The sequence below is a fragment of the Arcanobacterium pluranimalium genome (assembly GCF_016907845.1).
Taxonomy (GTDB): domain Bacteria; phylum Actinomycetota; class Actinomycetes; order Actinomycetales; family Actinomycetaceae; genus Arcanobacterium_A; species Arcanobacterium_A pluranimalium.
This window is the reverse complement of the sequence record NZ_JAFBCS010000001.1, coordinates 1-57,671: the sequence shown is the minus strand read 5'-3', so window position 1 is coordinate 57,671 and position 57,671 is coordinate 1. Positions and strand designations below refer to the sequence as shown.

Genomic DNA, 57,671 nt, shown 5'->3' with positions numbered 1-57,671 from the left:
ATATGATTGGCATGCATATTTAAGTGGGTTGCGGGAGTTATCCGCGAGCGAGTCACCGGTGAACAAGACTTCTGGGAGTAAGCTATACGTGCACAAGACTTCCGGGAGCAAGCCGTACGTGAATGAGTCATCCACGAACGATTCAGCCAGGAGCAAAGGGGAGCAAATATGAAGCGCAAAATGGATATTGCGTGTGGACAAGCCGCTTTGCGCGCTTATGTTGAGAATTTCGGCTCCGATGAAGCGGCTGATCCGCAGTGTGTTCGTGATGCGGTTCGCTACACGTTAGAAGAGTTCGCCGAGCGTTTTCCGGGCAAGAGCGTGGAGATTCGGGTGCCTTGGATTGGCGCTGTGCAGGCCATTGCAGGCCCTGCTCACAAGAGGGGAACTCCACCTAATGTGGTTGAAATGGACGGAGTTACGTGGCTTAATCTCGTTTTAACTGGGCACACTGGTGGCGGGCGCGTTCAGTATTCAGGCGTACGGGCAGACCTGAGTGAGTATTTTCCACTATCTAATGTGCTTGGTGTTTAAAACCGGTAGGGTATAGACGTGCCCAAGATTGCATTACAAGCCAATGAAGCCACGAAAAGCGCTGTTGCAGAGGCTATTTCACATTTGAAAGCCGAAGCTGGAATTGCGAAAGATTTTTCTCCGCAGGCTTTGGAAGAAGCTCAGCGACACAGCAGTATTGATATTAGTTTTCTTCCGGATCGGCGTGATATTCCGTTAGTGACGATCGATCCAGAGGGGTCGCGCGATCTCGATCAGGCTGTGTATATCGAGGATTGCGAGCAAGGTTTCGTGGTCTATTATGCGATTGCCGCTTTGCACCTCTACGTTGAACCTGATGGTGTTCTTGACCGTGAACTGCGCGAGCGTGGGCAGACGATCTATCTTCCTGATGCGTCAATTCCGCTACATCCACGAGTGATTTCGGAGGGTGCTGCCTCGCTTCTTCCGGATCAGGATCGCGCTGCATATTTGTGGACGCATTATTTGAATCGAACGGGTGAATTAGAGCGCACGAACGTTGAATTGGTGCAGGTGCGTTCGCGTGCTCAGCTTTCGTATATGCAGGTACAAGCGCATGTCGACGGCGGTGGCGAGCTTCCCGATAGCGTGCCGGTGTCGTTGGCCTCGCTGTTGAAGACTGTAGGCGAACTTCGCATTGCTGTTGAGGCTGCTCGGGGTGGCATTTCGCTCGATCTTCCAGAACAGCGGATTGAATCCACGGATCGGGGCTTCAAGCTGGTGTTTCGTGAGTTGACGCAGGTCGAAAATTGGAATGCGCAAATCTCACTTCTCACGGGGATGGCAGCGGCGTCTTTGATGACGCGTGCAAATATTGGACTTTTACGCACTCTTCCTCCTGCTCAAGACGTCGATGTGGAGCGTTTGCGCCGAGTGGCAGCTGCGTTGGGTTTGGATTGGCGCAGCGATCAGAGTTATCCAGATTTTTTGCGCACTCTTGATTCTTCCGCTGGCCCGGCTCTGGTTTTCTTGAATCAGGCGGCGGGTCTATTTCGCGGCGCAGGCTATCTTGCTTTGCCAGGGATAGGTGATGATACCCAAGCTGCTCAAAATCGCGTGCATGGAGCAATTGCGGCCGAATACGCGCATGTTACGGCGCCTCTCCGGCGTCTTGCAGACAGATACGGTTTAGAGGTGTGCAGATGCGTCTGTGCAAAGGAGCCGATTCCCGATTGGGTGCTTCGCGTTTTGTCGCAGTTGCCAAAGATTATGAATGATTCAAATCACCAGGTGAGTTCTTTGGAGAAGCGTGCTTTGGGAGCCGTGGAAGCGTTAATCTTGCGCGGGCGTGAGGGGGAGAAATTCACGGCTACTGTGATTGAGCTGCGGGAGCCGCGCGAAGATGAGCCTGGTATGCAGCGAGGAAAGATTATGTTAGCCAGTCCAGCTTTGGAAGCTTCGGTGAGTGGACCTGCGCTGCCGTTAGGGCAGCAGATTGAGGTTGAGCTGGAACGTGTTGACATTGCCAAGGGAAAGAGTTATTTCCGCTATCAGCCTGATCAGGAGTTGTAAGAGCTTTGTTCTTAGGCTGGCTGTAATTCCACTTTGACGCTGAGCTCATTGACTTGGGTGTAGATATGGGTTGTGGCCACCGACTGGTGACCACAACCCATATCTGACTGATCAACGCTACAACTAATTAGCGTTTCCCGGACTCCCAATCTTCGGATTCGTCGTCTTCAGGAATGTCGTACTTAGCTGCGATTTCTGCATACGCATCGTAGTCGTCGTCGAAATCGTCGTCGTACTCAGCCTTTGGCTCGCTGCCGTAGGATGTTAATTCGCGCTCGAGAGCAGCGTAATCCGTTTCAGGACTGAAATACTTCAAGTTACGTGCGACTTTTCGCTGTTTGGCTCTTTGACGGCCGCGCCCCATAGGGTCGACCCCCCTCAATCATCGAATGAGGATGCGTGAACTCACGCACCCAACTGCTTGCAATTTATTCTACGTGAACATACGATACCCTGAAACGGCTTAGAACTCCATGTGATCCATAAAATTATACTGTTGTGTTTCCAATAGCTCTGATTTGTGGAATTTGCCATATATAAATTACAATTATTTTGGTATTAAGAATTCACCCTGCTGTGCAGGGTGAATGCATGTGTGAAATATGGATATGTGAAGGTATTCAGAACTAAAACATGCGAGACTTGTGTATAGCGTTTCCTTAGCTCACCAAGCCGTTTAAGGGGACGTTGAAATAGGAGGAAACATGACCGAGGAAAAACCTTCTGGTGAGCTGATGACGCCAGCTGAAGTAGCGGCGCTTTTTAGAGTCGACCCTAAAACGGTTGCACGCTGGGCGAATTCGAAGAAGATTCCTTCAATCCGTACATTGGGTGGGCATCGCCGTTTCCGTCGGGAAGATATTCAGGCGATCCTCGACGGTAACACTGAAAATATCGATTCTGAATAGGCTAGTTATTCATCCTAGCTTCATATCATTGCTATTCGTGGCTATAAGAAATACGCAGAATTAATGATGCTAGCTATGTGGTTGGGGGGGGGGCGACACCCAGTGCGGGTGTCGCCCCCCCCAAAAAAACCACATGTATCAGAGGTGTTACTTAAGTACCTTAACTGGACAAGTGCTCATCAGCGTTTGATGATTTTCACGATAATCAAACCAAGGATTGCGGCAACGCAACCACCAAAGATCTTCAAGGCCTTTGGATCGCCATTTGCCACGGCGTCTAAGAAACTGCGCGCATTTTGAGAAGCGTTAGCAAAGGCATTCTGTGCCTTAACCTTGGCTTCTTCTTGCAAATTCTTTGGATCGAGTCGAGCTGCTAACTCATCAACTGTGGCAGTGAGTTCGAGGCGGATTCTTTGCAGATCAGATTCGATCTGTGCAGCGCTGCGATTATCCTCTCCTTCTGGAGCGTCGTAATCAACAGCTTTCTTTACGCTTGCTGCAAGTCGTGCCTCGGCTACGACGTGTGGATTAATTCGGTTCGTATCCTGAGTCACTTGTTGAATCCCTTCTTGATAGCCTCAACATCTTTATTGATACCTGCTTTAGGGTCGATGGTATCTTTTTGGGCAGATTTGATCTTTGACATCGCCACCAAAGCGAGAATCAAGATAATAACTAGCAATCCACCTGCCACGATGAGGAATGCAAGCCATGTGCTCACCACATTTGCGAGACCGAATCCCGCTGCCATCAACAGCATGCTGAGCATGTAGAGCGCCAAAATTCCAGCAACTGCAAAGAGTGCTCCGGCGGTTCCAAGTTTCGCCACTTTGCTTTTAGCCTGTGCTACGGCGAACTTAATTTCGTCACGAATCAATGCGGAAAACTGAGCCGTAATCTTTGCTACAAGTTCGCCGATCGTTGGCGAACCGCTCTTGAGTGCCGACCTAGACATTGATCCTGTTTCAACTTTGTGTCCGTCTTGCGATTGGTTAGTAGTGCTCACAATTAGTCCCTTCATGGCTATATGAACAGCCTGCATTCACTTGCAGCAGTACCGCTAGCGACAAGCACTAACTGCTACCAGCGTAGATAGAACAAGTCTACGCAATAATTTATGCGCGTGTTACCCTTTCCTTGCTATTCAGCTAACGGAAAATTACAGAACTAACACTAGGTCATTCGTCACAGAAGTGTCTACAATCACAGTATGGCTACAACACATTTCAAAGGACAACCCGTAAATACCTGTGCAGAACTGCCTGAATTAGGCCAAAAAGCACAAGATTTCGTGCTCACTGCGACAGACCTATCTGACGTAAAACTCTCTGACTACGCTGGGAGAACAGTAGTTCTCAATATTTTCCCCTCCGTGGATACGGGAGTGTGCGCACAATCGGTGCGAGAGTTTAATAAACGAGCATCCGAACTCGATAACACCACGGTTCTATGTATTTCCAAGGACTTACCATTCGCCCTTGATCGCTTCTGTGCTGCAGAGGGACTAGACAACGTCGTCTCAGCATCCGCATTCCGTTCAGATTTCCCATCTGCCTACGGCGTAGAACAAATCGACGGACCGCTCCGAGGCTTGCTTGCGCGCACCGTCGTCGTCATCAATCCGGATGGAAACGTGAGCTACACCGAACTCGTGCCGGAAATCGCTACTGAACCAGATTACGACGCCGCACTGGCTGCAATCTGACCTAAGCTAAACGCAAAACTGGCCGCTATCGAGTCCAAGAGTCTCGACAGCGGCCAGTGTGCATTGAAAAGCGCAACTCAGCGACCAGCGAACTTGGAAGTAAATTTTTTCACTATTTTTTGAATCGGACCAATTTCATCCATTTTGAATGCGAACATGAGCCCGATAAAAGTGGCGGTCATGAGCGTGCCCACCACAAGAATTGCCACCAAAGACAGAGCTTGACTGCTTGAAAGCGCTGCAGATCCGCCAAAAAGCTGGATGAGAATTTCGCCAACTCCCACAGTGACCAGGCAAATCAAGGCCAGCTTCGCATGGGTGAGCAGCAGTCTGCGCTCATCCAGACCGCCCAGACGCCCCCGCAAATGCATAAACATCACTACCGCGGCGAGCGTATTGGTGAAAGCCATAATTCCGGCAATGCCAATTACCACGTACTGAGGTGCTAAGAAGCCAACCGCGAAATAGCCGAGCGCCATGAAAATAGTAATTGGCACGTCGATAAAGAACACGGCTCGTGTATTCTCAAAGGCGAAATAGACCCGATTGAGTACCGTCTGCACACCGACTCCAAGCAGGCCAATCGACATCACCATTAACACGGGAGCAAGAGCCTGTACCTCGGCGTTGGAGACGAAAAAGCCCAGCAGGCGGGAAGCTGGCATCGCCAAGACGAGAATGCCCGCCAAAGCCAGGAAATTGAAAGTAGCTACTGTGCGAAGCGCTAAAGACGTGTCAGAGCGGATCGAAGCGAAATCCCGATCGGCCGCAGCCTTGGCGAGTTGGGTGAAAATCGCCGTCGCGATCGAGACTGTGACCAGCGACGTCGGCAAAGAATAGAGCGTATATGCCGCCGTATACACCGAATTGCCAGCTACACCTTCCGTATATTGGCCAGACTCCAATGCGCGCTGTGTAGCGTCCGCCGCCACGTTGGACAGGAGCGCAGTGGGCAGAATTGACAAGATCATGAGAGCTAGCATCCAGCCAGAGGCCTTACCGGCGTTTGCCAGCCCTGAATTTCGCCACGCAAAATCTGGCCGGAAATGAATGCCAATTTTACGCAACGGCAAGATCAAAATCAGCGCCTGCGCTGCGATACCCAAGGTAGAGAAGCCGCCTAGTAGCATGCCACTCAATCCGAGCCACTCTTGCGCCGAGCCAGGGGAGGTGGAGCGAGAACTGCCGTAGAAAGACAAAATGATCAGCAATCCTGCAATTGCCACTACGTTATTGAGAGCAGGTGCCCACATATAGGGGCCGAAGTTCTCTTTCGCATTAAGAATTTGACCCAGCACCGTGTATAAGCCATAGAAGAAAATCTGTGGCAGACACCAATAGGCAAAAACGACCGTTAAGTGATACCACTCAGGGCTTAAAGTGGCAGCGAATGCTTTAACAATTATCGGTGCGCAGAGCGTCAAAAGCAGGGTGATTCCACCCAGAACCACGATCGTGATCGTTAAGAGTTTGTTGATGAAAGCGGCGCCATCGTCTTGTGCGTCTTTGGAGGCGCGCACGATGGCTGGTACGAGCACCGCATTGACCAGGCCGCCAGCGATGATCATGTATATGAGCGTCGGGAGACGATTGGCGATGTCGAAAGAGTTGGCGACGGGTGAGGTTAGGCCAAGCGCAGCGCCAAGCAGGATTGGGGAGCGGATTAGACCAAGGAGGCGCGAGGTGAACGTGCCAAGAAACATCACTAATGACGACCGGGCTACGGTTGAGGTGCGGGTCTGCGTTGAGGTGTTGAGTGTGGTTGAGGTACTGGCTGCGGGAGTGGTGTGTGTGGCATTGGTGGCTGCATTGGTAGACGCTGCTGATGGAGTTGAGATGCGAGCAGGCGTTTGTGATGACGTGCGCTGCGGTTCTTTTAAGGAGCGAGAGCGCAGTGCGCGCGGTTTGCGCCGCGGAAAGAATGGGACTTCTCCTGCGGCGTGACGTGGTTTGTAATTGTGCGATTGGCGCATGCTTCGAATTTTACACGGCGAAGCTGGCGCAGCTGTTGAAGAGAAGCTTAGTGTGATAATTTGGTGCTCTTTTTGCAACATCTCGAGATATATCGAGATGTTGCAAAAAGAGCACCAAAAGACGTTCGGGATTCGACCCAGACCCGCGATGGCTGTGGCTCGGCGCCTCGCCAGGCCTGAGTATGCGCCACCAGACCCGCGTACGGGGACACCAGGCCTGTCCACGCCACCAGACCAGGGCTAAGCGCCAAAAAGCGTTGCTTAAGATCCGACTTTTCACTGGCATGGTAATGGAAAGTCGGTGTTATTGAGGTATAGGAGCTCTATACGGTAGGTTCCTTGACATGGCTTGGGTTATGTACTTTGGGTGAGAAAACGTAGTATTCGAGCCCGACGGTGTCCTTTATGTCAAAGCATGATGAAGAAAAACGGGAAGAACAAGTCCGGTACTCAACGCTGGTATTGCCCTGATTGTCGCTACAGTTCAACATCGCGCGATTACCGTCAACAACGTCAGCGTCAGTTTCGCCAGTTCCTTGCCTATGTCACGGACACCGCGCCCAGGCGCGTCCAAGGATCCTCGTTACGCACCTGGGACCGTACGCATGCCTGGTGCTGGCACACCAGACCCGCATGGCAGGTGACAGGCGAGGTATATGACCAGGTCTTTATTGACGGGACCTATATTCCCTATGGTTGGTGCATCTTGATCGCATCCACCACTAAGGGCGTGATCACTTATCAGGTATGCCAACGTGAAAACAAAGCCTCCTATACGGCTCTACTTTCACGTATCCCCGCTCCAATCGTGGTAGTCACTGATGGGGATAAAGGAGCACTAGGGGCGATTAGACAATGCTGGCCAGAAGCACGTATTCAACGCTGCCTTGTCCATATCCAACGCAATATTCGACGCGTGACAACCATCAACCCGAAAACCGATCAACACAAGGCTCTACACCAACTCGGACGCGACCTGACCCGCATAAACACAGCAGAGCACGCTATCACTTGGGTCAAAGCGTTAGCAGCGTTCCACCAGCTCTACGATGACTGGTTGGAAGAGAAAACATACCGCACCGATGTGTCCATCAGTGATATTCCCACTTTCGCAAGAAATAATAAGAAATGGTGGTACACACACTACCAGACCAGACGCATCATAAAATCTCTCGACCGATACGTCAAAGACCAGGTCTTGTTTACCTACCTCAGAGACGACCTAGACACAACCACTGTCCTTGCCTCGACGACTAATAAGCTTGAAGGTGGGATCAACTCGCCCCTGAAAGCTTTCCTTCACGCTCACCGAGGCTGGTCAGAAGAACACATGCTCACCGCAATCAATTACTGGCTATACACCAACAGTATCGACCCCAAACCCTTAGAAAGCTTCATCGACAACATCACGCAACCCCCAAAGCAACCAGTCCAAGAAGAACAACCCGGACCCGTCGAAATCGACACCACCATCAACCACGAACAACCATGGGAAGACAGCCTCCACATCCGAAAAAGCTGGGCCGGACGCTAACAACACGCCGTCAAAAGCAACGCATTTTGGGGGTTATAGGACAAATCGTGTTGGTTTTTTATACCGGTCCTTGCCATTGGCCGTTGTGGTGGAAATCGGTCCAGTTCGCTGCTGTTCCCCATCGCTGGATTTCTTCTTGGGCATGGTGGTGACTGGCTCGGGTGAACATGGCTTCGATTTGGCTATCCGTGTAGGTAGTTTCCAGTAACTGCGCTGGCGTGTTAGGAAACTCCGTGTGTTGATAACACCACCATAAAATCGTCTTGACCTGGTGATCGATCGGCATTCCACGATGCGATCTCAACACATGTCGTAAACGCGAGTTCAGGGATTCAATCAGGTTAGACGTTGCAGGAATCGGGTCATCATCAATACTCAGACTCGGATCAAGATAGGTAAATAACGTTCCATGACGTACCAGAGTATTAAGCGAATTTTTAGCACGAATAAGCCGTGCATGAGTGGGAACAATCTGACCGTTCGCAAGGCGAGTTTTCTCAGCAAGGAACGCCTTCCATGCCGTATTCCACACCGCTAACTGACCCATCCATGCAAGCGCTTCCTCACGCGTGTGGATGTGTAATAAGTCTTTCGCAAGACCATAAAGCTCAACACCAGCACGAGTACGTGGCCGGCTCGTGGTATAGCGCTTGACAGTGCTAAAAGCGTGAAAGACACAGCGTTGAATACGGGTAGTGGGCCATGAAATTTTCACAGCCGAAGCAATTCCTGGACCACCATCACATACAACAACATCTGGTGGTGCAATACGTGAAAACAATGCTTGCCACGCAGCCGTTGTCTCACGACGTGCTACATACCAGCCAAGAACATGTGTTTTCGTACAAGCGATCAGCACAACAAGTTTGCGTGACAGATATATCCCATCCACAAAAACCACGTGATGAACCTCCTCAACAACTGGACTCACTGGCCATAACTGCCAAAACTGGTGGAATCGACGCCGAGCATTTCGCCCCTGACCAGGCAGATCCCGATAACGCAGATCCGAGGTCACGAAATTGAGAAAAGCTGCGAAATAACGAGCAGTGACATCATTAGAACGACTTTGACTCGCCCGGCACGACAGACAACGGAATCGGGGCCGACCAGAACCACTCTTGCCCCACTTTTGGGTAACTGAACCACACAATGAACAACGAGGATTTCCCATACCCTCAAGTCAACCGAGTTCAAACCCTACTTTCACCCGCAATACCAACAAAAAACCAGGCCAAAACCAACACGAAATGTCCAACCAAAAACTCGAGCCAAACCGACTTCAAACCCGACTATTGCTTACCACACCAACAAAAACACACCCAAAAAGGGTTATAGGACAAATCGTGTTGGTTTTTTATACCGGTCCTTGCCATTGGCCGTTGTGGTGGAAATCGGTCCAGTTCGCTGCTGTTCCCCATCGCTGGATTTCTTCTTGGGCATGGTGGTGACTGGCTCGGGTGAACATGGCTTCGATTTGGCTATCCGTGTAGGTAGTTTCCAGTAACTGCGCTGGCGTGTTAGGAAACTCCGTGTGTTGATAACACCACCATAAAATCGTCTTGACCTGGTGATCGATCGGCATTCCACGATGCGATCTCAACACATGTCGTAAACGCGAGTTCAGGGATTCAATCAGGTTAGACGTTGCAGGAATCGGGTCATCATCAATACTCAGACTCGGATCAAGATAGGTAAATAACGTTCCATGACGTACCAGAGTATTAAGCGAATTTTTAGCACGAATAAGCCGTGCATGAGTGGGAACAATCTGACCGTTCGCAAGGCGAGTTTTCTCAGCAAGGAACGCCTTCCATGCCGTATTCCACACCGCTAACTGACCCATCCATGCAAGCGCTTCCTCACGCGTGTGGATGTGTAATAAGTCTTTCGCAAGACCATAAAGCTCAACACCAGCACGAGTACGTGGCCGGCTCGTGGTATAGCGCTTGACAGTGCTAAAAGCGTGAAAGACACAGCGTTGAATACGGGTAGTGGGCCATGAAATTTTCACAGCCGAAGCAATTCCTGGACCACCATCACATACAACAACATCTGGTGGTGCAATACGTGAAAACAATGCTTGCCACGCAGCCGTTGTCTCACGACGTGCTACATACCAGCCAAGAACATGTGTTTTCGTACAAGCGATCAGCACAACAAGTTTGCGTGACAGATATATCCCATCCACAAAAACCACGTGATGAACCTCCTCAACAACTGGACTCACTGGCCATAACTGCCAAAACTGGTGGAATCGACGCCGAGCATTTCGCCCCTGACCAGGCAGATCCCGATAACGCAGATCCGAGGTCACGAAATTGAGAAAAGCTGCGAAATAACGAGCAGTGACATCATTAGAACGACTTTGACTCGCCCGGCACGACAGACAACGGAATCGGGGCCGACCAGAACCACTCTTGCCCCACTTTTGGGTAACTGAACCACACAATGAACAACGAGGATTTCCCATACCCTCAAGTCAACCGAGTTCAAACCCTACTTTCACCCGCAATACCAACAAAAAACCAGGCCAAAACCAACACGAAATGTCCAACCAAAAACTCGAGCCAAACCGACTTCAAACCCGACTATTGCTTACCACACCAACAAAAACACACCCAAAAACCAACACGATTTGTCCTATAGCCCCCCAAAAACCAACACGATTTGTCCTATAGCCCCATTTTGGCGCTTAACCCCCAACAGGCCCCGCGTATATACAAAGAAGCCCCTGCTGAGCAGGGGCTTAACCTTGTGGCTCCGACCGGCGTCGATCCGGTGACCTTTCGATTTTCAGTCGAACGCTCTACCAACTGAGCTACAGAGCCAGATAGAAAAACACCCGGTTTCCCGGGGCTTCTCAGCGACCCTGACGGGACTTGAACCCGCGACCTCCGCCGTGACAGGGCGGCGCGCTAACCAACTGCGCTACAGGGCCATTTTCATGGCGACACTTTCGTGCCAACTTCTTGAATCTTTCCAAGAAGCAGTACCCCCAACGGGATTCGAACCCGTGTTGCCGGCGTGAAAGGCCAGTGTCCTAGGCCACTAGACGATAGGGGCAAAAGAACTCGCGTCCTTTTCTCGGTTCCTCGTTGGTGGAACGGATATAAGCTTAAGGGGTAAACGGGGGTAAATGCAAAATCGCAGGGTATGTGTCCTTGGTCACGTTTGGCTCTTGGCAAGTAAATATAACGCAAACGAGCGTTTTTTAGCACTCTGGAATAGCCTTAATACTATGAATCAATGGATGGCAACAACTGGTGACGGTGCGACGTCGGAAGCTGTAGAAGCGACGTTTGACGTGCTGCAAGTGGTCTTGGGTGTGGTGCTCGGCGCCCTTGGTGGTTTTATCGCAGGCCTGCTTCTCCTTGCGATTGGAAGAATGATCGTTCGACGACGCAGTCAAATTCAGCCGCTGATGAATGCGACCTCTCGGCCGTCAATTGTTGCGTTAATGCTGGTAGGTGCTTGGATAGGCTTCAATTTTGCTGATGGTCGCGTCAACACCGCTGCAGCTCCAGCATGGTTGGAAAATGTCGATCATGCTTTCCTGGTTTTGGTCATTCTGGCAGGTACGTGGCTTGCCGTGGGGGTTGTGAATGGCGCGATGGGTGTTATTCACAACAAAATGCGTGAATCTTCTGAGCGGCGCGCGAAGCGCGTGCAAACGCAAACCCAAATTCTGAACAGGGTCATTGTTGTTGTTATTTGGATTCTTGGTATAGGTGGCGTCTTACTGACGTTCCCGTCGGCGCGGACGGCAGGCGCATCGCTTTTCGCCTCGGCAGGTCTTGTGTCAGTGGTCGCTGGTCTTGCTGCCCAGACGACGTTGGGTAACGTCTTTGCGGGACTTCAACTGGCCTTTTCAGATTCGATTCGTGTCGGCGATATCGTTTATTACAAAGATAATTACACCACTGTTGAAGAAATCACTCTCACGTACGTCGTGCTCGCCGTCTGGGATGGGCGAAGAATCATCGTGCCGTCGTCGTTGATGACGACTCAGTCTTTCGAAAACTGGACGCGTCGCGCGCCGGAGATGTTAGGCGACGTAACGTGGGAGGTCGATTGGGCCTTGCCGCTCACCGCAGCGCGAAAGCAGCTCGAATTCCTGCTGCGTAACACTGATCTTTGGGACGGCGAAACCGGAGTTCTGCAAATTAGTAACGCAGCAGGTGGAACGCTGCAGATGCGCGCAGTGATTTCTGCAAAAGATTCGGCCACCCTGGTGGACTTGAAAAACTATTTGCGTGAGCAGATGATTCATTGGATTCAAACAGAAGCGCCGCAAGCGATTCCGCGTCAGCGCCGATACTTTGATGAGCCGGTGGAGATCGTCGAAGCGGCTCATCAAACGAATAAGCAGCTAGAAGATCGCATCGAACGAGAAGAGCCGGTACAGTATTTGCCTGATGTTTGGCCTGAATCGGTTGGGAATCCGGCCGCAGTAGCCCAAGATCGGCAGCGCACGACGGTGCTGTCGGTCAAGGATATTAAGGAAATGCGCGATATTCCGCCACTACCGCAAGATTCGCCAGCAGAAACTATTGTGATGGCGCCAATTACTCCGGATATGGAAGACCCGCGAAAGAAGAAGCCGGCAAGTGATCAATCTAGCTCCAATTCGCGAGAGCTGCGCACTTCCGATTCTGGTGAGCTGACGAACACCGATGTGCGTGCTGGGCATGAGGCGTCTTTGTTTAGTGGTTCTCCAAGTGCAGAGATGCGCAAGCAACATTTTTCTGGTCCGGGTGAAGAAGCTTTTGCTGAGCGCAATCGCAAGATTGAAGAGATCGAGGAAGCAGAAAAGGGCGGTAGCAAGAACTTTTCCTCTTCTGAAAATCCTGAGCAAGGTTCTGAGCAATCCTCCGAGAGTGGTCGTGACGCAGAGGGTGGACGCGGCACCGAAGACGCGCGTGACGCAGTGGACGTGAAGCGCTCCAGCGATGTGGCACAAGCATCGGTTAGCAGTGATTCTGGCACGGCGCATAACCAGGCGCAGGGCCACGCGCATAACCAGGCGCAAACGGGCGCAGAATTAACTCGTGACCAGCGTCAAGAGCCTGCCAAGAGGACGCTTAACCACGCAAATAAATCGATGGAAGCAAATTCCGATATGCACCACGAAGATTCTGCGGCACACGGCACAGAATCAAGCGGCGACATAAGTGAATAATCGCTGGTAAAACGTGTATGGTAATGACAAAATGCGGTACTGCAGTGAAGGGGAGGCATGAGGCATGATGGATGAGCAACCCAAAATTGTAAAATCCGAAGAGGAATGGAAGAAACTCCTCAATCCGATGGAGTATTTGGTGCTTCGCCAAGCAGGTACAGAGCGTCCTGGAACTGGTGAATTGCTGAACGAAAAGCGCTCGGGGATGTATCTGTGCCGAGCTTGTGGGGCTGAACTGTTCTCATCTGCAACCAAATTTGATTCATTTTGCGGATGGCCGTCGTTCTTCGATCCAAATGAAAAAGGTGCAGTTATCTATCGCACGGACACGTTGCTCGGCTATGAGAGGACGGAAGTGCGATGCGCAAATTGCCATTCCCATTTAGGGCATGTCTTTCCGGACGCGCCACAGACGCCTACTGGAAACCGGTACTGTATGAACTCCGTGGCGCTCAAATTTGTGCCTGACCAGCAATAACCTCACTTGCCGTTCTCAAATCCCAGTGAAAAGTGAAGAAAAATGACTGAGAATTCCGCCACCGAATATCCTGAGTATGTGCGTGTGTGTACATTCAACATGCAATACGGCAAACCCGCACTCGCTTTGTCTAACGACTCCGACCGCTCCGATCGCTCCGATCGGGATAGCGGACCAACGGCAAGAGCTGTGGATTTCCTACAAGCGAAGTTTGCCGAGATGCCCCGCAGAGACGCGCTCGAAGTATTCGCGGCAGAACTTGCCCAGCTCAACCCGGATATTGTGCTACTGCAAGAGGTTGACGATGTGCGGATGCGCTCCACGTTGATCCCGCAAGCTGATCTGATCGCAGATTTGCTCGAAATGGATCGGTACTTCATTCCGGTTGAGCGTAGTGTGCTGGGTTCGCCGGCGTCGTCGTTCGTGCCGTGGCGACGACGCGGTGCTTACGGTTTGGCGATCCTGTCGCGTTATCCGATGCGGGGGTGTCTGAAACTTGCGCTTCCAGAGAAAACCGAGTTTTTGCGTCATTCGGCGCAGAAAACTAAGGGGATTAATGGGTGGTACGTGCATGTGACGGAGCCGCGCGCCTGTGCGTACGCGGTGATTGATATCCCTGGTAAGCCAAGTTTGGTGGTGGGCAATACCCATTTGTCGACGAAATATAGCGCCGCGTGTGAGCAGCTTGCAGTTGCGGCGGGCGGTTTCCAGGTGTTGAGTGAGCGAAACGGGATTCAAGACGGGCGTTTCTTGCTTGGCGGCGATTTTAACCTCGGTTCGGAAAGCGTCGATGAGCTGCTGAGCACGGAGGTTGTGCTCTCTGATTTTGTTTCTTTAGCGACCGGCAACACTTATCCGAGCGATGCGCCCGAAAAACAGATCGATTTTCTGCTCGGGTCGGGTCTTTCTGCTGCTCAGATGCGCACGGAGAGGTTCAGTATTTCCGATCACCGCGCGCTCATTGCCGATTTGCGTTTTGATGACGACGGCGATGCGGCATGACGACGGCGGTGCCGTGAGTGCCGTGGGCGTGCGGGTGCGACATGAGTTGGCAGTGCAATCAGTAATGGATTAATACTGGTGCGAGCGACACGAAAAGCGGGAGAGTGACGTTGCCCAATAAAGTTTGGTCAAGTAATTGTGGTGCACCTTTGACACTGATGACGGCCGCTGTGGTGCAGTATATTGGCGCTTCATTGGCTGTCACACTATTTGAGCAGGTGGCAGCGGGTGCCGTGGCGTGGGGGCGATTTGCCTTTGCAGGTCTAATTCTAATGGTTTGGAAACGGCCACGCATCGCTTTGAGGAAATTGTGGATTCCGATTGTGTTCGGCTTGGCGCTGACCAGTATGAACGTTGTGTTCTATCTGGCCATCAGCCGGATTCCGCTTGGAACGGCGGTTGCCCTGGAATTTCTTGGTCCGGTGGCGTTGTCCGCGGTGACGGGGCGTGGCTGGAGAGTTCGGCTCGGAATCGTATGTGCGCTCGTTGGCGTATTTATGATCTCGTGGATTGGCGTCGATATTTCCGATCCGAATATCGGGTGGGGCGTATTTTACGGCTTGCTCGCTGGTGTGTTTTGGGCGGTTTATATCGTTTTGGGACGGCGAGTGGCGTGGAATGGTTCAGGTGCAAATGCGCTGGCTATTGGTTGTGTGACGGGAGCGATGGTTTTTCTTCCTTTAGCTATTCCTGATTTCAAGCCGGTGATCGTCGATTGGCATCTGCTGCTTTTTATGGTGGGTGTGGCGTTGTTTTCTACGGTGGTGCCATATGTGATGGAACTGCGAGTGATGAGCCGGATTCCGACCTCAAATTATGCGTTGTTAACCTCGTTGTATCCGGCGACGTCGCTGGTAGTAGGAATGGTGGTTTTGCGGCAGATTCCTACATTTGGTGAGGTGGTTGGATTGGCATTTATTTCTATTGCGGTGGCTCTGGCAACTCGAAAATGACGAATCTCCAAAGGCGTGTGATGGTACGGTGCTGAATTTTGGGGCGTTTTTGGCAACATCTCGATATATGTGGAGATGTTGCCAAAAACGCCCCAAAGTGTGTTGGTTTGTGTCTATGTTCGTGTTGGCCTGCGCGGTTGGCGGCGGTTCGTGTCTGTTCGCGGCGGTTCATGTGGGGGTTATAGGACAAATCGTGTTGGTTTTTTATACCGGTCCTTGCCATTGGCCGTTGTGGTGGAAATCGGTCCAGTTCGCTGCTGTTCCCCATCGCTGGATTTCTTCTTGGGCATGGTGGTGACTGGCTCGGGTGAACATGGCTTCGATTTGGCTATCCGTGTAGGTAGTTTCCAGTAACTGCGCTGGCGTGTTAGGAAACTCCGTGTGTTGATAACACCACCATAAAATCGTCTTGACCTGGTGATCGATCGGCATTCCACGATGCGATCTCAACACATGTCGTAAACGCGAGTTCAGGGATTCAATCAGGTTAGACGTTGCAGGAATCGGGTCATCATCAATACTCAGACTCGGATCAAGATAGGTAAATAACGTTCCATGACGTACCAGAGTATTAAGCGAATTTTTAGCACGAATAAGCCGTGCATGAGTGGGAACAATCTGACCGTTCGCAAGGCGAGTTTTCTCAGCAAGGAACGCCTTCCATGCCGTATTCCACACCGCTAACTGACCCATCCATGCAAGCGCTTCCTCACGCGTGTGGATGTGTAATAAGTCTTTCGCAAGACCATAAAGCTCAACACCAGCACGAGTACGTGGCCGGCTCGTGGTATAGCGCTTGACAGTGCTAAAAGCGTGAAAGACACAGCGTTGAATACGGGTAGTGGGCCATGAAATTTTCACAGCCGAAGCAATTCCTGGACCACCATCACATACAACAACATCTGGTGGTGCAATACGTGAAAACAATGCTTGCCACGCAGCCGTTGTCTCACGACGTGCTACATACCAGCCAAGAACATGTGTTTTCGTACAAGCGATCAGCACAACAAGTTTGCGTGACAGATATATCCCATCCACAAAAACCACGTGATGAACCTCCTCAACAACTGGACTCACTGGCCATAACTGCCAAAACTGGTGGAATCGACGCCGAGCATTTCGCCCCTGACCAGGCAGATCCCGATAACGCAGATCCGAGGTCACGAAATTGAGAAAAGCTGCGAAATAACGAGCAGTGACATCATTAGAACGACTTTGACTCGCCCGGCACGACAGACAACGGAATCGGGGCCGACCAGAACCACTCTTGCCCCACTTTTGGGTAACTGAACCACACAATGAACAACGAGGATTTCCCATACCCTCAAGTCAACCGAGTTCAAACCCTACTTTCACCCGCAATACCAACAAAAAACCAGGCCAAAACCAACACGAAATGTCCAACCAAAAACTCGAGCCAAACCGACTTCAAACCCGACTATTGCTTACCACACCAACAAAAACACACCCAAAAACCAACACGATTTGTCCTATAGCCCTCATGTGGGTGGCGTCGATTCGACGCGAACACAAAAAAGGAAGTTCCCCACCACAATGTGGTGGGGAACTTCGTGCGGTAGGCCCCGCGGGACTCGAACCCGCAACCTACGGATTAAAAGTCCGGAGCTCTACCATTGAGCTAGAGGCCCGCACTTCCGTAGAACAGCATGTTGTTCCGTGGAACGATAAGTTATTCTATCCATCTTTGCCTAAATTAGGAAATGGAGACTAGGAAAAGTTGTGCTAAGTCACTGTTGATGTAAGGTTTATGCGGTCACTCGGCGTAGCGCTCATGCCATTTTTGGGCAGCATATCGAGCTATGGGCGAAAAAACTACAAATACTGGGCATAAGCTGAGCGAATGCGGGATAATAGAGGGAAAGCGAAGGAGGAAAGATATGTCCACCTACAAACCACGTCGCCCTGCTCAATTAAAGCCAGAGCAAGTTGAGCTCATTGCAGGTAATGCTGATACGGCGGCAAATTCTGAGCTTTCCCACACTACGGCTCAGGCGGTAGTGCCTCTTGGTCAACATCCTATGGCTGATGCGGACGTAATCGTTCGGGTCAAGACGTTAATCGTAGCAGAGGGCATTGATGTGATTGCCCAATCCTGGGCTGATGCTCCTGCGGAGTCGCTGCCAGGGATTTTATGGCGTGGATATCTGTTGCGTGAATGGATACGCCGTTTTCCAGACGTTGTGCGAGAGCGACTGGCTGCAGCTCGACTCTTTGCACACGAGCAGGATACTGCCAAGCTTAAAGCTAATAGTGAGTTGGTGCCCGGCTATGAGGACGTATTGGCCTTGTGGGATGAAGTCTTTCGTGGCGATTTCCGGGGCGATTTTGCGAACGTATTGCGCTCCTCAGCTCGCTTTACTGATTTTTTGGCGCACGTTGAACCAGCATGGATTGACGACGACGCCCACCCGCTCGCGACCTATGTGACGCGTCGTGACACTGCAATGCGTCATACCGCTCAAGAATTCTTCAATTCGGGTGAACTACTGATCAAGGGCTCTCTTGAGTAAACGAGCAGATAATCCCACCAGTTTCGTTTTCTCTCATTTGAGTTCCTTGACTGAGGGGCAGGCGCGCGCAATCGAAGCGCTTTCACAGGCCGCGGCCAGTTGCGATGGCTTCGCGCCATTCGACGAGCAAACTCATCTTGATCTGCGCAAACCTGCTGGCCGGCAGTACTTTTTAGCCTACGAAGCCGACGGCTCTGCGCCTGAGTACGCCACCTTGCCGGGTCGTGACGACGCGCTACTGCCGGGTCGTGACGACGCGCTACTGTCGAGTCGTGACGACGCACTATTGCTCGGTGCAGCAAGTCTTGACGAATCTAGCGCAACCGCCGACATCGCAGTTCGTCCATCGCATAGAAATCGTGGAATTGCTACGCAGCTCATTGCACAAATGAAAACGCATTTGCGCGAGAGTGCTCTTTCTGTGTGGGCGCATGGCACCTTACCGGCGTCGCTCCAGGTAGCGAAGAAACTCTCGATGATCCCAACACGTGAGTTGCTCGTGATGGAAAAAACTCTTGAGCAGGGTAAAGACCTAGAATTCAGCATTCGTGGACTCAGAATGCGCACAATCGATACAGCCCAAGATGCGGATATTGACAGGCTCGTCGATCTCAATACTCGCGCATTTCATTCCCACCCTGAGCAGGGGAAACTACAGCGTGCAGATTTTCTTGAGCGCTTTGCGCAGCCCTGGTTCTCAAGTGAGCTGCTGCAATGGGCGGTTGACGAAACCACAGGTGAACCAGCGGCATTTGCGTGGCTTAAGCCAGAAAGCGATAAATGTGTAGAACTTTATGTTTTGGGAGTGAGTCCGCAACAGCAGGGTAAAGGAATTGCCAGCGCAATCATGGACTGGTTAGAAGCGAATATGCTCGTATCTGGTTTCACAACGATGAAACTCTATGTGGATCGAGCAAATACTGCGGCCGTTCGTACCTATGAACGTGCCGGATTTCAACTCTCTGAACTGCACACATGTTTTCAAGTATGAGGTATTTTCGTTTTCCGGTGCAAATTTGTGTATAAATCTGGGATGATCAAACTATGAGCGAAGAGTCTTTTCCCCATCCTAATGACGACGACGTTCCCGGCACTCCCGACACGATAGACCGCCTCGGCTCACCTATTCCCGATGGCACTCTCGGAGCGGCACTCCAGGAAACATGGACGCAAGCTGTGCGCGAAGAGCACGATATTGAAGAAATCTCTCTGCCTGAAGGGCGATTCGCTGATCGTGAGTTGTCGTGGCTTGCATTTAACGAGCGAGTTTTAGAGCAGGCCGAGGATCAGGATTTACAGATCCTTGAGCGCGCGTGGTTCCTCGCGATCTTTGCCTCCAACCTCGACGAATTCTATATGGTGCGTGTGGCTGGATTGAAGCGCAGAATCGCTACCGGTATGGCCGTTACAAAAGCTTCGGGTCTGAGCCCACGCGAGGTTCTTGAGGGGATCAACAAACGCGCTCAAGAACTGATGCAGCGGCATGCACAAGTTTTCGCTCAAGATATCCAGCCGAAACTCGCCCAAGAAGGCATTGATATTTTGCATTGGAAAGACCTGGGCGAAGCTGAGAAAGAACGCTTGCGTAAGTTCTACCGCAAACAGATTTTCCCAGTGCTGACTCCACTTGCCGTAGACCCAGCTCACCCTTTCCCATATATTTCGGGACTTTCCCTCAATCTTGCCGTGATCGTGCGCAACCCGAACACTGGCAAAGAGCTTTTTGCGCGAGTAAAAGTTCCGCCGCTTCTGCCACGCTTTATCGCTGTAGACTCCGACGGAATTCCGTACAGCCCAGAAGATGTGCCTGCGAATTCGGAAGGTCGCACTGCCTACATCCCACTCGAAGAAGTCATTGGCGCGCATTTAGGCACGTTGTTCCCAGGAATGGAAGTGGTGGAACATTCCACATTCCGAATCACCCGCAACGAGGACTTAGAAGTCGAGGAAGACGACGCCGAAAACTTGCTCAAAGCGCTCGAGAAAGAGCTGCTCCGGCGTCGTTTTGGACCTGTCGTGCGACTAGAGGTGGCAGAGGACATCTCCCAACACGTGCTCGCGATGCTCGTGCGTGAGCTGGGTGTACGGGAAGAGGACGTATTCCGATTGCCGGCTCCGCTTGATCTTACCGGCCTTAATGCCATTCACGATCTTGACCGCCCGCAACTGAAGTACAAGAAGTTTGTGCCGGTCACAGCGCGCGGCTTTGCCGAAGTGGAAAGTTCACGAGCGGCCGACGTCTTTGAAGCAATCCGGCGTCGCGATATTTTGGTTCAGCACCCCTACGACGCTTTCTCCACATCTGTTCAGCAGTTTATTCGTCAAGCTGCCGAAGATCCGAAAGTCTTGGCGATCAAACAGACGCTATATCGCACCTCAGGCGATTCTCCCATCGTCGATGCGCTTATTAAAGCTGCATATGCGGGCAAACAGGTGCTGGCAGTAGTGGAAATCAAGGCGCGCTTCGACGAGCAAAACAACATTGAATGGGCTCGTAAGCTCGAAGAAGCCGGGGTGCACGTCGTCTATGGCATCGTTGGCTTAAAAACTCACTGCAAACTGTGCCTCGTCGTGCGGCAGGAAGACGACGGTTTGCGCAGGTATTGCCACGTGGGAACCGGAAATTACAATCCCAAGACCGCCCGAGGGTACGAAGATCTTGGCTTGTTTACCTGTGACCGCAACGTCGGTCAAGACCTCACGCGTCTGTTTAACCAGCTGTCTGGCTACTCGCCCAAGGCAAAATTCCATCGCTTGCTCGTCGCGCCGCTCGGTATCCGCGATGGTCTGATCGAGCGTATTGAACGCGAGATCGCCAACAAACGGCAAGGTAAAGCAGCATGGATTCGGCTCAAGAGCAATTCGCTCGTCGACGAGAAAGTCATTGACGCTCTCTACCGCGCCTCCCAGGCAGGCGTCGAGGTCGAAATCCAGGTGCGCGGCATTTGCTGCATGCGCGCCGGGATTGAGGGACTGTCGGAGAACATCAAGGTGCGCTCAATTCTGGGGCGCTTCCTTGAACATTCGCGCATTTACGCGTTCTGTAACGACGGCGATCCGGAAGTCTTCATCGGCTCAGCAGACCTCATGCATCGTAACCTTGACCGACGCATCGAAGCGCTCATTTCGATCACTGACCAGGAGATGAAGGATTATCTTATCGATCTGGTGAAGATTGCGTGTTCAGATGAGACGCAGTCGTGGCATCTTTACGAAGACGGTTGGCATCGTGTGACGCACGACGACGCCGGCAACCGTCTCGCGCACGTGCAAGAGATTCTTATGCAGCGTGCGCGCTCGCGAGTCGCCGAGCAATGATGCCTCAGAGGAGTCGTCCCGCGGCAGTAGCGCAAGCGGAGGGTAAATAAGCGGTGGCAAAGATCAGCAAAAACGCCGATATTTATGCTGCCGGTGCGCTCATATGGCGAGTGAACGACGGCACGCTCGAAGTGCTTATCGTTCATCGCCCGCATTGGAGTGACTGGTCTTTTCCGAAAGGAAAGGTCAAACCAGGTGAGACGCTGCGGGCATGTTGCGTGCGTGAGCTATTTGAAGAAGGCGGCGTGAACGTCGTCTTAGGCCGTCCGCTCGGTTGGCAGCGGTACGTCGTTGGGGACGGAAGATCCAAAGCCGTCCGCTACTGGTCTGCTCGCGTTATCAACGATTCCGACACCGTTCTCAGCGCACGTCCGAAAGCGCATTTGGCGCGGGCGAGCGAAGTCGATCAGCGCCGGTGGGTGAGTGCTCGTCGAGCGCGCCGTATGCTCACGTCCAGCGATGACAAAAAGATGCTTGGAAAGCTGAAGAAATACTTTGACCGTGGTGAGCTCGTGACCACGCCAGTTATCGTATTGCGCCACGCCAAAGCGATTAAACGCGAATCGTGGAAAAACGGTGCCGGGCCAGAATACACGCGCCCATTGGCGCCGTCTGGAAAGAAGCGAGTGACCCAAATTAATGGCGACCTATCAGCTTACGGGGTTAAAGAGGTGCTGAGCTCTCCGTGGAAACGGTGTAAAGATACGGTCAAAGACTACGCACGGATAACGGCGTCGTCGCTGCGAACGCAAATGGTACTGACCGAACGCGGATATGTTGTGGAACCGCAGCATTTTTCGCGAGAAATAAGGAATGTGGTGGAGACTGCGCGCGATCCGTACGTTATCTGTTTACACCGTCCAACCTTGGCGCTGACCTTTCAGACTTTTAGTGAATTCGCATCTCATTCGGTGCTCGAGACTTTTCCCTATGCTGACCCGTGGTTGAAACCGGGCGATATGTTTGTGATGCATATCGCATCAAGGCGTGGGAAGAAGTCGAAAATCGTCGCCACTGAGCACGTGACCAGTGAATTTGAATAGATATTTACTTGTGGTTAGTGGGAGGTAAACCACCGACGCAAAGTGTTTACCATGCGTTAACCAATTAACGGATTTGATTTAAATTTCTTTCTTTAGAGTGTGGATTGGTTGAGGGGTTTTCCCTCCGCTCCCGTACACGAAGGAATAAATAGTGAACATCAAACGTGGATACGCAGCAGTTGCGTCTTTGGCAGTTCTCACGCTGGGACTCGCAGCGTGCTCGTCAGCTGATTCGAAGAATAACGAGGAGACGAAGTCCTCCTCAAGCAAATCCACCGGAACCCTCAATGGTTCAGGAGCATCGTCACAGGTTAATGCACAGCAGGCATGGCGTGACAACTTCACCAAAGACTCTGGTGTAGTAGTTAACTACGATCCAACCGGTTCTGGTACTGGCCGTGACCAGTTCATCGCAGGCAAGGTTGCTTTTGCTGGTTCTGATTCGATGCTCAAGCCAGAAGAAGTTAAGAAGGCTACCGAGCGTTGCTCCGGGCAAGAGCCACTCGAGCTTCCGCTCTACATCTCACCAATTGCGGTTGCGTTCAACCTCGACGGCGTTAAGTCGCTCAACCTTTCAGCCGACGTTATCGCAAAGATTTTCGACGGCAAGATCACCAAGTGGAATGACAAAGCAATCGCAGATCTCAACAAGGATGCAAAGCTTCCAGATCTCGCCATCATTCCTGTTAACCGCGCAGATAAGTCCGGCACCACTGAGAATTTCCAGCAGTACCTCGCAGCTGCAGCTCCAGGAAGCTGGACCCACAAGCCTGCAGACGTATGGCCACGCACTGGTACGCAGTCGGCAGAAAAGACTTCCGGCGTTGTGAACTTGGTAAAGTCCACTCAGGGTGCAGTCACCTACGCTGACGCTTCCCAGGTGGGCGAGCTCGGCACTGCTGCTGTTGAAGTTTCTGGTGAGTTCCTCAAGTACTCACCTGAGGCAGCTGCAAAGATCGTCGACGGTTCGGCACCAACCAAGGACGCGAGCGAGCGTCGTCTCACCGTTGACCTCAAGCGTGACGGTTCGATCAAGGGTGCATACCCGATCGTTATGGTTTCCTACCTCATCGGTTGTACTGAGTACAAGGATGCTAAAGACGCTGCTAACGTCAAGGCATACTTCAGCTACGTAGCATCGAAGGAAGGCCAGGAAGCAGCTTCGAAGGCAAAGGGTGGAAACGCTCCAATCTCCGACACTCTTCGTGGCAAAGTCGAGAGTGCTCTGAAGCAGATCAAGGGCTGACCTAGATTTTCTGTGGACCAACCTTCACAGCGGGGTTGGTCCACAGAGTCATGTCAAGGACGTGTATAGGATCGGTGACGTCATTGCCTAACGATGTAACACCAACACAGAAAAGTACGAGTGTGAATTCTCAACAAAGCGTTTACGAAGAATCAAAACCGCACGCGATTTGGTCGCCGGTGGCTAAGGGGAGTCGGGCTGACCAGATATTTCGTTGGTTCTCTTCTGGCGCTGGTGCGCTCATTTTGGTTCTTTTAGCTGCAGTTGCCATCTTCTTACTGCTTTCGTCAAAGAACGCATTATTCGCTTCGAGTGAGACGATCACTTCGGAAGTCGGATTCGCAAAGGACACCGGATTTTGGGGTTTTGCTGGTGCAGCGATATTCGGCACCTTGCTGGCTTCAGTAATTGCGCTGCTGATCGCAGTTCCCTTTGCAGTGTGCATTGCGCTGTTTATCTCGCATTACGCTCCTCGCCGTTTGGCATCGTTTTTCGGATATGTTATTGATCTTTTGGCGGCAATTCCCTCTGTGGTGTTCGGCCTGTGGGGAATGTGGTCACTTGAGCCATTGATGCGCCAGATCTTGCAGTGGATCTCCACCACTTTTACTCCCGTATTGCAGTTCATCTCTGGTAAAAAAGAAATGCTTGATGGCCAAGAAGTGTGGTCGGGAGGTTTGCCCGGATTTAAGAGCCTGGCACAGAGTTACGACTGGTGGCCACTTAATCCAGACATTTTAGCTTTCACTCCGCCAGCGCGAAACATCATGATGGGCGGCATCATTCTTGCGGTGATGATTCTTCCGATCATCACCTCACTTGCGCGTGAAGTTTTTCTCCAGACGCCGCGCCTCCAAGAAGAAGCCTCACTCGCCTTGGGTGCCACTCGCTTTGAAATGATTAAGATGGTGGTACTTCCGCATGGACGCTCAGGAATCGTATCGGCCTCGATGCTCGGACTTGGCCGCGCACTGGGCGAAACAATGGCCTTGTTGATGGTCCTATCGCCGGGTCTCATGGTGAATTTCAAGATATTCTCGCCAGGTCAGCATTCAACAATTGCTTCTCAAATTGCACTGCGATTCCCCGAAGCTTCCGGTTTAGAATCGGATTTCTTGATCGCTTTGGGCTTTATCTTGTTCGTGATCACTTTCGTGGTGAACTTTATCGCGCGAGCAATTGTTAGCCGTTATGCAGAATTCTCAGGAGCGAATGCATGAGCACTACAGTTACTTCTCAAATTCGTTCCAACGGAACGCAAGAGCCAAAAATGCCTGCAACGCTGCCGCAGAAGCAGTCACGCAAGCAGCGTACACTTCCCAAATGGTTCAATCTGGTGGCCGGTGCCATTGCGATTGGTATTTCTGCCACGTTCTTAGTTTTTGGGCAAGAAGAGCCAGATTATGTGGGTGCGGGCTTAGTTGCTGCGCTGATTTTCCTCATTGTGGCTGGCATTGCTGGTTATGTGGTGGAAGGTCGCCGATACGGAAATGATCGTATCGCAACAAACGTGATCGTCGGTGCGTTTGTGATGGCAGTGATTCCACTAGTTTCGCTGCTCTACACGGTAATTGCGCACGGTTGGGAAAAGCTTTCGAGCGGTGGCTACCTCACGGCCACTACCTTTGGATCGTCGGACCCAAGCGCAATTGTCGGCGCCGGGCACGCCATCGTGGGCACCTTGCTTATTACTGGTGTTACTGCGTTAATATCGATTCCATTCGGCGTGCTCACAGCCGTATATCTGGTTGAGTACGGCCGTGGAACTTTCGCGCGAGTTATCACGTTCCTCGTCGATGTTATGACCGGTATTCCATCAATTGTTGCTGGTTTGTTTGCCGCGGCCATGATTCCGATGATCAACTTGCAGCTGTTTGGAAGCACGCAATTTAAGTCTGGATTCATGGGGTCGGTGGCTCTGGTAGTACTGATGACGCCGATCGTCGTACGAAATACCGAAGAAATGCTCCGACTCGTGCCGAAAGACTTACGCGAGGCTTCCTACGCACTTGGTGTGTCCAAATCTGCAACGATTGTGAAGATTGTTTTGCGTACCTCGCTTTCGGGCATTGTGTCGGGAATCGTGATCGCTGTGGCCCGCGTTATTGGCGAATCGGCGCCGCTCTTGATTACTGCTGGTACCACTGATGTTTACAATATGAATATGTTTGAGGGGCAGATGCTCACCTTGCCAGTGTATGTATACAACGAATACACGAAAGGTTCGCAGGTAACTGCGTGGGCTGGCGCATTGCTCCTCATTCTCATAGTTTTAATTCTCAATCTTTTAGCCCGCTGGATCGCAAAGCGATTCGCACCTAAGGGTGAGTAAGCGGCTACACACCGCATTATTATTGCGGCTAGTGCCGCGCAGAAAGGATATGACGTGCAAGAGGGAATACAGGTTTCAGACCTCAACATTTACTACGGCGATTTTCTTGCGGTTGAGAATGTGAACGTGGAGATTGAACCACGTTCAATTACGGCGCTTATTGGCCCTTCTGGCTGTGGAAAGTCGACTTTCTTGCGTTCGCTCAATCGTATGCATGAAGTTATTCCGGGAGCTTATTCCAAGGGTTCAGTGATTATTGACGGTGAAGACATCTACGCTGAGGGCGTGGATCCGGTACGCGTGCGTGAGCATGTAGGTATGGTGTTCCAGCGTCCTAACCCATTCCCAACGATGTCGATTGCCGATAATGTTTTGGCTGGTCTTCGACTTAATAATCGCAAGATTTCCAAATCGGATGCGGATCGGGTTGTTGAAGAATCTTTGCGGGGAGCGAACCTGTGGGATGAAGTGAAAGATCGCCTCGATCGTCCGGGTTCCTCACTTTCTGGAGGACAACAGCAGCGTCTGTGTATCGCCCGAGCAATTGCAGTAAAACCGAATGTGCTGCTGATGGATGAGCCTTGCTCGGCGCTCGATCCTATCTCCACGCTAGCTATTGAAGACCTCATGCAGGAGCTGCAGAAGGATTACACAATCGTGATTGTGACCCACAATATGCAGCAGGCTGCACGCGTGTCTAATAAGACTGGTTTCTTCAATATTGAGGGGACTGGGAAGCCTGGTCATTTGGTCGAATATGACGACACAGAAAAGATGTTCTCCAATCCGGCCAAGAAAGAAACTGAAGATTACGTATCTGGGCGTTTCGGCTGATTTTCTGATTGGTTGATTGGCTGATTAGCTGATTAGCTGATTGGCACAGAAAAGCAGATTGTGTTGGTGGGGAGCAGTTCAGTTCGAACTGCTCCCCACCAACACAATTACGCACCGGCACTATTACGTGCCTGTATAAGTTACATTTGCATGCTCATATAAGTGTTTTGCGTGCTTAGACGAACATTGCAAACACTAGATAGAAGATCGCTGCAAAGAACGCTGCTGCCGGAATCGTGAGGAACCATGCTCCAACGATATTGCCTGCTACGCCCCAACGAACTGCCGATTTACGCTTGGTAGCACCTACGCCCATGATTGCCGAGGTGATGGTGTGCGTCGTCGAAATGGGGGCGTGCCACAAGAAAGCCGTCGTGTAGAGCACGCCGGCAGCCACACCTTCAGCCACGAAGCCATGCGCTGGATCAAGATCAATAATCTTGGAACCGAGCGTCTTCATGATGCGCCAACCGCCTGTGTAAGTGCCAAGTGAGATAGCTGCTGCGGCAGCCAGCTTAATTGGAGTGGGGATTGACGTATCGTGCCAATACCCGCCTGCGACCAGTGCCAACACAATAACGCCCATCGTTTTCTGTGCGTCTTGCAAACCGTGCCCCAAGGCCATTGCAGCAGCAGAAACGGTCTGTGCGTGACGGAAGTTGCGCATCGTTTTGCGATAGGTGGCGTGCTGGAAAATTTTCAGCGTAATTTTCATGAGGAGAAAAGCTAAACCAAAGCCCACAACAGGTGAGAGGAACATCGGTACGATAACTTTCGATCCGATAACTCCCCAGTACACGGTTACCGATGCGACGACGCCTGCGCCCGTCAACCCTCCGATCAATGCGTGGGATGACGACGACGGCAGGCCAAACCACCAGGTGATAAGGTTCCAAGCAATGGCGCCAAGTAAGCCTGCGAGGACGACGACTAGACCGGCGTCGTCTTTAGGAGGACTGATGATACCGGAGCCGATTGTCTCTGCCACGCCAGTGCCAAGCAGGGCTCCAATAAAGTTCATGATTGCTGCCATTCCCAGTGCTACGCGCGGTGAGAGCGCATTGGTGGCAACGGAGGTAGCGATAGCATTTGCGGCGTCGTGAAAACCGTTAGTGAAGTCAAAAACGAGCGCAATAACAACAATCAAGCTCACCAAAAGTAAGGTGACATCCACGATTAGGACTCCTTGATGGCAATGGTTTCAACGACGGCGGCGAGAGTCTCAAAACGATCAATTGCCGACTCGAGGCGGTCGAGGACGAATTTCATCTTCAGAACTTCCATTGGATTGTCTGAGGAGGCGAAAAGTTCGGAAATGAGGCCGCGGTAGACGGTGTCGCCGTGGTTTTCAAGCTGGTTGATCTCGACCCAATATGCGCGCATGTGTTCGTCGATTGAATCAACTTTCGACAGGGCATCAAATGTGATGCGTGCGCAGTCGTTGATGATTGCAACCAATTTATGGGCTTCAGTTGGGAGCGTATCGACGTTGTAAAGCACCATGTTATCGCCCGACTCGTCGATCAAATCCACGCAGTCATCAATCAGAGATGACAGGCTAAAAAGATCTTCACGATCATAGGGGAGCACGAAGCTGGAGTTTATTTTCTGAAGTACGCGATGGCACGCTTCGTCGGCATCGTTTTCAATATCGTGGAGCGTTTTGTTGAGTTCAACGCGCGATTCTGGGCTGGCTTCAGCGACTTGCACCAGCACTTTGGCGGCGCGAACGAGATGTTCAGACTGGTCAGCAATGAGTTGAGTGACGGTTGGGCCGCCCGAGAACTTACGAAGTCCCACAGTTTCCCCTAAACAACAGGTGAACGATTGACAAACTAAGGATAAAACAACTTTGGCTTCAGAGCTTAGTGCAAGGAAGAACTCGTGCATGATCAGGGGAAAAATCACTACAAAACCGACGTCTTTGTAGGACGTTTAGCCCACGGGGTGTGGGTGGCAGAGTGTACGTGGTGAAGTTTTGGGGCGCTTTTGGCAACTAGTCGACATATATCGAGATGTTGCCAAAAGCGCCCCAAAATTCTCGGGGTTTGTGTTGGTACAAGGGCGTGGGCGTTTCGGGCGGGGCACGTGTTGGTTTGGGGGTCAGGGTGTTTGTGCTGGTCTGACACTTGGGGCCTTGGGGCGTGTGTGGGGGTCTTGGGTGAGCGTGCGAGCTCGGGGGAGGTTGGTGCCTTGGGTGGGGCATGTGTGCGTGGGGGCACCTCGGGCGAGGGTGCAAATCGGGTGAGAGCACAAAAATCGGGCGAGAACCACGGTTCTCGCCCGAAAAGCTTAGGACACCGAACCCGAGAGCGCCTGTCGGCGCGAAGGCCGCTCGTAGCGGCAAATTATTGGAGCCCGGGGCTTTCGCGATCCGGTGTCTTGCCAATACTCTAACGCAGCTCATGCGCTGCGTCTACGCGAAACTCGCGCACATTTTCCTTTGATTTTGAGAAACGGTGAACGAACGTGCGAGGAAAACCGGTGATAACAGCTGTTAATTGCCACTTTGAGCGCATACATGGCACAATTTTCACTGTGACTGAGCAGAACAATGAGCCAAAAGATACCGTTTCATATCATCTTGATGACGGTGAATTTGCTGGACTCAGTTTCCTCTACGTGCGTGCCCTGCTGAGCATCGTCGCAGCGACTTTCCTGGCCGTTGGCGCGGTAACTGCGCCGTGGGGAATCGTCGTCGTGGTCATGATCATTGGTTCGCTGCTGATTCTCGGCTGGCCAGTTCTGCTCAACCTCCCCAACCGCTCTACCACGCGTTTGGCGATGAGTTTAGTATTTCTCCTGCTGCTCGCAGCGGGGATTTGGGGATCGCTCACGCTCAGTGCGCTTGCAGCGGCATTTGGCATCGTCGTCGTTTTTGCTACTGAAATGATGCGTCCGGCAGACGCTTTTCGTCGTCTCGAACAGCTGGCGGGAACTTATTTAGGAATTACGCTTCTGACCTCGGCAACTTTGTGGATCCATGCAGCTAATTTGGTCGACGGGATTCGTATATCGGTGATGATTGCTCTCATAAGCGGCATTGTGTCGATTTTCCATGCTTTTCAGTCACGCACGCTGGAATTTGTGTCGCTGATAAATGGCATCGTCGTGGGTGGCGCCTCGGCGCTGATCCTGTCTTTGCCCTGGTGGTCGGGTATTCTTGCCGGAGTGGCTGTGCCGCTCGCTTTCCAATTGACGCAACGTGCCGTCGCTGATGTGCTCAGACCTGGCCGCTTGCAAGCAAATATTTCCCGTACTTTTGTGCCGTTTTCAGCATTAGGGATGGTTGCTTTAGCGATTGGGCTCTTAGTCGATTAGCCTTAATTCTATGGTTATGAGACTTCCTGAAAATTTGGCGCCAGAAAATTATCCGCTTGGGTGGCTTGTGGATTCGTGGTGCGGTGGCGGCGTGCTCGAATACGACAACGTTCCAGCCTCGGCGTATGTGCATGAACTACGAATTGATAATAACGACGGTGGTCCGTATCTGCGTTTCCAGTCGACGATCTGGCTGGCCAAAGAGCCTGCCAGCTCGGTAGATAAGGAAGCCTCCGGTCAGGTCACCTATGACCGTCTGACGAAAGATATCCAGTGGTCGACTTCCACCGGATATCTACGTGCGAATCCCAATGCGAAAAAGCGTGATGATGGCGCTGTCGAACTCGAAGCTATGATCGCTTCTCCTGCGGGCACGAGTCAGGTCTGGTTCGGTCTTGTGAATGGTCCGCGCTTGCAACTGATTACTGATGCGATTGCTCGCTCGGAGTCGGGTGCGGAGCTTAACGGCGCCAAGATTATTGCCGGTAATGTGGCATCGGATCTTTTCTACGCCTACGATATGGAAGCTTTCGGCTTTGAGATGCGCAATTACCTCGCCGGCAGACTCTCGCGCCAGTTTGACGATTCGGTCGATGCACAGCGCGTCGAAACCGGCGCCGCAGCCTCAGAAAACGCTGATCAGCCTGAGGAGAGCTGAGATGTATTCGCTGCTCAAAGGTGCAGTTTTGGATGATGATGCCGGCGTACCCGCGCATTTTGGCAATCCTTTTGCGGAAGAAGAAGCCTTGCGCAGTGGGCGTACGCTCACTGATTTGTCGCTTTTGGAAGTTGTGACTGTAACAGGTGCAGATCGGAAAAATTGGCTTCACAACCTTTCTACCTGCCCTTTTAACGATATGCTTCCTGGTGAGTCACGCGAGATGCTCATCTTGGATCCGCATGGACATATCGAACACGCGGCGGCCGTAACGGACGACGGCGAGTCGATTTGGCTGATCACTGATATTGGCAAAGCTCAGCCGCTGATAGACTTCCTCGAGTCGATGAAATTCATGCTGCGTGTGGAGATTAAGGCGGTGCCGGCGGTGGTGCTTGGCTTAGCTATCTCAGCGTCTGAGCTGCAGGCGAGTGTACGCGAAGCTGCGCTTATCACGTGGCAAGATCCGTGGCCACACACTTTGCCAGGCGGTGCGCATTACGGAATTGCCGACGACGCACACCCGGCTCGCAACGCAAAACGTACGCTACTTGTGTTGCCGCCTGAGCGCGCGCCCGGCGTCGTCGAAAAACTCTTGCAGGAGGGGATGATGCCGGCAGGTCTGCTTGCGTGGGAAGCTGCTCGTATCGTAGACCGCCGTCCGCGATTAGCGCTTGATGGTGCCGATTCGCCACTTCCGCACGAACTTGATTGGATTCGCACGGCGGTGCATCTGAACAAGGGATGCTACCGTGGTCAGGAAACGGTGGCGAAATTGGTGAATTTGGGCAGGCCACCGCGGAGATTTACCTATTTGTATCTCGAAGGCCCAGAAGGTGATTTGCCTGCTCCTGGAACCGAGGTCTTCCGGGGTGAGCGGCGTGTTGGCGTGCTGACGTCGGTGGCGCGCGATTTTGAAGAAGGGCCGGTGGGTTTGGCGCTCATTAAGCGGTCAACTCCGGTAAGTGACCAGCTTAGAGTAGGCGATTTTGTGGCGGTGCAAGAGGAAATCGTCTCGGCTGAGGGGAAATCTTCGGTTTCGCCGCAGGAGCGTCCCGGATCGGAATTGCGAAAAGGAGCGAAGTAAATGCGAGCAGTTATTCAACGTGTGAAGCAGGCGAGTGTGACTGTTATTGATGAAGAGACTGGTCAGTCGCATCAGGCTGGGGCAATTGATGCCGGGTTGTGCGTGCTGCTAGGCATAACGCATGACGATGGCCCGGAGCAGGTTGAGAAAATGGCCCGCAAGATTGCTCAGCTCAAACTGTTGCGTTCGCCGCAGGGGTCGGATGAACCTAATGAGCGGGTGTCGGTTGAAGAAAGTGGCGCTTCTGTGCTGCTCGTTTCCCAGTTCACGCTCTATGCGGATGTGCGCAAAGGGAGGAAGCCATCGTGGTCGAAGGCGGCGCCAGGCGCGGTGGCTCAGCCGCTGTTTGACGACGTCGTAGCAGCTGTGCGCGGTTATGGCATCGAGGTGCAAACGGGTGAGTTTGGCGAAATGATGGACGTGGCCTTAGTTAATGACGGGCCGTTCACGATTATTGCTGAGGTTTAGCCGTGTGCTGGTAAGTCACGCCAGCGGCGAAATGGTTTTGGTTGCTTGATAGTCAACGCATATGGTTTAGGTAGTCAAGTTGCCTAAGCGCAGCTTTTGTATGCGCGCCCTCATGGCGCAGGATCTTCTAATTCCTATCAAGGAGAGCACATTGTTCGAACGGTTTACAGATCGGGCTCGCCGGGTCATTGTATTGGCTCAGGTAGAGGCGCGTAGCCTGAAACACAACTATTTGGGGACGGAGCATATTCTGCTTGGTCTTATCAAAGAGGGCGAAGGCGTGGCTGCAAAGGCGCTTGAGGCGCTCGATGTTTCGTTTGATGCTGTCCGTGAGCAGGTAGTAGACATCATTGGCGAGGGACAAGAAGAGCCATCGGGGCACATTCCTTTCACGCCACGAGCCAAGAAAGTACTCGAATATGCGATGCGTGAGGGTTTGCAGTTGGGTCATTCCTACATCGGCACTGAGCACCTTTTGCTCGGCCTTTGCCGTGAGCAGGAAGGTGTTGCAGCGCAGGTTCTCGTTAAGCTTGGCGCGGATCTGACTAAGGTGCGCAACCAGGTCACCCAGCTGCTGTCCGGTTATCAGGGCAAGGAAGCGGTTGGTGTTGGTGCAGGTTCGCAGCGCGACGGCGGTAAGAGCGGTTCAACGATTCTCGATCAGTATGGTCGTAATTTAACGCAGTCGGCTCGTGAGAATAAGCTTGATCCCGTGATTGGCCGGCACAATGAGTCTCAGCGAGTTATGCAGGTGCTTTCACGTCGTACGAAGAATAATCCAGTGCTCATTGGTGAGCCTGGAGTTGGTAAAACGGCTGTTGTTGAGGGGCTCGCTCAGGCGATTGCTGCTGGCGATGTGCCCGAGACACTCAAAGAGAAGCAGTTGTATTCCCTTGACATGGGCTCTTTGGTGGCCGGTTCTCGCTATCGTGGCGATTTCGAGGATCGCATGAAGAAGATTCTCAAGGAAATCAATACGCGCGGCGATATTATTCTCTTTATCGATGAGATTCATACCCTGGTGGGAGCCGGTGCGGCGGAGGGCGCGTTGGACGCGGCGTCGTTATTGAAACCGATGATGGCGCGTGGTGAGTTGCAAGTTATTGGTGCCACCACTCTCGACGAGTACCGTAAGTATATTGAGAAAGACGCTGCGCTTGAGCGTCGTTTCCAGCCGATTCAGGTTGAGCAGCCCACAGTGAAAGAGACTATCGCGATCCTGGAGGGCTTGCGAGATCGCTACGAGGCTTATCACCGCGTAACTATTACTGATGAGGCGCTCGAAGCTGCTGCGACTATGGCTGATCGTTATATTAATGATCGTTTCTTGCCCGATAAGGCGATTGATCTTATCGACGAAGCCGGAGCGCGCTTGGCAATTCAGAAGATGACTGCGCCTCCTGAGTTGCGCGAACTGGATGAGCAGATCGCTCTTGTGCGTGCCGATAAAGAAGCGGCTATTGATGGTCAAGACTTTGAAAAAGCTGCTGCTTTGCGCGACAAGGAGCAGCAGTTGAGTACGCAGCGCGCGGAACGCGAGCAGGCGTGGAAAGACGGCGACTTGGACGTCGTCTCCGTGGTGGATGAGGATCTCATTGCAGAAGTGCTGTCGATGTCTACTGGTATCCCAGTATTCAAGCTCACTGAGGCTGAATCGGCGAAGTTGCTTCGTATGGAAGACGAGCTGCATAAGCGCGTTATTGGCCAACACGAGGCGGTAAAGTCGATTTCGCAGGCGATTCGTCGCTCGCGCGCTGGGCTGAAAGATCCGAACCGTCCGGGTGGATCGTTCATTTTTGCCGGTCCAACAGGTGTGGGTAAGACGGAGCTTGCCAAGGCTCTTGCCGAGTTCCTGTTTGGCGATGAAGAAGCTTTGATCACTTTGGATATGTCCGAGTACCAGGAGAAGCACACGGTGTCGCGGCTCTTTGGTGCCCCTCCGGGATATGTGGGGTATGACGAGGGTGGCCAGCTCACGGAGAAAGTGCGGCGTAAGCCTTTCTCGGTAGTGCTTTTTGACGAGATTGAAAAAGCTCATCAGGATCTGTTCAACTCTTTGTTGCAGATTTTGGAAGAGGGCCGGCTCACGGATTCTCAGGGGCGCGTGGTCGATTTCAAGAACACCATTATCATTATGACGACGAACTTAGGTGCGAAAGATATTGCCAAAGGCGTTGTTACTGGTTTCCAGATGGACGGCGATGTTTCGACCTCTTATGAGCGTATGAAGTTGCGTGTGAATGAGGAGCTGAAGAACCACTTCCGGCCTGAGTTCCTCAACCGTGTGGACGATATCATCGTATTCCCACAGCTGGAGCGCCCGGAGATTCTGCAGATCGTCGATTTGATGATTCGCAAGCTGGATTTGCGTCTCAACGATCAGGGAATGTCGCTTGCTCTTTCGCAAGATGCTAAGCAGCTTTTGGCTGATCGTGGCTATGATCCGGTGCTTGGCGCGCGTCCTTTGCGCCGCGCTATTCAACGCGATATTGAAGATGTTCTTTCTGAGAAATTACTCTTTGGAGAGTTTTCTGCTGGTCAGACGATCGTGGTGGACGTGGACGAGGATGATATTCCGATGAGCTTTACATTCACGGGATATGATTCTGATTTCCAGCTCCCAGAAGGTGTGAAACGTGGCAGTGGTGGAGAGCAGATTGATGGTTTAGCTCAGCCCACTAATCTGGTCCCACAGACTGATGTGGACGATTCGGGAGTTGAAGAAGCCACAGTACAGGCTGACCTTACTGAATAAGCAGTGCTAACTGTGCAAAGCTAACGTAGCTTTGCAATGTGCTAATTGTTGGGGGCGGTGTGGATTTCCACACCGCCCCTTACATTGCCAGCACATATCTCAGCAAGAGATCACTGGAATCGAGCACTGCCGAAGTTTTGGGGCGCTTTTCGCAACATCTGCACATATCGACTAGTTGCCAAAAGCACCCCAAAAAATATCAAAGCTGCGATGTCTGCCGGCATTGAAGCTCACATGCCGGTGAAGCCTTGGTCGAATTCCTGCACGTAAATCTCCAAGAACTGCGCGACTGCATCGTCTGCATGATGCCCAATGCACGCACGCGAAATGTCTTTTACCTCAGCGCGAGCATTGCCCATTGCCACTGGCCAGCCGATAATTCCTAGCCAATCAACATCGTTGCCACCGTCGCCAAATCCGGCAACGCGATCAAGTGAGATACCCGTCTTTTCTGCCACAATGCGCATTGCTTTTCCTTTCCCCTCGCTGAGCGAAGCGATGTCAAAAAAGTTGTCGATTGAGCGCTGTGCGCTTGGACAATGCTTGAGAATTTCAGGAGAGATCTCGTCAAGATAGGAGGCATCCATGTGCCCGAACATCATCTTGAAGATGTGGCGCGGTTCAATCGTAGAGAAATCTTGCACTTTGATAGGGAGATTCTGATGAGCGCCCTTCAAAAAATCACTGCTCATGTCGAGCTGTTCCACGTAGATGGAATCCTCAGAAAATATGGTTGTGATGAGATCGTATTTTTTACCGATCTCAATGATCGTGCGTGATTCGTCAGCCGTGAGCGGTTGTGAGTGGAAAATCTCACCAGTGGAAGAGTGCCCGATAATAGCTCCATTTGAACCGATTGCGATTCCGTCGTGCTCTGCTCTGCGCATAATCTCAGCTGCAGAATCCCAAAGACGACCAGTAACGATGATGATTTCAATGCCTCGCTCGCTTAATGCTCGCAACGCCGCGATAGTGCGATCAGACACGTAGGATTCGCCGTCAGCAATAGTGCCATCCACATCGAAGGCCATTGCGTCTAGTTTCCCCATCTGACGTGCAAGATTGCGAAGTTGAGATTCATTGATTGATTGTGCATCCGAGGGAAACGTATTCACGTCGTTCCTTTCATAGCGGGCATTGCCAGTCTCAAAGCCATTTTACAATGCGCCTCCTCTCAAAAGCTCGTGTTAATGCCTGTTTCAACAAATTCGCACATGCTGAAATTGGGCGGAGCTTTCTACTCTGATTGAGGATAGGATATTGGAGGTAGACCACTCATCGAACTCTGCTCAGAGGAGACAATATGACTCAACCGGAGATCACTCACCCGAGGCCCAAGGTGCTCTTCATTTGTGTGAAAAATGCAGGGAAAAGTCAGATGGCTGCTGCTTTGATGCGACATATGTATGCCGAGCGTGTTGACGTCACATCAGCTGGTACGCATCCGGGCACAAACCTCAACTCCGAGTCAGAGCAGAGTGTGCGAGGAATTGGAGCGAGTTTTGAGGGCGAGTTTCCCAAAGCTATCGACGCCGATACGTTGCGGTGCGCAGACGCCGTCGTCATCATCGGGAAGGAAGCGCAGGTTGAACCTGTGCCCGGCATGAAAGCGCAGATTGAGCGCTGGGAAACAGACGAGCCTTCCTTGCGCGGTATCGACGGTGCGGAGCGGATGGATATGATCCGCGATGAACTGTATGAGCGTGTGCAGGAGCTGGGCGAACGCCTACTCGCTACGCGTGGCTGACCAGTTGCAACGTTGCTCGCTCAAAACTGCACAGCCAGCCGGCAACTCGCCAGTGAGTTTTGCTGGTGAGAACTTGGATATTTAACCACACAGCAATCAAGCTGAAGCGCAACAACATGGAGTTCATATGAAAGCCCTAGTAAAAACAAAGCCACAGGTAGGCCTGGAACTTATCGATATTCCTGAGCCTGTTGTAGGGCCAAATGACGTCAAAGTCCAAGTGCTTCGCACCGGTATTTGTGGCACGGACGTGCATATCCAGCGGTGGGATCCATGGGCGCAAAAGGCCGTGCAGACGCCGCGCATCATTGGCCATGAGTTTTGTGGGCGGATTGTTGAAGTGGGCGAACTCGTTACGGGTCTTGAACCAGGGCAGATAGTCTCCGGTGAGGGACATTATGTGTGCGAACGTTGCCGTGCATGCTTGGCCGGTCGGCGCGAAGTGTGTGCTAATACGAAAGGGATTGGCTACGCCGTCGACGGAGCGATGAGCGAGTACTTTGTGTTTCCTGCCGCGAATGTGTGGGTGCATCCGCAAGATATTGACCTCGACGTCGCCGCGATTTTCGATCCATTCGGCAATGCAGTCCACACGGCATTGCAATTTCCCTGCTTAGCGGAGGATGTGCTTGTCTCTGGAGCAGGTCCGATTGGCATTATGGCGGCACTGGTGGCTCAGTTCCAGGGCGCGCGTAACGTGGTGCTTTCCGACCTTTCTGATGAACGCCTCGAACTTGCCAAGAAACTCGGCATCAAAAACACCATCAATGTAGGAAACTCCCAGCTTAAAGAGGTGTTCGGTAAGCTTGGTCTCAAAGAGGGCTTCGATGTGGGCCTCGAGATGTCCGGCTCACCAGTGGCCATTCGGTCGATGATCGATCATATGGTGCACGGCGGTCGAATGGCGCTGCTGGGCACCCCAATTGCGGAAGTTTCGCTGGACCTCACCACCGTCATTTTCAATATGCTCACGATCCAAGGCGTAACCGGACGGCGCATATTTGAAACGTGGTACGCGGCGTCTGCCCTGGTGAGCTCCGGGCTTGATATCTCGGGCGTGATCACAGATCGCCTGCCGTACACAGATTTCGAAGAAGCTTTCGCTATCGCCGCAAATGGAAAATCTGGAAAAGTAGTACTGAACTGGGAAAATTAGAAAGAAAAAGAGGTCATAAGATGAGTGCACACACTTTTGAGCCGATGCGTATTTTCCTCGACGAACAATTAAATGCTCTGCGTGAACAGGGCTTATATAAAAACGAGGAGGCGCTCACCACCGCGCAAGCCGCGCATATTGGAGTTGAGGACGGCCGTGAAGTGCTCAATCTCTGCGCCAATAACTACCTCGGTCTTGCCGATTCTCCCCAGCTCATCGGGGCAGCGAAAACTGCCATGGACGAGTGGGGCTTTGGAATGAGTTCCGTGCGTTTCATTTGTGGCACGCAGACCCAGCATACGGCTTTAGAAGCTGCACTAACGTCGTTTTTGCACCCGCGTGATGCTGCCAGCAGCGCTTCCGACGACGCTTGGGATACGATCTTGTATTCGTCCTGTTTCGATGCAAACGGCGGTCTATTCGAAACCCTGTTTGGCGCCGAGGACGCAATTATCTCTGACGAATTAAACCATGCTTCAATTATCGACGGCGTGCGCTTATCTAAGGCGGCGCGGTTCCGTTACAAAAATCGGGATATGGCTGATTTGGAGGAGAAATTACAGGAGGCGACGGCGTCTGCTCGCTTTACCGTGATCGCCACCGACGGCGTATTTTCCATGGATGGCTACTTGGCACCGCTGCCGGAAATCTGCGATTTGGCAGAAAAATATGGTGCACTCGTGATGGTGGACGATTCTCACGCGGTTGGGTTTATGGGTGAAACGGGTGCAGGTACGCCTGAGTATTTTGGCGTGAGCGATCGAATCGATATTCTCACTGGTACGTTAGGTAAAGCTCTCGGTGGCGCCTCGGGTGGCTACACGTGTGCGCGCCGTGAAATTGTAGCGACGCTGCGTCAAAAATCGCGTCCATATCTGTTCTCGAACTCTCTTGCTCCTGCGATCACCGGCGCTACATTGAAAGTGATTGAGCTACTCAAAGGGTCTTCTGAGTTGCTCGTACGTTTGCGAGAAAACACCGAGTATTTCCGCAAGCGCATGGGTGAAGAGGGCTTTGAGATTCCGCAGTCCACTCACCCGATTGTTCCGGTGATGTTCGGAGATGCCGTGGTAGCTGCGAAAATGGCGGATGCGATTCTCGCCCGTGGCGTCTATGTGCGCGCTTTTTCCTATCCGGTGGTGCCAATGGGCAAAGCGCGCATCCGCACGCAGCTCAATGCCAAATTGACCCGTGAGGATTTGGATCGGGCAATTGCCGCTTTTGTGGATGCGCGCCGGGAAGTGCTCGGAAACTGAACTACTTGGCTTCTGAACTACTTGGCTTCTGAACTACTTGGCTTCTGAACTACTTGGCTTCTGAACTACTTGGCTTCTGAACTACTTGGGAGCTGAAGTGCTCGGAAACTGAAGTACTTGATGGCTAGCGGAGGAAGAGTTACCAACCACTAGCGGAGAATAACTTATCCGCCGCTAGCCACCAAACCCTGAGTTGCCACTGCTTAGCGGCTGCGCTTGACCGGTAGCACCAACAATGCACCAATCACCGTGATAATGCCGGTACAGATGTAGAGTCCGGGGTATCCACCGAAAGCTTTGAGAGCAAATGTGGCTGAAATACCTGCGAGCATATTTGTGATGCCCACAGTCAGAGTCATAATCGACATATCTCGAGCTCGCGTCTGTGCGTGAGGAAGAACTTCGTTGATGAGCGCTTGGTCCACCGAAGTGAATGTGCCCCAGCCGATACCGAGAATTATCCCTGCCGTGATGACCATCGGCCAAGCGTGCACGAATGCCATCATGATTGCGGCGCCACCAGCCAATAGTGCCGAAGCCACCACGAAAATCTTGCGCTTTTGCACTCGATCAGACCATTTTCCACCCACGATTGCCGAGAGGATCGTCACCGCCGCGTAGATAACGGTGAGAATTAGCACCCCACCTTCAGGATCGTCGAGTTTAATCTGATCTTGCAGGTAGTAGTACAAGAAGAAGAGCGCTACATAGTTTCCCAAATGTACAACGAAGCGCGCAGCGAAAACCCACAGGTAATCGACATAGTCGTGTATCGAACGAGTTATAGCTGCAATATTATTCGCTAGATTATCGGCTTCCGCACGGGCGCGTTCTTCGGCTTCAGCTGCATGAACGTCGCGTGAATGTTTCCAGGTGCCGGTGAGGGTGTAGGTCAGGAGTATTGCCACAAACAGGCCAACTACCACCAGGTATGCAGTTTGAAGCGGGAAAGCCTCAGCGATGATCGTGCCGCCGACCAGGCCAAATGTGAATGTCGCGCCCAGCACGCCCGACACCATGCCGTATTGCCGTTGTGGGACGGTGTCTGGAGTGAGTGTGAGGATATTATTCGTGCTGAGCACGGTGAAAAACTGGAATGCAGCCCATGCCGAGACCATTACCCAATAACTTGGGGTAAATGAGATGAGGAACAGGGTAGCGCAGGCGCCAAAACCGCCAACGAGTATCCACGGCAGGCGTTTCCCCCAGCGCGTTTTGGTGCGATCAGAGAGTGTTCCAGCGAAAATCGAGGCAATGACCTGCACAGTTCCGCCAATGGTCATGAGCATGCCCAGCATTGCTTCTTTGTTTGAGGCATCCAGCTGCTGCATTTGCATTCCCAAAAGCAGCTGGCTTGGTGCCGCCCAGGAGACGCAGGTTGCGAAGTAGAGCAGCCCGTATGCGCTCACCCAGCTCTTTTTCACGTCTGGACGGCGGTTCGTTTCGATACCGTCGTCGTAAATAATTTCGGTCATTTTACGTACCTTTGGTAAATATCGTCGTTGATTTTTCCTTGGTCTATGATGTCGCGCAGCATGTATGCCGAGGGTTTGGGGGTGCGCTCCAAAGTTTCGGGATCGAGGTGAACGATGCCGAAGTGTGGAATCATCCCCTCCGACCACTCCCAATTGTCTACGAAACACCAGTGGTAGTACCGCTCAAAGGGCAGGCCACTCGATGCCATGGCGGCGAAATGCTCCAGCAAGAATTTGGGGCGGAATCGTTCTAGTTCGGTTTCGCTGCCGTTGTCTGCGGTGCCGTTTTCGGTGATCCAAATGGGCAGATGGTGGCGTTCGTAGAGTTCACGGGCACATTCAACGATTCCTTGCGGATAGATTTCCCAGCCAAGATCGTTGACGGCGGCTCCGGGAAATACTCCGTCGCTCAACCCGTGTACCGTGGAGCGGGTGTAGTAGTTGATGGCGACGACGTCGCAGTAGTGTCCGCGTTGAATGTCGCGTGGCGGCCGTCCCAAGAGCGGGTGGAAAGTTCCGTTGTAGCACGCGTTTTCGATCAGACGGTTGTAGAGGTAGTCGTCTATTTTCGCGAAAGCTCGATGCATGGGATTCTTTGGGTTGAGCGGTGTGAATCCGCGGATATGGTGTGCGATTGCTACATTGATGGTGCGGCCAGGTGAGTCGAGTTTGCGATGGATAAGTTTGTATGCGCGAATGTGTGCGATTGCGAAGTTGCGCATGGTCACGAGGGCTTTTCGCACGCTCTTTCCGCCTGGAGGAGTCTCGTTGTAGAGGAACGACTGGGTGGAAAATACGTTGGGTTCGTTAATAGTGTTCCAGTCGCTGACCAGATCGCCAAAATTCTCCACGATTTTATTTACAAAGCGTATGAACAGGCAGATGTTCTGTTCCTTAGCGAATCCGCCCATGTCCTCGAACCACTGTGGGTGGCTAAAATGGTGGAGGGTCACGAGGGGTTCTATTCCGCGTTTTTTGAGGTCAACGAGTTCTTCGCGGTATCGGGCGACGGCGGTTTCATCCCACTTGCCGCGCTGCGGTTCGATGCGGGTCCAGTCGAGTGAAATGCGCGCGATTTGCAGGTGCAATTCCTGCATGAGCGCGTTGTCTTCTCGCCAGCGTCGCCAGTGGCCGGTTGCTGGTTCTGGGGTGGTTCCATCTTTGATATTTCCGGGCTTTTCAGCCCACGTGTGCCAATTTGTTTGCGGTAAATCACCTTCAATTTGGACGGCTGCAGAAGCTGTACCAATCTTGAATGTCAACGCCATTGTTTCCATGCATTCAAGTGTAGAGCATATTTCTCGTTAATGTGATACTTTCCGTATTGGAAATTGCGGAGTGCTACTCATACTATTGGCTTATGACGTGGATTTTTACCGAGAAACCGCGATGTTACAATGGATACTGTATTGATCCGGTTGCTTCGATCCGTGAGTTTTCCGTACGACGTTTGATCGATACGACAATCGCTTATCTGCTATTTTTTCTCGCGCACGGTTTTTTCTACGTACTCGTGACACCCGATCATTGCAAGGGTGCCGAGCAGTGCGAAAATTGGCATCAACACGGGGTCGATGCGCGTCATGAGATAGCCCACCGCTGGTGGCATCAAAAGCTGCCCTGTGTAAGCGAATCCCATCTGCAAACCCATCGCACGCTGTGTATTGGCTGCGCCGAGCCGGCGTGCAGTCTCTTTGAGAATCACTGGGTAAATTGGCGCGCAACCTAAACCGATCATGATGAACCCTGCCACTGCGCCCAAAGCCAGGGGTGAAAATAACGAAATCACAGCCCCAATCGCCATGATCACCGATCCAACTCGTAAAAGTGCGAGGTTGGAAAGTTTTTTAGCGGCAAAACCGGCAATGAAACGTCCGCCGGTAATCCCGATATAGAAGCCGGCTGATCCTGCGGCAGCGAGCGAGGGCGTCACGCCGTGATAGCTCACTAAGAAAGTGGCACCCCACAGGCCAGTGGTCAATTCGACTGCGCAGTAAAAGAAGAATCCGCATAAAATCGGTGCGATATGTGGCAGCCGGTACCACGGCGTGAGCTGGGCTGCGGCGTCGTCGTGCGAAAAATCATCTGCAGTACTCGAACGCTCCGTGCTCGCCCACAACTTGCGAGAAGCGATGAGTAAAAACATCAGCGCGAACTGCAATAGCGCCACGGTGACGTAAGCAGGACGCCATTGGCCGCGCCAGTTGAGCCAAAATCCCACGATGAGCGGGCCAAGTGAGGCACCGACGCCCCAAAAAGCGTGGAGCCAATTGTTGTGTCGCGTCGAATAGTTGAGCGATACAAAAGCGTTAATAGCAGCATCGATGGCGCCGGCACCCAATCCGAGCGGGAGAGCGAAAATGCATAGCCAGAGGAAAGACGGCGCAAGCGCGTAACCGAGGAGGGTCACCGCCGTCAGTGCCACCGAGGTGATAGAGATTTTTACGGTACCGAAACGCGCAATGAGAGCGGCTGACGCAAAAGAGGCTGTGATCGTGCCGATACATACGATCATGGAGACGACTCCTGCACCGGCGGGATCGACATGGAGTGAAGACGCAAGTGAGGGCCACGAGGCTCCGACGACGGCGTCGGGAAGTCCGAGTGAAACGAAAGCTGCGTAGATGACGGCGAGCAAGAGCGTCATGGTGAGTCCTTAAGTGCTGTGCTGAACGGATGGGAAACCGCTACGATCGGGGCGTCATTGTGCGCTAAGACTGAAATAATGAAAATTTAACTACATTGTTTCATGAAGAAGCACAATTGTTCCAACTCGAATAAACGGCTCGGTTACCCTATAAAATCGCGGGTGAGGTAATATGTATCGCGGACCGAATATTTCGGCAACTGAAGAAAGCGGCGATGACCAGCTGCGATAGAAACAGCCCCAACGGAGGGAAATAAATGACGAAGTATGTATATAACTTCACCGAGGGAGATAAAGATCAGAAGGATCTGCTCGGTGGTAAGGGTGCGAACCTTGCGGAAATGACCAACCTTGGTCTGCCAGTTCCTCCCGGATTTACCATCACAACTGAAGCTTGCCGTGCATACCTGAGTCAGGGGAACGTTCCAGAAACACTGGATGTTGAGGTGACCGCTGCGATTCGTAGCGTTGAGCAGACGATGGGCAAGAAGCTAGGCGATGCGGCTGATCCTTTGTTGATGTCGGTTCGTTCTGGCGCGAAGTTCTCGATGCCAGGCATGATGGAAACCGTTTTGAACATCGGTTTGAACGATGAGTCTGTGCAAGGTTTGGCAGAAAAGTCTGGAAATGAGCGTTTTGCGTGGGATTCCTACCGTCGTCTCATCCAGATGTTCGGCAAGACAGTTATGGATATCGAGGGCGATCTTTTCTCCGATGCTCTGCATGGCCTGCAGGCACGTAAGGGCTACAAGGGTGACCTTGATATGACCACCGAGGATCTTAAAGAACTCGTTGTGGAATACAAAGAAATCGTAAAGAAAGAAACCGGCCAGGATTTCCCACAAGATCCACGCTTCCAGCTCGATATGGCCGTTGAGGCTGTGTTCCGCTCGTGGAACACCGATCGTGCCCGCATTTACCGTCGTCGTGAGCACATTCCAAACAACCTCGGAACTGCAGTGAACGTGCAGACCATGGTATTCGGAAACATGGGCGAGGGTTCAGGTACCGGTGTGTGCTTCACTCGTGACCCATCTACCGGCCACTCCGGCGTTTACGGCGATTACCTTGAGAACGCACAAGGTGAGGACGTCGTTGCAGGTATCCGCAACACGCTTTCGCTCGCGGATCTTGAGAAGCTTGATAAGACGTCTTACGATGAGCTTCGCGAAATCATGACCAAGCTCGAGACTCACTACCGCGATATGTGCGATATTGAGTTCACGATTCAAAGTGGCAAGCTGTGGATGCTGCAAACCCGCGTTGGAAAGCGCACAGCTTCGGCTGCGTTCCGTATCGCTGAGCAGCTCGTGAACGAGCGTCTCATTACGCACGACGAAGCGGTCACCCGCGTTACCGGTGATCAGCTCACCTCGCTGCTGTTCCCACAGTTCGACAAGTCTGCACCAAAGAAAGTTATTTCTAAGGGTATGCCGGCTTCTCCTGGCGCTGCAGTGGGCGAGATCGTGCTCAACAACGAGCAGGCTGTTGCTCGCACCCAAGCTGGCGCTTCGGTGATCTTGGTTCGTCGCGAAACCAACCCAGATGATTTGCAGGGTATGGTTGTGGCTTCGGGCGTTCTTACCGCTCGTGGTGGTAAGACTTCCCACGCTGCTGTGGTGGCGCGCGGAATGGGTCGCTGCTGCGTTGTCGGCGCCGAAGACCTTTTGGTTGATGAAGCAGCTGGCACCGTTTACGTGAAGTCTCAAGATGCTACCTACAAGGCTGGCGATGTGATCGCTATCGACGGTACCTCGGGTGAGATTTTCGAAGGTGAAGTTCCAGTTACTGATTCGCCAGTAATGACCTATATTTCGAAGGGTCTTGAGGCTGGTTTGGCTGCTTCTCCAGATGAGGACACGAAGGAACTCGTCACCGCTGTTGATCACATTCTTTCGCACGCAGATGAGAAGCGTCGCTTGGTGGTTCGCGCTAACGCCGACAACCCAGAGGACGCTCAGCGCGCTCGCGAATTCGGCGCTGAGGGTATTGGCCTGTGCCGTACTGAGCACATGTTCCTCGGTGATCGCCGCAAGCTCATCGAATCTGTGATTCTCGCCGAGACTGAAGATGAGCAGCAGGCTGCTTTCGATGCGCTTATGCCACTTCAAAAGGGCGATTTCATCGGCATTTTCGATGCGATGGACGGCCTTTCGGTTACGGTGCGCCTGATCGATCCGCCACTGCATGAGTTCCTGCCAGATCTCACCGAGCTTTCCGTTGAGCTTGCTGTTAAGGAAGCTAAGGGTGAAGAAGTTACTGAGGCTGAGAAGAAGCTGCTCGCTGCAGTGAAGGCCAACCATGAGCAGAACCCAATGCTCGGTTTGCGTGGTGTGCGCCTTGGTCTGAAGCTTCCTGGCTTGATCAAGCTGCAGGTTCGTGCAATCGCTGAGGCATGTGCTGAATTGAAGAAGCAGGGTAAGGATCCTCGCCCAGAGATCATGGTTCCGCTTATTGGTTCTGTTCGTGAAATGCAGATCGTTCGCGATATGGCCTTGGAGATCATCAAGGAAGTTTCCGAAGAGTTCGGCGTGGAGCTGGAGCTGCCAATCGGCAATATGATCGAGCTTCCACGTGCAGCTGTGACCGCTGGCCGCATCGCAGTTGAGTCGGACTTCTTCTCGTTCGGCACGAACGATCTTACCCAGACGACGTGGGGCTTCTCTCGCGACGACGTCGAGGCGGCGTTCTTCAACGAGTACTTCGATTACGGCGTATTCGGAGATTCGCCATTCGAGTCGATCGATTGGCGCGGAGTTGGTTCCGTGGTGAAGATGGGTGCAAAGCGTGGACGCGCTGCTAACCCAGATCTTCACCTCGGTGTTTGTGGTGAGCATGGTGGCGATCCAGTATCGATCCACTTCTTCCACGAGATCGGGTTGGACTACGTTTCTTGTTCGCCATTCCGTGTGCCAGTTGCTCGTCTCGAAGCTGGTCGCGCAGCGATTTCGAATGAGTCGCCAGCGGCAATCGAGCGCGGAGCACAGCGCGCTACCACAGCGTGATAATCGCTTGAGATTGCGGTGCAAAATCTAGCGCTATCAATATGAGTGGCTAGGTGATGGCTGCTTGCGGGTGGATGCCCTGATATGGGGGCATCCACCCGCTTTTGTGTGCTAGCTATATTTAGCTGCTATGTGCCAGTGGCATTCACTGCGAGCTTAATATTGGGCTATTGGTGTACAGCGGTTATTTCCTGCTTAGTGAGGCGAGGATACTTAAGTACAAGGCACCTAACTCATTTGGTTGTGGTGTTTCCAATGGAAAGGGGTTCCCAATGGGTATCGAAGAGACTGCAAAGAATAAAGCTAATGAACTCGGCGGAGCAGCAAAGGAATTTGTTGGAGGAGCAACAGATAATCCGGAGCTTGAGGCAGAAGGCCGAGTACAGAAAGACGAAAGCAAGCTGAAGGAAGTTGCTAATAAGGTCTCTGAAAAGGCTGAAGGGGCAGTGGAATATGTGAAAGAAGCTGCTGAAAGAATTGGCGATTCCATGAAGAAAGATAAGTGAACTGGTTTAGTTGCTAGTTCTGCATGCACTCTACGAACCGTCGATGCCGGTTCTTGCTGAAATGCTGAACTGTGCATGTGCTTGATCGTCTTGCGGGCAGATTGGAGTTCTTCCAATCTGCCCGCATTTTACCTGCGTATCGCAGTATTTGTAGGAAATTGGAAGAATTAAGGGACTTTTGGCTTTCCTAATTCGCTTTGGTAAGGGTAACCTAAATGGAGAAGTGAAAGGTGCTGTGCCTTTGTGAGCTTCCCTTGGTGGTTAATCGCCATCAGAAAGAACCTCGAAGAACACTTTTGTGCAGCGCCTTTTCAATATGTTGAATTGAGTGCCACCAATCCGTGCAGTGCACTCGCATATTTCGGCACGATAACTGACACTATGATTGAGAAAGACTTCCCAATGATTCTCAAGGACTGCCCGCTCCGGGTACCGATTCGCTTAACAAGCGTTCCTTTGCCGCGCCAAAATGTGCTCCGGATGCAAGAACTTGGAGTGCGCGTAGGAGCCGAAGCAGTGATTATGCAAAAAGCCGCATTCGGTGGTCTGATTGTGAATATCGCTGGGTCGCGCATTGCAGTAGACCACAAATGGGCAAAGCGTATTGAGGCGCAGATCGTCGAATGAACCGTTGAGGGATTCGAGCATTAAAACCCCGCAATATTCGAGAAGTGGCGCACACCAAACGCTCCCACGCGGGCAGGTAATGCGGAAAACGCAAAAACCGCCACGAGCTAATTCATCCGTTGAGTACTAAAGCAGTAGAAAGTAACACCTTGAGCAGCCAAGTTAATCTGAAATCGCAGCCGTACAACAACCTTGGCGGAGACGCTACAAAAATCTCCAAAGAGACACAAACGGTACTCTTGGTGGGCAACACCAACGTTGGAAAATCAACCTTGTTCAATGGTGTAACTGGCGCTCATCAAGCGATGATCAACGCTCCTGGCACCACAGTAGAAGTAATGGCCGGCAAGTGGCGCACCCTTGGCGTGCGCATCCTTGATCTGCCGGGCACTTACTCACTCATCCCCACGAGTCCCGACGAAGAAGTAGTGGAAGAAACGATCGCTGGACGCCCAGGCACCCTCACCGATCCTAGCCAGGGGCATCACACCGATCTCGTATTGGCAATCCTCGATGGTAGTTCACTGACGCGGTCGCTCTACCTGCTTGGTCAGATCGCCCAAACGGGGCATCCTGTTGCTGCGCTAATTTCCCTCGCGGACGTGGCGCAACACCACGGCGTCGAAATCGATCCCTCGGCGCTCTCGAAAGAACTGGGTATTCCGGTGATGATCTTTGATGCGCGCAAACCCAAACTCTATCCGGTATTAGACGAATTCGTGCGTAATGCATTGGAAGCGCCGTCGTATATTCGCGGTTTGCAGCCTGATCCTGAAGCGCCAGGTTACTGTGAAGAAGCAGCTCAGCATGGGCATGCCCAATGTAAAACTCCGCGCAATTGCTGTGGCAGCGTCACGATCGACGAACGCAATCTCCTCGCCCAAACACTGTGTGGGTGTGCCAACGAGCTCGTGCCTGGAGAAGACTGCGCAAAAGAAGGCACACGTAACGCGTGTGGATGCGGACATGCACCGGCGTCGTCGCTAAAACTCAACGACGAAACCGCGGCCCTACTTAACGCTGACGAATCAGAAGCCCAACTTGAACGCGCGAAAACCCTGTTCGCGTGGGTAGACAAGGTGGAATCCGCCGTCTTGAAGCACCGGGAAGATCCGACGAAACTTTCGCGATCAGACCAAGCCGATAGGATCTTGCTCAATCCATTCTTCGGTACCGCCGTCTTTTTCGGCCTGATGTGGACTCTTTTCCACCTTGCGGGAGAATGGGTTTCGCCGCTGCAAGATATGTTTGACGGCTGGTTCTCTAGTACCGACGACGGCGAAATTTCCCTGGCCAACGGCGTGGTGTGGGTCCTGACGCAACTGAGTCTGGACGGCACGTGGGTACAGTCTTTGCTGGTAAATGGTCTGGCGACTGGACTCGGCGTGGTGGCATCCTTTGTGCCGCTGATGTTCGTGATCTTCGTGGCGATCTCTGTGCTTGAAGATTCAGGATATATGGCGCGCGCGGCATTCCTCGCCGACCGGCTCATGCGCAAGATCGGTCTTGACGGGCGCGTGGTGCTACCGCTGATCATGGGATTTGGTTGTAACTTGCCCTCACTTGCTGCGGCAAGGTCACTGCCCTCGGCGCGCCACCGCCTGATCACCGCAATTATCACGCCTTATACCTCGTGTTCCGCGCGTTTAACCATTTACCTGATGATCGCCAAGATTTTCTTCCCCAATAATACGGGCACGGTTGTGTTTGTGATGTACGTGCTGTCGGTGACTATGGTGGTGCTGGCCGCGTGGGTGCTGAAATTCTTCTTTACTCGCAGCGAATCGCAGGCGCCGTTGATGCTGATCTTGCCGTCGTTCCAGCTGCCACGAGTGCTCGTGCTCGGGAAAATTTCCGTGCAGCGCACCTTCACGTTCGTGCGTGGAGCAGGGAAGATTATCGTCACGATGGCGATGCTGGTGTGGCTGCTTGGCGCGATTCCAACGAGTAGTTCGGGCGAGCATGGTTTTGCTGATCCTGAGTTGCCGATGTCTGAATCCGCCTACGGTTTGGTTGCCCGCGGACTCGAGCCAGTATTTGCGCCGGCAGGTTTCGGCGATTGGCATATGACCGGCGCTTTGATGACTGGCTTCGTGGCGAAAGAAACTGTGGTTTCGTCGATTGTTGTTTCGTACAATATGGACGCCGAAGCTGCTGGTGATGCAGAAGACAACGGCGACGATCTCGGCGTCTTACCGAATCTCCTTGGCGAGACGTTCAAACAGACGGCGGGAGCTGGACTTGAGCAGCTCGCAGCCCTAGCGTTCTTGGTTTTCGTGCTCACGTACACGCCGTGTATGGCGACCGTGGGTGAGCAGGTTCGACTCATCGGCGGCAAGCTCACGTCTATTGCGGTAGGAGTGCAGCTCGTGGTGGCATGGCTGCTGGCTGTGGGAGTGTTCCAAATCGGAAAGCTTTTCCTCGGTTGAGTAGATTGACGTGATGGCTGGTTTTCGTTTGCCCTGGCGAGGGAAAGACGACGGTCGGGCGGGTTCGCCTGTGCCGGAGGGCATGGCTGCGCTCTCTGGTGCTTCCACCCACGCCTCGGATCGCGTGCTTTCGCTGTTGCGTGAGGGGAAAACCGTGCATCAAGTTGCGATGCAGACGGGCACGTCCGAAGTATTCGTGAAAGTTATGCTTGAGCATTTTGAGCGGATTGGTATGGCGCGGTCGGCGGCGTCTTTGTGTTCGTCGGGTCTGGGCGCATGCAGTAGCTCGGGCGAGGCACTGTCGATGCAGGCGCAGATCGCATGTGCGGGCTGCCCGCTGAAACTGCCGAAAAATCTCGGGTAGTATTTGCTGCTTATGTCAGAAGCTTGTGTAAGTGAATAAAACAGAGTAATAAAGATCGAGTACGCTAGAGGATGATCTTTCTGCGTAGGATTCAGCGACAGGCTCATTGCGCCTTTCTTCGATGGCATGTGTTGCTTCGGTGCTGAAATGATCGAAGCTAGATAGTCCAGTTTTGGCTATTAGCCTGGCACTAGTTCTGCACCAAGAATCTAATCCGCTCGAGCCCACAATATGGCATCACTGCCCATGAACCCACAAATGAATGCACAATAGTAATAAGTCACAGTGGGTGGGCTGCTAGGAGGAGTGGGCGCCGGATGCATGAGAATCAGCACGCACAGGGCAAGGCTATGAGCCACGACGACGCTGGGTATCTACGCGGCACAGGGCGCCAACGTGACGTGCCTGGGCACCAGCGCGTTATCGGGCACCAGCAATCCGTCGTCGCCCCACACGACGTTCAAGCAGTACAGAGCGCCATCACCGAAATTAATGCAGCAATTACTGGAAGCGTCGATTCTTCGGTGCTCGCCCAAGCCCAGTACTCCACCGACGCCTCAAATTACCGAGTTCCTCCTGCGTTCGTGGTGTTTCCGCGCTCGCGTGACGACGTCGTCTCTACTTTACGTATCTGCCGCAAGTATCAAATTCCTATTACTTCGCGTGGCGGTGGCACCTCGGTAGCCGGTAACTCAATCGGGGCAGGTGCAGTGATCGATTTTTCGCGGCATATGAATCGCATCGTGGAAATAGACCCTGCAACCCGCACTGCGCTCGTTGAGCCCGGCGTCGTCATGAGTGATCTGCAACGGGAAGCGGCGAAATATGGCCTGCGCTTTGGCCCCGATCCGTCCACCCAAAATCGTGCAACAATGGGCGGAATGATTGGAAATAACGCCTGTGGTCCTCATGCCGTGGCCTGGGGCAGAACTGCAGATAACGTGGTGGAACTCGATTGCATTGACGGGCAGGGGCGCGAATTCACTGCTTCTGAACGTGGTCTAGACGCGAGCCCTGAGCTTAAAACCCTCATTTCTGAGAATCTCGCTCATATCCGGCACAACTTTGGGCAGTTTTCGCGGCAAGTCTCGGGGTATTCTCTTGAGCATCTGCTGCCAGAAAATGGTGAAAATCTTGCAAAAATGCTGGTAGGAAGTGAGGGTACGCTTGTTACGATCCTCAAAGCGCGCCTTCGGCTCGTGCCTCTCGCCCAAGCGCCAATGCTGGTGGTTTTGGGGTACCCTGACATGCCCACTGCGGCCGATCACGTGCCAGACCTGCTCAAACATAAGCCCTTGGCGATTGAAGGCATCGACGCGCAGCTCGTGGACGTCGTCCGCCGTGCAAAAGGGAGTGTTCCTGATTTGCCAGCAGGTGGTGGGTGGTTGCTTATCGAGGTAGGGGCCGAGGAGGGTGACGACGCCGCTGCAGTTCCCGCGCGTGCTGCAGCTCTCGCCGCAGATGCTGGCACGGATGCGGTTCGTATTCTGCCTGCTGGCGCCCAGGCCTCTGAGCTGTGGAGAATTCGGGCAGATGGGGCAGGATTAGGTGGGTGCACACCCAGTGGTTCTCAAGCCTGGCCAGGCTGGGAGGACAGCGCCGTACCTCCCGAACACCTGGGGGAGTATTTGCGCCAACTGCAGGCGCTCATGGAGTCTTACCAGCTCTCGGGCTTGATGTATGGGCATTTTGGCGACGGCTGCATGCATGTGCGAATCGATTTTCCGCTCGATGAGCAAAGCGGTGTGCAGGTATTTCGCGGTTTTATGGAGGAAGCGGCTGATCTGGTGGCGCGCTTTGGTGGCTCGCTTTCTGGGGAGCACGGCGACGGGCGGGCACGATCGGAGTTACTTCCCCGCATGTTTGACCCGCATTCGGTGGAATTGTTTTCGCAGGTAAAAGGGATTTTTGATCCAGAGAATTTCTTGAATCCGGGCGTGTTGGTTGATCCGGTTCCTTTTGATAAGAATTTGCGCCGCCCGGCTGCTCATAAGATGGATTATGCTGGCGGTTTCCATTTTCACGACGATGCCGGCAACTTCACGAACGCCCTTCACCGCTGCACTGGTGTGGGAAATTGCCGGGCAGATCGCACTGCCGCCGGCTTTTTCATGTGTCCGTCGTATCTGGCAACCCGCGAAGAAAAAGACGCTACCCGAGGTAGAATGCGAGTTTTGCAAGAGGTAGCCAACGGTACGTTAGTTACCGGGTTCGCCGACTCCGCAGTGGCCGGAGCGCTTGACCTGTGTCTCGCATGCAAAGCCTGCTCAGCGGATTGCCCGACTGGCGTCGATATGGCGCGCTATCGCTCTGAGGTGCTCTTTAGACGTTATCGGAGGAAAATTCGCCCACGCACCCACTATGTGCTGGGAAATTTGCCGACTCTTGCGCGTCTGGCCACCTCAATTCCTGGGGCGTCGCGCCTCGCAAATAAACTCATGAGCATTGGTTTCATCAAGAAAGCCGCATTTACCGTGGTCGGAATTGACGCTAGGCGGTCTATGCCAGGATTTGCCGCCACGCGATTTTCGACTATCGCCAGCAAGCTTATCGACTCAGGTACACATGTGGGTGAGTTTGGGCGAATGGCTCACACCGGCGTCGTACCTCAAGAAAATGCGAAATATGTGATGCTTTGGGCGGATTCGTTCTCCGAAACGCTCGACACGCGTGGTGCGCAAGCGCAAGTGCGGCTCTTGCAGCGTATGGGGTACACGGTGCTCATTCCGCCGCGCGACCTTTGTTGCGGCCTGACGTGGATTACCACTGGTCAGCTGGGTACTGCGAAGAAGAAATTGTACATGTTGTTGGAAGTGCTGGCACCGTTTGCCGCCAGTGGGATTCCGATTGTGGGCGTGGAGCCATCGTGTACAGCAGTTTTGCGCGACGACGTGCTCGATTTATTGCCCGACGACGCCCGCGCAGGTCTCGTTTCTGCCATGACTTTCACATTAGCTGAGCTGTTAACACATGTGGACTATGGGATTGGTGAGCAGGAGAAATTGCCGGATTTGCGGGGTGTGGAAGTTGTGGCGCAGCCGCATTGCCACCATTATTCGGTGATGGGTTGGGCGGCCGACGCCAAGCTATTGCGTGACTGTGGCGCTGAGCTCACGATACTGAGCGGCTGCTGCGGACTCGCTGGCAATTTCGGTATGGAGCAGGGGCATTACGAAATTTCGGCGAAAATTGCTGAAAATTCGCTTTTGCCAAAGTTGCGGGCGGCGCGGAAGGATGCCGTCTTCCTAGCTGATGGTTTCTCGTGTCGTACGCAGGCGCAGCAGCTCGCGGGTGCGAACGGCGTGCATCTGGCGGAGCTGCTCTTGCGAGGCAAAGACGTGCGCAGGCGTGCTGACTAGTGGTTGGGCAAGCTCGAGGTTCAGAGCTTGTCGTGAATCCACTGCGTAATTGCGAGGTAAGCTTGCGTGCGGGCGCTGCCGCGTGAGAATACGACGTCGTGAATTCCCTTGTCGATTTTGCAAAGCGTGACGTCATTGCCTAAGTTTTCGATCAATGGCCAGGTGTGCTCGAGGTCGAGCACGTTGTCTACCTCGAGTACTTCCGGTGACCATGAGGTGGTGATCAAGGATCGGCTCGATGTGAGAGCCAAGATAGGCTGCTGGATATTGAGTCCTTGCGCGATACGTTTCTGACCAGCAAGTACTGTGTTGATCCAGCCGGCTCGGACAGGGAAGGTGGGAAAGTGGCGCAGACGTGGGTCGGCTTCCCAACCGGTTGTGAAGAACGGATCGTTGGGATCGTCGTCGGCGCTGAGAGCGTGTTGGCCGCTAAGGATTTTCTGGTAGAAGCCGTCGTCGTGCGTTTTAAAAATATGGAGCGGCTTGATTTTGGCCATTAATTTGGCGATTGGCTTGAGGACGCGCATCTTCACGCCGGACAAATCGGTGTATAGCCATGGCGAATTGAGGATGAGACCGTCGAAGCTGTTAGGGTGGCGATCTGCCCAGAGAGAGACGGTGAGGCCGCCGGTAGAGTGGCCGTACATGATGACGGGGCAGCCAGGGTGCTCGGAGCGGGCAATTGTGATGGCCTGCTGAATTTCTTCGTCGTAAACGGCGAGCGAATCGGTGTAGCCCCAGGGTTCACCAGGTTGGTGCGATCTGCCGTAACGGCGCAGGTCAAGAGCGTATAGATGGCCGCCTATAGCGCCGATGAAACGGGAGAATTCCTTGTGGTAAAAATAATCATTCCAGCCGTGAATTGTGATCAGGATGAACTCTTTTTGTGGGGTGCTCATAGGGAGTTGAGCTGGGGTAAAAGGGTGCGGATCGCGCTGGGGAAGATATTTAGTGATCGCGCATCGTTGCTGCGTGCCAGCGACGGGGTCGAGATTGATGATCGTGGAGGTGAAGCCTGCGCCGAGCATATCCTCAGCCCACTGAATTGATTCTTCCATAAGTTCATTGTGCCAGATGAGCGGGGAAATAGCAGGTGGGTGCGGAGGTGGAGGTGTGGCGCGGGCGTGGGTGAGACGGATGTGCATCGGCGTGGGCGGGGAGGTGTGGGCGTATGGGTGTGGGTGGTGCAGGTGTGTGGCGAAGAGGTGTGGGGTGGTGTGATCACAAGGTGCCACAAAACTTTGGTGTGAATCGAGCATGTTCTCGATATATATCGAGATGTTTGCGGAATCGCCCCAAAAGTTGGTGATGAGTAGGGGAGGCGCGTACCGAAGCCTAAATGTTAGGAAAACAACGCTGTGAGCTGCAACTGTGAATGATGTTAATCTTGTTGTGCCTGTAAAAAATGTGACACTTGTGAATTGAGTGATTGATGCTAATTTAGTGAATTATGTTTCTAGTGTTTCATTTTTGACAGTTTTGGTATACCCTCAGAAGTGCGAGTGGGTAATTTGGCGAAAGTCAAGAGCGACACGCCCGATCGTGTAATGTCGAAAAATCTTAATTGACTCAGGGAACGTGGAGGAAAAGCCGGTGAAACGAGGAATTCAGCGCGTGCTGGCAACAGCGAGCGTCGTTGGCTTAACAGTCACGATAGCTCCAGTTTCGTACGCCGATCCGGTTGACGATTCCGATATCGAAGCTGCTCATGGGAAGCAAGATAGCACTGCCAACTCTATTGCAGGAATCGAGCTTGAATTAACAAAGCTGTCGGCGAAGAGCAATGAGCTTGAACTTGCTGCAGCGAAGCAAAAAGCTGCTCAAATTGAAGCTGAATCGGCGCTGCTTCAGGCCATTGATCAGGCCGTGATTGCACAAGATAAAGCCAATCAGGCGAAGGCGGAGCTAGATAAAGCACGGCAAGCCATGGGAAGCGTTGCGCAGGCGATGTACCAGGATTCTGCTGGTCAGCTAACGAACGCGCACTATCTCTTTGGTGCCGACAATATGGCTAGCGCTACTTCGCGTAGCAAAGCATTTGAGTCGCTTGCATCTAATGCTGATAACAACGTGCGGCATTACAAAGCTCTAGAAGAAATTGCTACCACTCTTCAAAAGAAAGCCGATTCAGTAGCTGACAAGCAAAGTGAAGCTGCTGAGAAAGCAGAAGCTGCTGCAAATGAAACTGAGGCAGCAATCAAAGCTGCTCAAGATCAGATTTCTCAGGCCAATTCACGCCGAGCCGAGCTAGTTGTTGCACTTGCAAGCCAGCGTGGCACAACTGTTGAACTGGAGCGAGAGCGTCTCGATCAGCTCGAAGCTACTCGTGTGGCAAAAGCACAAGCTGCTGCAAATTTGGTTATCGCCGAAGCAAACAGCAAATCTGGAAAGAAAGCTGCTGCACAAGCTTCTGCTGCATTGTCTCAGGCAAACACAAACGTCAAAGCAACGGAAGCTGCTGCCCAGTCGGCTGCCGCTTCGGCTGCTCAGCTCGCAAAAGAAGCTGCTAACGCCGATGGTGATTTGAAAGCTTTGAAAGAAAAGGCTGCACAAGAGGCCGCCGCTTTCGCTGCGCAAAAGAAGAAAGAAGCAGATGCTGCAGCAGCAACTGCCGCTGCCATTGCTCAAGCTGAAAAAGAGGCACGTCAGCGTGCTGAGGCTCAGCGCCTTGCTGCGGAGCGGGCGGCTGCAGAAAAGGCTGCGCAAGACGCTGCTAATCAGCGTACTCGCGAAGAAGCTGCTCGCAGAGCCGAGCAAAAGCGAGCCGAGGAACAAGCAGCGGCTGCGGCTGCTGCCGCAACTGCTGCTGCCGCTGCGGCAGCAGCAGCACAGCGTCCAGCCGCTCCGCCATCGGATGGCTCGACTGGTGCATCACTCATCAGCTACGCACGCCAATTCTCCGGTGTGCCTTATGTTTGGGGTGGAAGCACGCCTAACGGTTGGGATTGTTCAGGCTTTGTGAGCTTCGTGTTCCGGCATTTCGGATATTCGATTCCTCATTCCTCAGCGCGAATCTTTGCCGCATACGGCGCATATGAAGTGTCGCCCTCCCAGGCTCGCCCAGGAGATATTCTCTACTGGCCAGGTCACGTGGGCATCTACACTGGAAATGGTCGTCATATCGCGGCGCACGATCCATCACGCGGCACCTCTGAGGCTCCGATCTGGGGTAGGCCAATCTACCTGCGTGTGCTCTAAACAAGCGCCGTTTCGGTAACTTCGCCAAAATCGCGATGTGTGGCGTAGTGGTGTTAAACGATTGAACTGCTCCCTGAAAGTTGAACCGATTAATTTGGTTTCTTCTTTCGGGGAGCAGTTCATTAATGTCCTATGCTCGATAACCGACGAGCTGATTGCACAGTTCTTCTAAACGTCTCTAAGCTCTTTCTAAGTATCTCTTAGTAGCCCTAAGCAGCGCGAGGATAATCGAGCGGGTTGTATCTCGTAAAAGCCGAGCGGGGTATCAACACCAAAAGGTTGATACCCCGCTCCCAGCTCATATCACTTAAGCTCAGTGATTGTAATACCCGGTTTCTTCTGCTCGCTTAAAGGAACGAACAATTTCGGCTTCAGCTTCTTCTCGGCCAACCCAGTGGGCGCCATCTACAGATTTACCTGGCTCGAGATCCTTGTACACTTCGAAGAAGTGTTGGATTTCCAGGCGGTGGAATTCGGATACATCATCAATCTCAGTACGCCAAGAAGCGCGCTGATCACCAGCTGGAA

Annotated in this window: 48 protein-coding genes and 4 tRNA genes; 33 read left to right on the top strand and 19 right to left on the bottom strand. The window is 52.7% G+C overall.

Annotated elements, in window-relative coordinates; translation table 11 throughout:
* Positions 1 to 168 precede the first annotated feature (168 nt).
* Positions 169 to 534, top strand: coding sequence for a sterol carrier family protein (locus tag JOD55_RS00260; RefSeq protein WP_204397502.1), 366 nt, complete (start codon positions 169 to 171; stop codon positions 532 to 534).
* Between the two features lie 18 nt (positions 535 to 552).
* Positions 553 to 2,046, top strand: coding sequence for an RNB domain-containing ribonuclease (locus JOD55_RS00255; protein WP_204397501.1), 1,494 nt, complete (start codon positions 553 to 555; stop codon positions 2,044 to 2,046).
* A gap of 127 nt (positions 2,047 to 2,173) precedes the next feature.
* On the opposite strand, the gene JOD55_RS00250 is transcribed toward JOD55_RS00255, so the two are convergent.
* Positions 2,174 to 2,410, bottom strand: a complete 237-nt coding sequence (locus JOD55_RS00250; RefSeq protein WP_204397499.1) for a DUF3073 domain-containing protein — start codon at positions 2,408 to 2,410, stop codon at positions 2,174 to 2,176.
* A gap of 340 nt (positions 2,411 to 2,750) precedes the next feature.
* Between JOD55_RS00250 and JOD55_RS00245 the strand changes: the two genes are divergently transcribed.
* Positions 2,751 to 2,954, top strand: coding sequence for a BldC family transcriptional regulator (locus tag JOD55_RS00245; RefSeq protein ID WP_204397497.1), 204 nt, complete (start codon positions 2,751 to 2,753; stop codon positions 2,952 to 2,954).
* Between the two features lie 179 nt (positions 2,955 to 3,133).
* Here the strand turns inward: JOD55_RS00245 and JOD55_RS00240 are convergent, their stop codons facing one another.
* On the bottom strand, positions 3,134 to 3,508 hold the full coding sequence (locus JOD55_RS00240) for a DUF3618 domain-containing protein (RefSeq protein ID WP_338022165.1): 375 nt from the start codon (positions 3,506 to 3,508) through the stop codon (positions 3,134 to 3,136).
* The gene (locus tag JOD55_RS00235) at positions 3,505 to 3,960 is read right to left on the bottom strand and encodes a phage holin family protein (RefSeq protein ID WP_204397495.1); all 456 of its coding nucleotides are present in this window, start codon (positions 3,958 to 3,960) and stop codon (positions 3,505 to 3,507) included. The genes JOD55_RS00240 and JOD55_RS00235 overlap by 4 nt, the downstream gene beginning before the upstream one ends.
* Positions 3,961 to 4,164: 204 nt before the next feature.
* On the opposite strand from JOD55_RS00235, the gene tpx reads away from it, so the two are divergent.
* Positions 4,165 to 4,659, top strand: coding sequence for a thiol peroxidase (gene tpx / locus JOD55_RS00230; RefSeq protein ID WP_204397493.1), 495 nt, complete (start codon positions 4,165 to 4,167; stop codon positions 4,657 to 4,659).
* Positions 4,660 to 4,736: 77 nt separating this feature from the next.
* Here the strand turns inward: tpx and murJ are convergent, their stop codons facing one another.
* A complete protein-coding gene (gene murJ, locus JOD55_RS00225) occupies positions 4,737 to 6,362 on the bottom strand; it encodes a murein biosynthesis integral membrane protein MurJ (protein WP_204397492.1) in 1,626 nt (541 codons plus the stop codon).
* Between murJ and JOD55_RS00220 the strand changes: the two genes are divergently transcribed.
* A complete protein-coding gene (locus JOD55_RS00220) occupies positions 6,349 to 6,603 on the top strand; it encodes a hypothetical protein (RefSeq protein ID WP_204397490.1) in 255 nt (84 codons plus the stop codon). The two genes, murJ and JOD55_RS00220, sit on opposite strands and share 14 nt — an antisense overlap.
* A 396-nt stretch (positions 6,604 to 6,999) precedes the next feature.
* Positions 7,000 to 8,166 (top strand): IS1249 family transposase, encoded by a 1,167-nt coding sequence (locus tag JOD55_RS00215; protein WP_338022164.1) that lies wholly within the window; start codon positions 7,000 to 7,002, stop codon positions 8,164 to 8,166.
* Between the two features lie 58 nt (positions 8,167 to 8,224).
* Here JOD55_RS00215 and JOD55_RS00210 read toward each other — a convergent pair whose 3' ends face one another.
* The 5 genes from JOD55_RS00210 to JOD55_RS00190 all read right to left on the bottom strand — a co-directional run bounded on the left by JOD55_RS00210 (position 8,225) and on the right by JOD55_RS00190 (position 11,232).
* Entirely contained in the window at positions 8,225 to 9,340 is a 1,116-nt protein-coding gene (locus JOD55_RS00210; RefSeq protein WP_204397472.1) for an IS1249 family transposase, read from the bottom strand.
* Between the two features lie 183 nt (positions 9,341 to 9,523).
* Entirely contained in the window at positions 9,524 to 10,639 is a 1,116-nt protein-coding gene (locus JOD55_RS00205) for an IS1249 family transposase (protein ID WP_204397472.1), read from the bottom strand.
* A gap of 285 nt (positions 10,640 to 10,924) precedes the next feature.
* Positions 10,925 to 10,997: transfer RNA gene (locus tag JOD55_RS00200), tRNA-Phe, on the bottom strand.
* 36 nt (positions 10,998 to 11,033) lie between these two features.
* Positions 11,034 to 11,107, bottom strand: a tRNA-Asp gene (locus JOD55_RS00195).
* 52 nt (positions 11,108 to 11,159) lie between these two features.
* Positions 11,160 to 11,232 (bottom strand) — tRNA-Glu (locus JOD55_RS00190).
* A gap of 175 nt (positions 11,233 to 11,407) precedes the next feature.
* On the opposite strand from JOD55_RS00190, the gene JOD55_RS00185 reads away from it, so the two are divergent.
* The 4 genes from JOD55_RS00185 (at position 11,408) to JOD55_RS00170 (ending at position 15,781) form a co-directional block, all read left to right on the top strand.
* Positions 11,408 to 13,348, top strand: coding sequence for a mechanosensitive ion channel family protein (locus JOD55_RS00185; protein ID WP_204397486.1), 1,941 nt, complete (start codon positions 11,408 to 11,410; stop codon positions 13,346 to 13,348).
* Positions 13,349 to 13,412: 64 nt separating this feature from the next.
* Complete coding sequence (gene msrB / locus JOD55_RS00180) at positions 13,413 to 13,826, top strand: peptide-methionine (R)-S-oxide reductase MsrB (RefSeq protein WP_204397484.1); 414 nt, start codon at positions 13,413 to 13,415, stop codon at positions 13,824 to 13,826.
* A gap of 42 nt (positions 13,827 to 13,868) precedes the next feature.
* Positions 13,869 to 14,828, top strand: a complete 960-nt coding sequence (locus tag JOD55_RS00175) for an endonuclease/exonuclease/phosphatase family protein (protein ID WP_204397476.1) — start codon at positions 13,869 to 13,871, stop codon at positions 14,826 to 14,828.
* 158 nt (positions 14,829 to 14,986) lie between these two features.
* Positions 14,987 to 15,781 (top strand): EamA family transporter, encoded by a 795-nt coding sequence (locus JOD55_RS00170; RefSeq protein WP_239539006.1) that lies wholly within the window; start codon positions 14,987 to 14,989, stop codon positions 15,779 to 15,781.
* 204 nt (positions 15,782 to 15,985) lie between these two features.
* On the opposite strand, the gene JOD55_RS00165 is transcribed toward JOD55_RS00170, so the two are convergent.
* The gene (locus tag JOD55_RS00165) at positions 15,986 to 17,101 is read right to left on the bottom strand and encodes an IS1249 family transposase (RefSeq protein ID WP_204397472.1); all 1,116 of its coding nucleotides are present in this window, start codon (positions 17,099 to 17,101) and stop codon (positions 15,986 to 15,988) included.
* Between the two features lie 257 nt (positions 17,102 to 17,358).
* Positions 17,359 to 17,430, bottom strand: a tRNA-Lys gene (locus JOD55_RS00160).
* Between the two features lie 249 nt (positions 17,431 to 17,679).
* Here JOD55_RS00160 and JOD55_RS00155 point away from each other — a divergent pair.
* The 8 genes from JOD55_RS00155 to pstB all read left to right on the top strand — a co-directional run bounded on the left by JOD55_RS00155 (position 17,680) and on the right by pstB (position 27,085).
* Complete coding sequence (locus JOD55_RS00155) at positions 17,680 to 18,312, top strand: hypothetical protein (RefSeq protein WP_204397470.1); 633 nt, start codon at positions 17,680 to 17,682, stop codon at positions 18,310 to 18,312.
* On the top strand, positions 18,305 to 19,303 hold the full coding sequence (gene mshD, locus JOD55_RS00150) for a mycothiol synthase (protein WP_204397468.1): 999 nt from the start codon (positions 18,305 to 18,307) through the stop codon (positions 19,301 to 19,303). Before JOD55_RS00155 ends, mshD begins: the two co-directional genes overlap by 8 nt.
* A 53-nt stretch (positions 19,304 to 19,356) precedes the next feature.
* Complete coding sequence (locus tag JOD55_RS00145) at positions 19,357 to 21,630, top strand: RNA degradosome polyphosphate kinase (protein ID WP_204397465.1); 2,274 nt, start codon at positions 19,357 to 19,359, stop codon at positions 21,628 to 21,630.
* A gap of 53 nt (positions 21,631 to 21,683) precedes the next feature.
* Positions 21,684 to 22,673: an NUDIX domain-containing protein gene (locus tag JOD55_RS09260; protein WP_204397463.1), complete on the top strand. Its 990-nt coding sequence runs from the start codon at positions 21,684 to 21,686 to the stop codon at positions 22,671 to 22,673.
* A gap of 151 nt (positions 22,674 to 22,824) precedes the next feature.
* On the top strand, positions 22,825 to 23,919 hold the full coding sequence (gene pstS / locus JOD55_RS00135) for a phosphate ABC transporter substrate-binding protein PstS (RefSeq protein WP_204397461.1): 1,095 nt from the start codon (positions 22,825 to 22,827) through the stop codon (positions 23,917 to 23,919).
* 206 nt (positions 23,920 to 24,125) lie between these two features.
* Complete coding sequence (locus JOD55_RS00130) at positions 24,126 to 25,139, top strand: PstC family ABC transporter permease (RefSeq protein ID WP_420827029.1); 1,014 nt, start codon at positions 24,126 to 24,128, stop codon at positions 25,137 to 25,139.
* Positions 25,136 to 26,251 (top strand): phosphate ABC transporter permease PstA, encoded by a 1,116-nt coding sequence (pstA, locus tag JOD55_RS00125; RefSeq protein ID WP_239538915.1) that lies wholly within the window; start codon positions 25,136 to 25,138, stop codon positions 26,249 to 26,251. The genes JOD55_RS00130 and pstA overlap by 4 nt, the downstream gene beginning before the upstream one ends.
* Positions 26,252 to 26,305: 54 nt before the next feature.
* Positions 26,306 to 27,085, top strand: a complete 780-nt coding sequence (gene pstB, locus JOD55_RS00120) for a phosphate ABC transporter ATP-binding protein PstB (RefSeq protein ID WP_204397451.1) — start codon at positions 26,306 to 26,308, stop codon at positions 27,083 to 27,085.
* Between the two features lie 175 nt (positions 27,086 to 27,260).
* Here pstB and JOD55_RS00115 read toward each other — a convergent pair whose 3' ends face one another.
* Complete coding sequence (locus tag JOD55_RS00115; protein ID WP_204397449.1) at positions 27,261 to 28,259, bottom strand: inorganic phosphate transporter; 999 nt, start codon at positions 28,257 to 28,259, stop codon at positions 27,261 to 27,263.
* Between the two features lie 2 nt (positions 28,260 to 28,261).
* Complete coding sequence (locus tag JOD55_RS00110; protein WP_338022162.1) at positions 28,262 to 28,885, bottom strand: DUF47 domain-containing protein; 624 nt, start codon at positions 28,883 to 28,885, stop codon at positions 28,262 to 28,264.
* Between the two features lie 738 nt (positions 28,886 to 29,623).
* On the opposite strand from JOD55_RS00110, the gene JOD55_RS00105 reads away from it, so the two are divergent.
* From JOD55_RS00105 to JOD55_RS00085, 5 genes are all read left to right on the top strand, one after another.
* Complete coding sequence (locus tag JOD55_RS00105) at positions 29,624 to 30,406, top strand: hypothetical protein (protein ID WP_204397447.1); 783 nt, start codon at positions 29,624 to 29,626, stop codon at positions 30,404 to 30,406.
* Positions 30,407 to 30,422: 16 nt separating this feature from the next.
* Positions 30,423 to 31,064: a heme-binding beta-barrel domain-containing protein gene (locus JOD55_RS00100; protein WP_239538914.1), complete on the top strand. Its 642-nt coding sequence runs from the start codon at positions 30,423 to 30,425 to the stop codon at positions 31,062 to 31,064.
* A 1-nt stretch (position 31,065) separates the two neighbouring features.
* A complete protein-coding gene (ygfZ, locus tag JOD55_RS00095; protein WP_204397443.1) occupies positions 31,066 to 32,151 on the top strand; it encodes a CAF17-like 4Fe-4S cluster assembly/insertion protein YgfZ in 1,086 nt (361 codons plus the stop codon).
* Positions 32,152 to 32,619, top strand: coding sequence for a D-aminoacyl-tRNA deacylase (gene dtd / locus JOD55_RS00090; protein ID WP_204397441.1), 468 nt, complete (start codon positions 32,152 to 32,154; stop codon positions 32,617 to 32,619).
* Positions 32,620 to 32,770: 151 nt separating this feature from the next.
* Complete coding sequence (locus tag JOD55_RS00085) at positions 32,771 to 35,374, top strand: ATP-dependent Clp protease ATP-binding subunit (protein ID WP_204397439.1); 2,604 nt, start codon at positions 32,771 to 32,773, stop codon at positions 35,372 to 35,374.
* A gap of 230 nt (positions 35,375 to 35,604) precedes the next feature.
* Here the strand turns inward: JOD55_RS00085 and JOD55_RS00080 are convergent, their stop codons facing one another.
* Positions 35,605 to 36,489: a Cof-type HAD-IIB family hydrolase gene (locus JOD55_RS00080; RefSeq protein WP_204397437.1), complete on the bottom strand. Its 885-nt coding sequence runs from the start codon at positions 36,487 to 36,489 to the stop codon at positions 35,605 to 35,607.
* A gap of 188 nt (positions 36,490 to 36,677) precedes the next feature.
* Between JOD55_RS00080 and JOD55_RS00075 the strand changes: the two genes are divergently transcribed.
* The 3 genes from JOD55_RS00075 to JOD55_RS00065 all read left to right on the top strand — a co-directional run bounded on the left by JOD55_RS00075 (position 36,678) and on the right by JOD55_RS00065 (position 39,533).
* Complete coding sequence (locus JOD55_RS00075) at positions 36,678 to 37,121, top strand: arsenate-mycothiol transferase ArsC (protein WP_204397435.1); 444 nt, start codon at positions 36,678 to 36,680, stop codon at positions 37,119 to 37,121.
* A 127-nt stretch (positions 37,122 to 37,248) separates the two neighbouring features.
* Positions 37,249 to 38,277 (top strand): L-threonine 3-dehydrogenase, encoded by a 1,029-nt coding sequence (tdh, locus tag JOD55_RS00070; protein ID WP_204397433.1) that lies wholly within the window; start codon positions 37,249 to 37,251, stop codon positions 38,275 to 38,277.
* A 20-nt stretch (positions 38,278 to 38,297) separates the two neighbouring features.
* Positions 38,298 to 39,533, top strand: a complete 1,236-nt coding sequence (locus JOD55_RS00065; RefSeq protein WP_204397431.1) for a glycine C-acetyltransferase — start codon at positions 38,298 to 38,300, stop codon at positions 39,531 to 39,533.
* A 203-nt stretch (positions 39,534 to 39,736) separates the two neighbouring features.
* Here the strand turns inward: JOD55_RS00065 and JOD55_RS00060 are convergent, their stop codons facing one another.
* From JOD55_RS00060 to JOD55_RS00050, 3 genes are all read right to left on the bottom strand, one after another.
* Positions 39,737 to 41,008: an MFS transporter gene (locus JOD55_RS00060; RefSeq protein ID WP_204397429.1), complete on the bottom strand. Its 1,272-nt coding sequence runs from the start codon at positions 41,006 to 41,008 to the stop codon at positions 39,737 to 39,739.
* Positions 41,005 to 42,285 carry a glycoside hydrolase family 1 protein gene (locus JOD55_RS00055; RefSeq protein ID WP_204397421.1) on the bottom strand — a complete coding sequence of 427 codons (1,281 nt, stop codon included), beginning with the start codon at positions 42,283 to 42,285 and terminating at the stop codon, positions 41,005 to 41,007. The genes JOD55_RS00060 and JOD55_RS00055 overlap by 4 nt, the downstream gene beginning before the upstream one ends.
* A gap of 200 nt (positions 42,286 to 42,485) precedes the next feature.
* A complete protein-coding gene (locus tag JOD55_RS00050) occupies positions 42,486 to 43,655 on the bottom strand; it encodes an MFS transporter (RefSeq protein ID WP_204397419.1) in 1,170 nt (389 codons plus the stop codon).
* A gap of 257 nt (positions 43,656 to 43,912) precedes the next feature.
* Between JOD55_RS00050 and ppdK the strand changes: the two genes are divergently transcribed.
* The 6 genes from ppdK (at position 43,913) to JOD55_RS00020 (ending at position 53,945) form a co-directional block, all read left to right on the top strand.
* Positions 43,913 to 46,660, top strand: coding sequence for a pyruvate, phosphate dikinase (gene ppdK / locus JOD55_RS00045; protein ID WP_204397417.1), 2,748 nt, complete (start codon positions 43,913 to 43,915; stop codon positions 46,658 to 46,660).
* A gap of 272 nt (positions 46,661 to 46,932) precedes the next feature.
* Positions 46,933 to 47,166 carry a CsbD family protein gene (locus JOD55_RS00040; protein WP_204397415.1) on the top strand — a complete coding sequence of 78 codons (234 nt, stop codon included), beginning with the start codon at positions 46,933 to 46,935 and terminating at the stop codon, positions 47,164 to 47,166.
* Between the two features lie 381 nt (positions 47,167 to 47,547).
* A complete protein-coding gene (locus JOD55_RS00035) occupies positions 47,548 to 47,793 on the top strand; it encodes a FeoA family protein (protein WP_239538913.1) in 246 nt (81 codons plus the stop codon).
* A gap of 149 nt (positions 47,794 to 47,942) precedes the next feature.
* Complete coding sequence (gene feoB, locus JOD55_RS00030; RefSeq protein WP_239538912.1) at positions 47,943 to 50,222, top strand: ferrous iron transport protein B; 2,280 nt, start codon at positions 47,943 to 47,945, stop codon at positions 50,220 to 50,222.
* Between the two features lie 13 nt (positions 50,223 to 50,235).
* Positions 50,236 to 50,586: a hypothetical protein gene (locus tag JOD55_RS00025; protein WP_204397413.1), complete on the top strand. Its 351-nt coding sequence runs from the start codon at positions 50,236 to 50,238 to the stop codon at positions 50,584 to 50,586.
* 317 nt (positions 50,587 to 50,903) lie between these two features.
* Entirely contained in the window at positions 50,904 to 53,945 is a 3,042-nt protein-coding gene (locus JOD55_RS00020; protein WP_239538911.1) for an FAD-binding and (Fe-S)-binding domain-containing protein, read from the top strand.
* Between the two features lie 20 nt (positions 53,946 to 53,965).
* Here the strand turns inward: JOD55_RS00020 and JOD55_RS00015 are convergent, their stop codons facing one another.
* Positions 53,966 to 55,003 carry an alpha/beta fold hydrolase gene (locus JOD55_RS00015; RefSeq protein ID WP_204397411.1) on the bottom strand — a complete coding sequence of 346 codons (1,038 nt, stop codon included), beginning with the start codon at positions 55,001 to 55,003 and terminating at the stop codon, positions 53,966 to 53,968.
* Between the two features lie 535 nt (positions 55,004 to 55,538).
* On the opposite strand from JOD55_RS00015, the gene JOD55_RS00010 reads away from it, so the two are divergent.
* Complete coding sequence (locus tag JOD55_RS00010; RefSeq protein ID WP_204397409.1) at positions 55,539 to 57,143, top strand: NlpC/P60 family protein; 1,605 nt, start codon at positions 55,539 to 55,541, stop codon at positions 57,141 to 57,143.
* A gap of 313 nt (positions 57,144 to 57,456) precedes the next feature.
* Here JOD55_RS00010 and JOD55_RS00005 read toward each other — a convergent pair.
* Positions 57,457 to 57,671 (bottom strand): inorganic diphosphatase (locus JOD55_RS00005; protein WP_204397407.1); only part of this gene is annotated, 215 nt, incomplete at its 5' end.

What these genes read in the sequence shown, in the direction of transcription:
- JOD55_RS00165 (WP_204397472.1), bottom strand. Translation starts at nt 17,101, where the DNA reads ATGGGAAATCCTCGTTGTTCATTGTGTGGTTCAGTTACCCAAAAGTGG.
- JOD55_RS00155 (WP_204397470.1), top strand. Translation starts at nt 17,680, where the DNA reads ATGTCCACCTACAAACCACGTCGCCCTGCTCAATTAAAGCCAGAGCAA.
- msrB (WP_204397484.1), top strand. Translation starts at nt 13,413, where the DNA reads ATGATGGATGAGCAACCCAAAATTGTAAAATCCGAAGAGGAATGGAAG.
- JOD55_RS00015 (WP_204397411.1), bottom strand. Translation starts at nt 55,003, where the DNA reads ATGGAAGAATCAATTCAGTGGGCTGAGGATATGCTCGGCGCAGGCTTC.
- tpx (WP_204397493.1), top strand. Translation starts at nt 4,165, where the DNA reads ATGGCTACAACACATTTCAAAGGACAACCCGTAAATACCTGTGCAGAA.
- JOD55_RS00050 (WP_204397419.1), bottom strand. Translation starts at nt 43,655, where the DNA reads ATGACGCTCTTGCTCGCCGTCATCTACGCAGCTTTCGTTTCACTCGGA.
- murJ (WP_204397492.1), bottom strand. Translation starts at nt 6,362, where the DNA reads ATGTTTCTTGGCACGTTCACCTCGCGCCTCCTTGGTCTAATCCGCTCC.
- JOD55_RS00245 (WP_204397497.1), top strand. Translation starts at nt 2,751, where the DNA reads ATGACCGAGGAAAAACCTTCTGGTGAGCTGATGACGCCAGCTGAAGTA.
- ppdK (WP_204397417.1), top strand. Translation starts at nt 43,913, where the DNA reads ATGACGAAGTATGTATATAACTTCACCGAGGGAGATAAAGATCAGAAG.
- JOD55_RS00100 (WP_239538914.1), top strand. Translation starts at nt 30,423, where the DNA reads ATGAGACTTCCTGAAAATTTGGCGCCAGAAAATTATCCGCTTGGGTGG.
- JOD55_RS00205 (WP_204397472.1), bottom strand. Translation starts at nt 10,639, where the DNA reads ATGGGAAATCCTCGTTGTTCATTGTGTGGTTCAGTTACCCAAAAGTGG.
- JOD55_RS00040 (WP_204397415.1), top strand. Translation starts at nt 46,933, where the DNA reads ATGGGTATCGAAGAGACTGCAAAGAATAAAGCTAATGAACTCGGCGGA.
- ygfZ (WP_204397443.1), top strand. Translation starts at nt 31,066, where the DNA reads ATGTATTCGCTGCTCAAAGGTGCAGTTTTGGATGATGATGCCGGCGTA.
- JOD55_RS00175 (WP_204397476.1), top strand. Translation starts at nt 13,869, where the DNA reads ATGACTGAGAATTCCGCCACCGAATATCCTGAGTATGTGCGTGTGTGT.
- dtd (WP_204397441.1), top strand. Translation starts at nt 32,152, where the DNA reads ATGCGAGCAGTTATTCAACGTGTGAAGCAGGCGAGTGTGACTGTTATT.
- JOD55_RS00055 (WP_204397421.1), bottom strand. Translation starts at nt 42,285, where the DNA reads ATGGAAACAATGGCGTTGACATTCAAGATTGGTACAGCTTCTGCAGCC.
- JOD55_RS00210 (WP_204397472.1), bottom strand. Translation starts at nt 9,340, where the DNA reads ATGGGAAATCCTCGTTGTTCATTGTGTGGTTCAGTTACCCAAAAGTGG.
- pstA (WP_239538915.1), top strand. Translation starts at nt 25,136, where the DNA reads ATGAGCACTACAGTTACTTCTCAAATTCGTTCCAACGGAACGCAAGAG.
- JOD55_RS00145 (WP_204397465.1), top strand. Translation starts at nt 19,357, where the DNA reads ATGAGCGAAGAGTCTTTTCCCCATCCTAATGACGACGACGTTCCCGGC.
- tdh (WP_204397433.1), top strand. Translation starts at nt 37,249, where the DNA reads ATGAAAGCCCTAGTAAAAACAAAGCCACAGGTAGGCCTGGAACTTATC.
- JOD55_RS00250 (WP_204397499.1), bottom strand. Translation starts at nt 2,410, where the DNA reads ATGGGGCGCGGCCGTCAAAGAGCCAAACAGCGAAAAGTCGCACGTAAC.
- JOD55_RS00035 (WP_239538913.1), top strand. Translation starts at nt 47,548, where the DNA reads ATGATTGAGAAAGACTTCCCAATGATTCTCAAGGACTGCCCGCTCCGG.
- JOD55_RS00020 (WP_239538911.1), top strand. Translation starts at nt 50,904, where the DNA reads ATGCATGAGAATCAGCACGCACAGGGCAAGGCTATGAGCCACGACGAC.
- JOD55_RS00260 (WP_204397502.1), top strand. Translation starts at nt 169, where the DNA reads ATGAAGCGCAAAATGGATATTGCGTGTGGACAAGCCGCTTTGCGCGCT.
- JOD55_RS00075 (WP_204397435.1), top strand. Translation starts at nt 36,678, where the DNA reads ATGACTCAACCGGAGATCACTCACCCGAGGCCCAAGGTGCTCTTCATT.
- JOD55_RS00170 (WP_239539006.1), top strand. Translation starts at nt 14,987, where the DNA reads ATGACGGCCGCTGTGGTGCAGTATATTGGCGCTTCATTGGCTGTCACA.
- JOD55_RS00185 (WP_204397486.1), top strand. Translation starts at nt 11,408, where the DNA reads ATGAATCAATGGATGGCAACAACTGGTGACGGTGCGACGTCGGAAGCT.
- JOD55_RS00065 (WP_204397431.1), top strand. Translation starts at nt 38,298, where the DNA reads ATGAGTGCACACACTTTTGAGCCGATGCGTATTTTCCTCGACGAACAA.
- JOD55_RS00060 (WP_204397429.1), bottom strand. Translation starts at nt 41,008, where the DNA reads ATGACCGAAATTATTTACGACGACGGTATCGAAACGAACCGCCGTCCA.
- JOD55_RS00025 (WP_204397413.1), top strand. Translation starts at nt 50,236, where the DNA reads ATGGCTGGTTTTCGTTTGCCCTGGCGAGGGAAAGACGACGGTCGGGCG.